The organism is Haemophilus haemolyticus, from assembly GCF_001679045.1.
GTDB lineage: Bacteria > Pseudomonadota > Gammaproteobacteria > Enterobacterales > Pasteurellaceae > Haemophilus > Haemophilus haemolyticus.
The window spans coordinates 403,700-461,370 of sequence record NZ_LYCK01000012.1; the positions used below are offsets into that span (position 1 = coordinate 403,700).

Genomic DNA, 57,671 nt, shown 5'->3' on the forward strand with positions numbered 1-57,671 from the left:
GTTGTTTGTAATCTTTTCTATATTTTGCTTTGGCTAACATAATTTGCCCTATTCTATAAAAATTGTGCTTAGGATAAAATTTTATCCTTAAAGTTGCAATGGTATTTTCCTATAAAACCCATTTAGCAAACGTTTGCCTGACATGTGTAAGATGTGCTATTCTACGCCACGTTTTTAATTAAAAAATTGAGAAAATAGCATGTCAAAAACTGCACAAATTGCCGTTGTGATGGGTTCCAAAAGCGATTGGGCTACCATGCAAGAGGCAACTCAGATTTTAGATGAATTAAAAGTACCTTATCATGTGGAAGTCGTCTCGGCTCATCGTACGCCTGATAAACTTTTTGAATTTGCCGAAAATGCACAAAAAAATGGTTACAAAATAATTATTGCTGGTGCGGGCGGTGCGGCACATTTACCCGGTATGATCGCAGCGAAAACACTTGTGCCAGTGCTGGGCGTACCAGTAAAAAGTTCTATGTTAAGTGGTGTGGATAGCCTTTATTCAATTGTGCAAATGCCAAAAGGAATCCCAGTCGGAACATTGGCTATTGGCCCTGCGGGCGCGGCAAACGCAGGATTGTTAGCCGCCCAAATTCTAGCAGGTTGGGATGCAGAATTGCTTTCACGCTTGCAATCTTTCCGTGAAAGCCAAACTCATGCTGTACTGGACAATCCCGATCCACGCACATAAAAATTTCTTCAGTTCTGACCGCACTTTTAAAGTGCGGTTGTTTTTTTCGTAAATTTAACGAGAAATATTATGCAAAACTTCACCTTATACCCAACCGTTTATGTACTTGGCAACGGACAACTCGGCAGAATGTTACGTTACGCAGGCGCACCTTTAGATATTTATGTTGAACCCTTAGCCTTCAATGCGCCAGTTTTTGACTTACCTGAAAATGCGATCATTACGGCGGAAATTGAACGCTGGGAAAAAACGCCTTTGACTGAATTACTCGGTAATCATAAAAACTTCGTCAATCAACATGTATTTGGATTATTGGCCGATCGTTTTACGCAAAAATCCTTGCTTGATGAGCTAAATCTTTCTACCTCACCTTGGTGTTTATTAAAAGATAAAACGCAGTGGAATGATGTTTTCCAAACCGTTGGCGAGAAAGTCGTCGTTAAACGCAGAACCGGCGGATATGATGGACGTGGTCAATGGATTATCAGCAATGAAAACAAAGCGGACATCACCGATGACTTATTTGGTGAAGTGATCGCAGAAAAATTTATTCCTTTCGATTATGAAGTTTCTATTGTAGGCGCAAGATTTAAAAATGGTGAAAAACGTTTTTATCCCGTTACACATAACCTGCAACAAAACGGTATTTTGCGTTACAGCGTGGTTGATATTGCGTTTCCTCAACAATCTGCACAACAAAAGCAAGCAGAAGCCATGCTCAGCAAAATTATGGATAAATTAGGCTATGTGGGTGTAATGGCAATGGAATGTTTTGTTGTAGGCGACAAATTACTGATTAACGAACTTGCGCCTCGCGTACATAACAGTGGGCATTGGACACAACTGGGATGTGCTATTAGTCAATTTGAATTACATTTACGTGCGCTACTTGATTTGCCAACACCTGAATTACAAACATTCGCCCCTAGTGTAATGGTGAATTTAATCGGCACAAACCATAATCCCAAATGGCTTAATACACCGTTTGCACAACTTCATTGGTACGGTAAAGAAGTAAGAGCTGGGCGTAAGGTTGGGCATATCAATCTTTCTCATCCTAATAAAGCGGTCATTATTCAGCAATTAGAAAAACTCCGCACTGAGTTACCAGAAGATTATCAATCTGGATTAAATTGGGCGATTGAAAAACTAAAATAATGTAAAAAATGACCGCACTTTTTGATGAATATTTAAAAATATCAAAGTGCGGTTAATTTTTATAAAAATCTTTCTTGATAAAATAAAACGGCTGAAGTATAAAATTATCCACCACACAACACATACATAAGGAAAAGCTATGTTTGAACATATCAAAGCGGCACCAGCCGATCCTATCTTAGGCTTAGGCGAAGCATTCAAATCTGAAACGCGTGAAAATAAAATCAATTTAGGTATTGGCGTTTATAAAGATGCGCAAGGCACAACCCCGATTATGCGTGCGGTCAAAGAAGCAGAAAAACGCTTATTTGATAACGAAAAAACGAAGAATTATCTGACTATCGATGGTATTGCGGATTATAACGAACGAACAAAAGCGCTACTTTTCGGTAAAGATTCTGAAATCATTAAATCTAATCGTGCGAGAACAGTACAAAGTTTAGGCGGAACAGGTGCATTACGCATTGCGGCTGAATTTATTAAACGTCAAACCAAAGCACAAAATGTTTGGATCAGCACACCAACATGGCCAAATCACAATGCCATTTTCAATGCTGTCGGCATGACGATTCGTGAATATCGTTATTATGATGCTGAACGTAAAGCCCTTTATTGGGAACATTTACTCGAAGATTTAAGCCAAGCAAGCGAAGGTGATGTGGTGCTTTTACACGGTTGCTGCCACAACCCAACTGGTATTGATCCAACCCCTGAACAATGGCAAGAATTAGCTACACTTTCGGCAAAAAATGGCTGGTTACCACTCTTTGACTTTGCTTATCAAGGTTTAGCCAATGGCTTAGATGAAGATGCTTACGGTTTACGTGCTTTTGCGGCAAACCACAAAGAATTATTAGTAGCAAGTTCATTCTCGAAAAACTTTGGTTTATACAATGAGCGTGTAGGTGCCTTTACCCTTGTGGCTGAAAATGCAGAAATTGCTTCCACCGCTTTAACACAGGTGAAATCAATTATTCGTACACTCTACTCTAACCCTGCATCTCACGGTGGAGCGACCGTAGCAACAGTGTTAAATGATCCGAAACTTCGTCAAGAATGGGAAAATGAATTAACTGAAATGCGTGAACGTATCAAAAAAATGCGTCATTTATTCGTTCAGTTATTAAAAGAATACGGTGCAGAGCAAGATTTCAGCTTTATCATGGAACAAAACGGTATGTTCTCTTTCAGCGGCTTATCACCTGAACAAGTTGATCGCTTAAAAGAAGAATTTGCGATTTACGCTGTTCGTTCTGGTCGTATCAATGTGGCGGGTATTACTGAAGATAATATTCGTTATTTATGTGAAAGCATTGTGAAAGTGCTTTAATTCATAAAAAGCAAAAGTGCGGTTAAGTTTAACCGCACTTTGCCATTACCACTTCTCTAACGCTTCTTTATCGCTTTCTCTCGCTTCAATCCAACGTTCACCTTGATCAGTTTGTTCTTTTTTCCAGAACGGCGCTTTGGATTTTAAGAAGTCCATAATAAATTCATTAGCATGGTAGGCATCACCTCGGTGAGCAGAACTGATGCCGACTAAAACAATTTCATCGCCGGTATGTAAAAGTCCCACACGATGAATTACAGATACTCGCTGGATATCCCAACGCGCTTTCGCCTGTTCTACAATTTCACGTAAGGCTTTTTCTGTCATTGCAGGATAATGTTCTAAGTATAAACTGGATACCTCATCGCCTAAATTAAGATCCCGTACTTTACCCACGAAAATAACCGTTGCGCCAACCGAATGTTGCTCAGATAGCCATTGGTAAACGGCATTTTGATCAAAAGGTTGTTCTTGTACTGAAATTTGAATATCAGCCATTTAGCCTCCTGTTACCGGTGGGAAAAACGCAATTTCATCCCCATTTTTGACCGCACTTTCTAACGGCGTCAAAGTTTGATTAATCGCTACTAAAAGCTTCCCTTCTTCAAGTGCCAATGCCCACTTATCGCCTTTTTGAGCAAGATGTTCACGCACTGCTTCCGCAGTGGCAAAATCATCTTCTAATTGAATGGAATCAACGCCAATTAATTCGCGAGTTTGAGCAAAAAATAAAACATTTAACATCTTATTTTTCCTCCGCAATAAAATGACCGGATTTTCCACCGCTCTTTTCTAACAGGCGAACGTGCTCAATCACCATGTCTTTTTGTACGGCTTTACACATATCGTAAATGGTTAAGGCTGCTACGCTTGCTGCCGTTAATGCTTCCATTTCTACGCCGGTTTTTCCGGTTAATTTACAAAGAGATTGAATACGAACTTGATTGGTTTCAAGTAACGGTTCTAAATTCACTTCCACTTTAGAAAGTAACAATGGATGGCAAAGCGGGATAAGTTCCCAAGTACGTTTTGCCGCTTGAATACCTGCAATACGTGCTGTAGCAAATACATCGCCTTTGTGATGTTTGCCTTCCACGATCATAGCAAGGGTTTCTTTTGACATGGTGACAATGGCTTCAGCACGAGCTTCACGAACAGTCTCTGCTTTTGCAGAAACATCCACCATATTGGCTTCGCCTTGAGAATTGATATGCGTAAATGTAGTCATAATAAAATAAAGTGCGGTTAAAATATTAAATGTTTTACATGTGTGGCAAAGAAAATAAGTGAATAGCAAAATTCACCTATTTTCTTTTAGCCACCAATAGAAGCCAAATGGTTTCTTACGCCACTATCGCCAACATGTAAGTAATGATGCTCACGTTTACCTTGAAGTGCGGCAAAAATACGAGCCTGTAAAATATCCTGCTGTTCATGGGATTGCAATAAATCACGTAATTCAATACCTTCTTCGCCAAATAAACAAAGATGAAGTTTGCCCTTCGCTGACACTCTGAGACGATTACAGCTTGCACAGAAATTCTTCTCATAAGGCATAATTAAGCCAATTTCGCCTGCATAATCAGGATGTGTAAAGACTTTTGCAGGGCCATCCGTGTGGGATTTATGCTGTAATGTCCAACCATTTTTCAGCAATTTATCCGCTAAGACTTGCCCAGAAAGATGGTGTTTATCAAAGAAACTATCCATTTCGCCCGTTTGCATGAGTTCAATAAAACGCATTTGAATCGGGCGATCTTTCACCCAAGTAAGGAATTGTTCAAACTCTTTATCATTCAAATTTTTCATCAAAACTGAATTAACTTTAACTTTGTTGTAGCCCACCTCAAATGCACGATCGATACCACGCATCACGTCATCAAATTTATTAATGCCTGTAATTTGATGGAACATTTTTGGATCTAAGCTATCAACACTGACGTTAATAGACGTAATCCCTGCTTTCTTCCAATCAGCCACATCTTTTGCCATTCGATAGCCGTTTGTCGTAACGGCTAATTGACGAATGCCATCAATGTTAGCGATGCTTTCTGCAATAGAAATAAAATCTTTGCGTAAAGTCGGTTCGCCACCCGTTAAACGGATCTTTTCGGTGCCCATTTCAGCAAATGCTTGAGCAAGATGGGTAATTTCTTTTAAGGTTAAGAAACTTGGTTTGTTAGCTTCGGGTTGATAACCATCAGGTAAACAATAGGTACAACGGAAATTGCACTGATCGGTAATCGACAGTCGTAGATAGTAATATTGGCGTTGAAAAGGATCGACTAAGCGAGACTCTCCTACGTTTTTAATAGGAATGGATTGCATTTTACACCTTTCTAAATACGGAGAGGATAAACCGTTTCCAGCGTATCCCTGAATAACACACGGCGTTATTGGCTTGTCGCCGTATTTCTATGAAACTTAGGCTAAACAAGCTCGGAGTTATGCGTTAAATTTAATTTGTCGTCATTCTAAAAGATTTCACTTCATAAACACAATCAATAATATTGATGAAAATCAGTATTTTCCTAAATTCTTAAAAATCAATTATATAAAAAAATACATAATGAATATGAGACTGGCTCATTAGTGATAATTAATCCTATTTATATAAATAACCATAAATTTTTAGCTGATTATTATGAGGTATTTTTATTGATTTAAATCATAATTTAATCAATAAATAAATCTCTCTACTTTTCATAATCAGAAAAATATCCTACTATTTTTATCGGATTTATTTTTACTTAATCAATATAGGAGTGATTTATGTCTTTTGCCCAACAAAAACTTAGCGAACTCGCTGTTTCAATTCCAGGTGCAACTAAAATTTTTCGTGAATATGATTTAGATTTTTGCTGTGGAGGTTCTGTATTATTAGAAGTCGCAGCGCAACAAAAGAATCTTAACCTTGCTGAAATTGAAAAACGTTTAACTGATTTACAACAAAGTAAAGCAGAAAATAATGATAAAGATTGGACTTCGGCATCTTATGCAGAGATGATCGATCACATTATTACTCGTTTTCATAATCGCCATCGTGAACAACTCCCAGAATTAATTACATTGGCGGAGAAAGTAGAAAATGTACATGGTGATCGTGATGACTGCCCTGTCGGCGTAGCGGCACAATTAGAAAAAATTTATGCTGAACTTAGCCAGCATTTAATGAAAGAAGAACAAATTTTGTTCCCAATGATCAAAATGGGGAATTATGCTATGGCCTCAATGCCAATTCGTGTAATGGAAATGGAACACGATGAAGCAGGACAAGATGTGGAAGTGATCAAATCACTTACTAATAACTGCACGCCACCTGCAGATGCTTGTTTCAGTTGGAAAGCCTTATATAGCGGTATTAATGAATTTATTGATGATTTAATGCACCATATTCATTTGGAAAATAATATTTTATTTCCACGTGTATTAAACGAAAAATAATTCATACTCATCAAAAAATAACCGCACTTTAATCTATTCCGAAAAATAAACTAAAGTGCGGTCATTTCCACAAAAATTTTGAGTTGGTCGATAAGCCGAGTTCTGTCGTGGACAATCATTCCTCTAGGCGACAAATTACTCTGCCGCTCAAGCAACCTACCCGAATCCTGAGCGGGCCACTCATTGGATTCCTATTTGGTCTTGCTACGAGTGGAGTTTACCCTGCTGCCAACCGTTACCGGAGGCACGGTGCGCTCTTACCGCACCCTTTCACCCTTACCGTTTACACGGCGGTCTGCTCTCTGTTGCACTGGTCGTCGGCTCACGCCGCCCGGACGTTATCCGGCACTCTGCCCTGTGTAGCTCGGACTTTCCTCTCGTTTACTTGTCCCACTAGGTCGTATAAATACGGTTAAGGGCTTCAATAAACCAGCGATTGTCTAACCAACTCGGCGCGTAGTATAGGGGCAATCATTAGTGCGGTCAATAAAATCCCCAATTTTTGAATATTGCTCATCAATCTTATAAACAATAATGCCTAATTTTTCATTCGTATTTTTTTATGATTCCGCTAAAATAACGCCAATTTCAACCGCTCTTTTAGGAAGAAGAATGAACTATCTAAAAATTGCACAGGATTCCCTTTCAGTGGAAAGTAACGCACTTTTGCAACTCAGCCAGAGTTTAGGCGAGGATTTTAATCAAGTCGTCGATTTAATCCTTGCTTGCGAAGGACGATTAGTCATCGGCGGGATAGGGAAATCTGGTTTAATCGGTAAAAAAATGGTGGCTACATTTGCCTCTACGGGCACACCAAGTTTCTTTTTACATCCGACGGAAGCCTTCCACGGTGATTTAGGTATGTTGAAACCAATTGATATCGTGATGTTAATTTCCTATAGCGGTGAAACCGATGATGTCAACAAACTGATTCCAAGTTTAAAAAATTTTGGTAATAAAATTATTGCCGTGACGAGTAACAAAAATTCCACGCTCGCACGCCATGCAGATTATGTTTTAGACATTACTGTTGAGCGAGAGGTGTGTCCGAATAATCTTGCACCAACAACATCCGCACTTGTAACGCTGGCACTTGGCGATGCACTCGCCGTATCACTTATTACGGCACGCAATTTCCAACCAGCTGACTTTGCTAAATTCCATCCAGGTGGCAGTCTTGGTCGTCGTTTATTATGTAAAGTGAAAGATCAAATGCAAACTCGCCTACCAACAATTTTACCGACCACCAATTTTACTGACTGCCTCACAGTCATGAATGAAGGGCGAATGGGCGTTGCCTTAGTGATGGAAAACGAGCAACTTAAAGGCATTATCACAGATGGCGATATTCGCCGCGCGCTTACAGCCAATGGTGCAGAAACGCTGAATAAAACAGCCAAAGATTTTATGACAAGTTCACCAAAAACTATTCATCAAGACGAATTTTTATCCAAAGCAGAAGACTTTATGAAAGCGAAAAAAATTCACTCGCTAGTCGTTGTTAATGATAAAAATCACGTAGTGGGTTTAGTGGAATTTTCAAGCTAAGGAATCCCAATGCAACAAAAATTAGAAAACATTAAATTTGTCATTACTGATGTAGACGGCGTACTCACCGATGGACAACTCCATTATGATGCCAATGGTGAAGCCATCAAAAGCTTTCATGTACGAGATGGTTTAGGCATAAAAATGCTGATGGATGCGGATATTCAAGTGGCAGTGCTTTCTGGTCGCGACTCCCCTATTTTACGTCGTCGCATTGCCGATCTTGGTATTAAATTATTCTTTCTTGGCAAACTTGAAAAAGAAACGGCTTGTTTTGAACTCATGAAACAAGCAGGCGTCACCGCCGAGCAAACCGCTTATATTGGCGATGATAGCGTAGATCTTCCCGCCTTTGCAGCGTGTGGAACTTCTTTTGCTGTGGCTGATGCCCCTATTTATGTGAAGAATGCCGTTGATCATATACTTTCTACCAATGGCGGCAAAGGTGCCTTCCGAGAAATGTCCGACATGATTTTACTGGCACAGGGAAAATCTTCTGTGTTTGATAGTGCTCAAGGTTTCCTAAAATCAGTGAAAAACATGGGACAGTAATAACTCATTCGTCAGTGTTATTGCTTAATAAAAAATAAAGTGCGGTTAATTTTCAAGGTGTTTTAAAATCTCTCAAAAATCAACCGCACTTTTATATTTATAACGATCCCATACTCTTTAACAAGATTCTTTCCTAAAATACTCATAGAACTGCGGTAAGAGTTGCGTAATCAAATTTAATTGCTGATACGGTAAACTAAAGACGGCTCGTTCTTCTGCGGTCATCTCTTGTTTTTCTAATTCTTTTAAATATGTTTCAATACGTTCTTGCTGTTGGTTAAAAATAGCTTCGGGTATTTCTTCAATGTGTTCTAAGGTATAGATAATTTTCTTTGCCACGGGATAAAAACCAGATAAAAACTGTGCGGTCTGTTGCAAATTTTTCATTCTGTCGCGATAAGCGCCAAGGGCCGAAATATAGCTTAATAGAGAATAATTAAGCTTGAGCAAATCAAAACCTTTCTGTAAATATGCCTTATATTTCACTGGCTCATTATTCATATTAGAAAGTGTTGTACTCAGTGCGGCAGCATATTGATGCGCATTACGACGTGCTATGCGATATTTAAGATCGTCACTTTTACCAAATTGCAATTGGCTAATAATATGCAATAAATATACCGCATCACTACGCAATGCTTGATGGCTCACTTTATCAAGTTGCAAATATTTCCAATCTGGCCATAAGTAAGATACTGCAAACCATGAAATCGCCGCACCAAGTAAAGTATCGAGTAAACGTGGCATTAACGCAGCTGCCGTATCAAATCCCATGACATCAAAACTCAGCAAAACTTGTAGTGTGATGAAAAAGGTTGAAAAACTATAATTATTACTACGGAAGAAAAAGAACAATGTACTTGTAAGCACCACAAGACCCAGTTTTAATTCTAAGGTTGGATTTAAATAAGGTAATAGAGACCCTACCACTACACCTAATATCGTGCCAATAATGCGCTGGCGTAAACGTACTTTAGTTGCAGAATAGTTTGGCTGACACACAAATACAGTGGTCAATAAAATCCAATAACCAAGATTAAATTGGAAAAATTCAACAATTGCACAGCACAGAAATACCACAATAGATAATCGTACCGCATGTCGGAACAACGGTGACTCAAAAGTAAAATGGCTAAAAATCACTGCACTTATATTTTTTAACCCAGTGATTTGTTCCGTATGAATTTGAGCTAATTGTTCTGTATCCATCATTTCTTGTGCCAATTGGCGAAGTTGCCAGTTGATACTTTGTAAATTATCTAACAAGGTTTGAATATCAATCAGTTCATCTTGATCATTGAGATGTTGCACTCGATATAGATCAAAGGAATGCAAGGTGCCTAAAAGTGCACGTTCGACACGTTCATTAAAATGATAAGGTTTATTTTCACGCAAACTCGCGGTAATTTCTTTACACGATTGTGCTTGTAGCTCTAACAAACGTTGAATACGGAAAATCAAATCTGTATTTTTTAGTTTTTCTGTTATTTGTTGATAATCAAAATGCGTAGAATTGGCGCGCTCATGAATGTCTTGCGCGGCAAAATAGTAACGTAACATTCTCTGGGTACGAGGATGGCGATGTTGCCCTCTAATACGGTAAAAAAGTGCAGTGCGCACGATATTAAATGCCACGACAACATTCGCATTTTTCATCGCGAAATTAAGATGTTTTTTTTCAATCTCAGCCACTTCGTCAGGATCAAAAAAACAGGATTTGGTATCTAAATATTCACCCAATGCACAAAACGCTTTAGCGACACTTTCTTGCACGGGACGATTTGGGAAAAACAGGTAAACAATCAGAGTCACCACGCTATACAGCAAGGTACCGCATAAAATCATTACGGGATTAATAAACCATACATTTCCTTCTGGCACATAAGTCAATGTGGTATAAAGAGCAACCACTAATGAACCAAAAGCAATCGTGCTATAACGCTGCCCCACGGCGCCAATCATGGTGAAAATAAATGTCAGCACCGTCATTAACACAATATATTGGATAGGCTTACCGATATGTAGCTGCACAATAAAGGATGAAATAGAAAAAGCAATGAGCGTGAAAAATACGTTTTTCAATCGTCCAGTTAAACGGTTATCCAAATCCACCAAACCACCTGCAATGATCCCTAGAATCAAAGGCATTGATTGCGAAGAAATATCAAAAGCCCATATTCCCACTGCCGCAATATTTACAGCAATAAAAACAGGAATCGTAGCGATTACTTTGGCATTTAACCGAATATTCATTTCAAATCCTTATCAAAATAGAAAAGTGAGCAACAAGGCTCACTTTTTATTGTATGAAGTGCAGTAATTATTTATGGGATTTTGCCCAATTTAAGAAACGTGTCTGAGTTTCTTTATCAGCTTGTTGGAACCAATATTGGAGCTGTTGCTCTGCAACGTTTTCACCTTGAACAACCACTTTACCTTTATTCGCTTTTGCATTACTTGCTGGAGTAGCGACCATTGGGCTAGCAGCTGTGGTTGCAGCAAATGCAGCAACAGATGCGATTGCACCAGACGCATTATATTCAGCAAGATCATTCACCACATTAGCACTTGGGAATAAACCTTCTTGTTTTAACACATCCACTTTTGCTGAAAGCGTATTGCCTGATTTTGTTTTCACGCTAATACTTGGCATCTCATTGAATTTATCACCTTCAGAACGACCACGAATAGCTGGCGCCGAAATAACAAGATCCTCTGCATTGCCTTGGAATGTCACGATTACTGGGTTAGATTCAAAAAGGGTTTGGCTAGATCCAGAACCAATAATTTCACTTAAACGAACAACAACCTGATGGTTTTGGGTGTCATTCACAGCAAAGGTTTTAGCATCCTTCGCAAGAGATTTAGATGCCTTTTGACCATCAATGGCTAAAAGCTCAAGGTTAGATGAAGTAGAAACCATGCCAGCAAAAGTCGCTGTGCTAGCACATAATGTTGCAAGACCTAATACAACAGCACGTAATTTCATAATTACTCCTTTTTATAAATGAAAATGAAATCGTTCCTTATGCTATGCTAAATCAGCAGAAATGAAAATAAAAAAAGTGAGAATTAGTTTAAAAAATCTTTGTTGTAATAGCACAAATAATCACAATATTTTATCATGTTAATGCCTAGACTAGTCACGACTAGTACCAAGCACAATGTAATCTATAAAATATCAATAGGAGTAACAATGTTAAACGATATTTTAACTGGCTATGGAATTTTCATTCTGGAAATTCTAACAATTTTATTACTCATTCTTGCTATTGTTGGTTTGGTGATTTCTTATCGTCAACATAACAAATCTAAAATAGGGGAATTAGAAATTAAAGATTTATCTGAAGAATTTGATCATCAAGTTCGTGTGTTGCGTGATTTTAATCTTTCAGAAGAAGAACTAAAACAGCAAGCTAAAGCAGAGAAAAAAGCTGAAAAACAAAAGGCTAAAAAACGTAAAGAAAAATTAAAAAAAGGTGAAACCTTAGATGACGAAAAGAAAAGCTGTGTGTATGTCTTAGATTTTCATGGTGATATTTCAGCGTCAGAAACGACCGCACTTCGAGAAGAAATTTCAGCAATCTTAAATGTAGCAACACCAGAAGACGAAGTATTATTACGTTTAGAAAGCCCCGGCGGTATTGTTCATGATTATGGGTTTGCAGCCTCTCAGTTGTCTCGTTTGAAACAAAAAGGCATAAAATTAACCATCGCTGTAGATAAGGTTGCAGCAAGTGGCGGTTATATGATGGCTTGTGTAGCAGATAAAATTGTATCTGCGCCTTTTGCTGTTATTGGTTCTATCGGCGTCGTAGCACAAATTCCAAACGTTCATCGTTTATTGAAAAAATATGATGTTGATGTAGATGTGATGACTGCGGGTGAGTTTAAACGCACAGTAACTGTATTAGGTGAGAATACCGAAAAAGGTAAACAAAAATTTCAACAAGAGTTGGAAGAAACACATCAATTATTTAAACAATTCGTCTCACAAAATCGCCCTTGTGTAGATATTGATAAAATTGCTACTGGGGAACATTGGTTTGGTCAACAAGCAATTGACTTGAAATTAGTCGATGAAATTTCAACCAGTGATGATTTGATTTTGGAGAAAATGAAGGAAAAAGATGTATTAAGTGTGAAGTATCGCTTGAAAAAATCCTTAATAAAAAAATTAGGTCGTCAAGCTGAAGAAAGTGCGGTAAATATTGTTCATCGTTATGCTACAAAGCGAGCAAATGATTTTATACATTAAAAATAGATATCTTTACATTCCTTTACAAAAAAGAGGGCTAATTTACTGATTTTATTATTTACAAGGCGATTTTTTGCCATTAGTATATGCACCCGAAACTTTAACAGTTTTGTTATATTTTATTCATAAAGTTTAGTTATGCCCTTTATAGGGTTTCTAACAAATAAAAGGTAAAGCCAATGAAATTATCTCGTATTTTATTATCAACTGTTGCTATCGCAACTGCTGCTGCTTGTGGCAACTTAAGCAAAGTTACTGACGCAGGTACTCCAGAGTATAAAGATGTAAATGGTCAACAAGTACCTCAATTAGTATGGCCTAAAATTGACTCAGCAAAATTCAACCATGATGGTAGCCAATTCGGTACTTGGCCAAATTGGGATAATGTTCGTATGATTGAAAATGGTATGAACAAAGATCAGATTCGTCAATTAATCGGTGATCCACACTTCACTGAAGGCCTATATGGTGTATCTGAATGGGATTACGTGTTCAACTATCGTGAAGATGGTGCACATAAAGTTTGCCAATACAAAGTATTATTTGATAAAAACCATAATGCACAAAGCTTCTTCTGGTATCCAAATGGCTGTAACGGTAATTCAGCATTCAATTTAAGTGGTGACTTCTTATTTGACTTCAACAAAGACACTTTAACTGCACAAGGTAAACAAGTTGTTGATAGCGTAGCATCTCAATTAAAATCTACTGGTGCTAAAGATGTTAAAGTTGCGGGTTACACAGACCGTTTAGGTTCTGATGCTTATAACTTAAATCTTTCACAACGTCGTGCTGATCGTGTTAAAGCACGTTTAATTGAAGATGGTGTGAATACTCAAATTACCGCTGTTGGCTACGGTAAAAACCCTCAAGTGAAAGCTTGTGATGGTATTCCACATGGTCAAGCATTAAAAGATTGTTTACGCCCTAATCGTCGCGTTGAGATCACTGCTTCTGGTTCTGTATTAAAATTACAAGAAGGTGGTCAAGTTAACGGTGGTACTCAAGGTCCAGCAAAACTATATCAAAAATAATTGATATTGAACTTCAAACAGTACTCTACTCACATAAGTTGAGTATTGTTAATCCAAATATTGTGCAGCTAATCATTTAAATGATTAGCTGCACTTTTTTATTCATATTTAACAAAATATGAAAATTTAAATTTTCTCTTTCTCCTACCCCAAATTTTCTATTGTTATCGCGCCTATAAATGAGGATAATAGCCGACTTATACACAAGGCAGAAAGTAATGACACACTATATTTTATTAATTATCGGCACTGCGCTGATTAACAACTTTGTATTGGTGAAATTCTTAGGACTTTGTCCTTTTATGGGCGTATCCAAAAAAATTGAAACCGCAGTGGGAATGGGGTTAGCAACAATGTTTGTATTAACAGTCGCTTCCCTTTGCGCATATTTAGTTGATCATTATATTCTTTTTCCCTTGAATGCTACTTTTTTACGCACATTAGTATTTATTTTGGTTATTGCCGTAGTTGTACAATTTACCGAAATGGTGATAAATAAAACTAGCCCAACGCTATATCGCTTACTTGGAATTTTCTTGCCTTTGATAACCACAAACTGTGCAGTTCTCGGTGTTGCATTATTAAATGTAAATCTTGCTCATAATTTAACGGAATCTGTCGTTTATGGTTTTGGTGCATCTCTTGGGTTTGCACTTGTATTAGTGCTTTTTGCTGCGCTTCGTGAACGTCTTGTCGCGGCTGATGTACCTTTAACTTTCAAAGGTTCATCTATCGCCCTTATCACAGCTGGTTTGATGTCTCTTGCTTTTATGGGATTCACAGGACTAGTGAAGTAATAAAATGATCTATCTTTTAATGGCTATTACCATTTTGATTTTATTTATTGGGTTCTCTCAGTATTTTTCAGGAAAAAGAAAGAAATAATGACCCTTCTATTCATCATAATCACTTTACTCGCTTTAATTTTCGGTGCGATTTTAGGCTTTGCTTCACTTAAACTCAAAGTTGAGGTCGATCCCATTGTGGAAAAAATTGACTCTATTTTGCCACAAAGCCAATGTGGACAATGTGGTTATCCAGGCTGCAAACCTTATGCTGAAGCTATTTGCAATGGAGAAGAAATCACAAAATGTATTCCAGGTGGTCAACCTACCATTGTAAAAATTGCAGAGATTTTAGGTGTTGATGTGCCAGCAATGGATGGTGTAGAAGAACCTATCGAGAAAGTCGCTTTTATTGATGAAAATATGTGTATTGGCTGCACAAAATGCATTCAAGCCTGTCCTGTTGATGCCATTATTGGTACAAATAAATTCATGCATACGATCATTCCAGATCTCTGTACGGGTTGTGAACTTTGCGTAGCACCCTGCCCAACAGATTGTATATCAATGATTCCCGTGAAAAAAAATATCGATAATTGGGATTGGAAGTTTGATGCAAAATTAGTCATTCCAGTAATGAATGTAAATGGTACTGAGAAAAAATTGGTTGTGGGGGAATAAATGGCGGACGTATTATCTCGTTTCAATTCCGGTAAATTATGGGATTTCAAAGGTGGCATTCATCCGCCTGAAATGAAATCACAATCTAATTCACAGCCATTACGTCATCACCCTTTAGTCACGGATTTTTATATTCCTCTTAAACAGCACGCAGGAACAATAGGTAACCTTTTAGTAAAGGAAGGCGATTACGTATTAAAAGGTCAGCCCTTAACACAAGGTGATGGCTTACGTATGCTACCCGTTCATGCGCCAACTTCAGGCTCAATTAAATCGATTAAACCTTATGTTGCCGCACATCCGTCTGGTCTTGATGAACCTGCAATTCATTTGCAAGCAGATGGCTTGGATCAATGGCTAGAGCGTAATCCTATTGATGACTTTTTAACACTCTCGCCAGAACAACTCATTAACAAAATCTATCAAGCTGGTATAGCTGGCTTGGGCGGTGCAGTATTTCCGACTGCCGCTAAAATTCAATCAGCAGAGAAAAAAGTTAAACTCTTAATTATCAATGGTGCAGAATGTGAGCCTTATATCACTTGTGATGATCGTCTTATGCGTGAACGCGCCGATGAAATCATAGAAGGCATTCGTATTTTGCGTTATATCCTACGACCTGAAAACGTAGTCATCGCCATTGAAGATAACAAACCTGAAGCAATAGAGGTAATTCGTAAAGCGCTACAAGGAGCAAATGACATTAGCGTTCGAGTGATTCCAACAAAATATCCTTCGGGTGCCGCAAAACAGCTTATTTATTTGCTTACAGGAATGGAAGTGCCAAGTGGTGCGCGTTCTTCTAGTATTGGCGTACTGATGCATAATGTTGGTACAGCCTTTGCAATTAAAAGAGCGGTTATAAATGACGAACCTTTAATTGAACGTGTCGTCACCCTTACAGGTGATAAAATTCCTGAAAAAGGTAATTATTGGGTCCGACTTGGTACACCAATTTCTCAAGTATTGACGCTCGCTGGCTATCAGTTTGATGAACGTTATCCTGTATTTGCGGGGGGGCCAATGATGGGATTGGAACTTTCCAATCTCAATGCACCAGTGACAAAAATTGTCAACTGCTTGCTTGCACCAGACTATTTTGAATATGCAGAACCAGAGCCTGAACAAGCTTGTATTCGCTGTTCTAGCTGTTCTGATGCCTGCCCAGTCAACTTGATGCCACAGCAACTCTACTGGTTTGCGCGTAGTGAAGATCACAAAAAATCGGAAGAATACTCCCTCAAAGATTGTATCGAGTGCGGGATTTGTGCCTACGTATGCCCAAGCCATATTCCGCTGATTCAGTATTTCCGCCAAGAAAAAGCAAAAATTTGTCAAATAAAAGAAAAACAGAAAAAATCAGATGAAGCCAAAATTCGCTTTGAAGCGAAACAAGCGCGAATGGAACGTGAAGAACAAGAGCGTAAAGCACGTTCACAACGTGCAGCAGAAGCACGTCGAGAAGAATTAGCGCAAACCAAAGGTGAAGATCCTGTTAAAGCGGCGCTAGAACGCTTGAAAGCGAAAAAATCCAATGAAACAGAATCAGTACAAGTTAAAACGATTACCTCAGAAAAAGGGGAAGTTTTACCTGATAACGCTGATTTAATGGCACAACGTAAAGCCCGTCGTCTGGCTCGTCAGCAAGTAGAATCTCAAGTTGAAAACCAAGAACAACAAACTCAACCAACCGATGAGAAAAAAGCAGCGGTTGCAGCCGCACTTGCTCGAGCAAAAGCGAAAAAACTTGCACAAGCAAATGAAACCGCTGAATCAGTCTCAAATACTCAAACCGTAGAAAGTGCGGTAGAAAAAACAGACGAAAATTCAGCCGCACTTGATCCTAAAAAAGCAGCGGTAGCTGCAGCGATTGCCCGTGCAAAAGCGAAAAAACTTGCGCAAGCGGGAACAATAGAATCAGTTCCAAGCACTCAAGCCATAGAAAATGCAGTAGAAAAAACGGAAGAAAATTCAACCGCACTTGATCCGAAAAAAGCGGCGGTAGCTGCAGCGATTGCTCGTGCAAAAGCAAAAAAACTTGCACAAGAGAATGGAACCACAGAATCAGTTCCAAGTACTCAAGCCGTAGAAAATGCGGTAGAAAAAATACAAGAAAATTCAACCGCACTTGATCCGAAAAAAGCGGCGGTAGCTGCAGCGATTGCCCGTGCAAAAGCAAAAAAACTTGCACAAGCAAATGGAACCTCTGAACCAGTCTCAAATACTCAAACCGTAGAAAGTGCGGTAGAAAAAACAGACGAAAATTCAACTGCACTTGATCCGAAAAAAGCGGCTGTAGCCGCTGCGATTGCTCGAGCAAAAGCAAAGAAATTGGCAAAAACACAAGCAACATTAGAAAATAATCAGGAATAAAATAATGTTTAAAATGGTTAGCTCTCCTCATACTCATTCGGGGAAACTCACAGCTCGTATTATGCTTTGGGTAATCTTGGCAATGATGCCAGCTTTTTTCACGCAAATTTATTATTTTGGATTTGGCGTGGTGATTCAATCTGTATTAGCCATTGGTACAGCAATTATTGCGGAATTTATTGCAATAAAATTACGCGGCAAAAAGCCGTTAAATTATCTTTCAGATTTCAGCGTATCCCTGACTGCTTTAATTTTGGCGATGGCTATTCCACCTTATGCGCCTTATTGGATCATCATCATTGGAACACTTTGTGCAGTTTTATTAGGTAAACAGGTTTATGGTGGCTTAGGACAAAACCCATTCAATCCTGCGATGATTGGCTATGTAATTCTTTTAATTTCATTCCCGTTACAAATGACAACTTGGATGCCACCAATTAATTTATTACAGGAACCACCGACTTTTTCAGATGCGTTCTCATTAATATTTTCAGGTTTAACCACTGATGGATTCACGCTTTCACAACTTACGCATAACATTGATGGCATCACTCAAGCCACACCTTTGGATAGCGCAAAAATTTTCTATAAAAGTCACACTCAATTAAATGATTTTTATGAATTAATTAAACTGCCGATTTTTATGGGTAATGGAACCGACTTTGCTCAAGGCTGGTGGCAAGTGAACGTGGCTTTCTTAGCGGGCGGAATTTTCCTTATTTTAAAACGTGTCATTCACTGGCAAATTCCAGTGGCGATGCTTGTCACCTTTTTCTGTTTAGCCACAGCGACCGCTTTTACTGGCTTCACGCATTTAAGTGCGATTAGCCAACTGGTTAGTGGCGCAATGATGTTTGGCGCATTTTTTATTGCGACAGATCCTGTCACAGCCTCCATTACACCACGAGGAAAAATTATTTTTGGCGCATTAGTGGGGTTATTTGTCTATCTCATTCGCTATCACGGAAACTTTCCAGATGGTGTAGCATTCGCAATTTTATTAAGTAATATTTGCGTTCCACTTATCGATCATTACACGCGTCCTCGAGTATCTGGTTATCCAACAAAAGGGAAAAAATAATGGGCACAGTAAAAATCACATCGCGTTACGGAATATTGTTAGGCTTTGTCGCCCTACTCTGCACAGCAATTTCTGCGGGTATTTTTTTCCTAACAAAAGATAAAATTGACGCGGTGATGGCGGCACAACAACGAGAATTACTTTTACAGGTCATTCCACAAGATTATTTCAATAATAATTTGCTAGAAAGTGCGGTTATTCCTCAAGATAAAAATTTGGAGGGCATTCAGAAAATTTATTTTGCGAAAAAAGATGGAAATGTTTCTGCCTATGCCTATGAAACCACTGCACCTGATGGCTATTCTGGCGATATTCGTTTGCTTGTGGGATTAGATCCGAAAGGTGAAATATTAGGTGTACGAGTAATCGAACACCATGAGACTCCTGGCTTAGGCGATAAAATTGAACTCCGTATTTCCAACTGGATTCTAAATTTCACTCATCAATCGATTAATGAGCATAATTTAAGCGAATGGGCGGTAAAAAAAGATGGCGGGAAATTTGATCAATTTTCTGGTGCAACCATTACACCTCGCGCAGTGGTGAATCAAACTAAACGCTCAGCATTAATCATGCTAAATAACCAAGCCTTGTTACAACAACTTTCAACACAAGTGAAATAATATGACAGATTTAACTGAAAAAAATACCGCACTTGAAGAAGAAAAAATAGAAAGTGCGGTTGAAAATCAACAAAAGTCCATGTGGAAAGAAATCTTTACTCAAGGAATTTGGAAAAATAATCCAGCGGTTGTTCAACTTCTCGGGCTTTGTCCGCTTTTAGCGGTGTCTAGCACCGCCACCAATGCACTGGGTTTAGGTTTAGCGACAATGCTTGTGCTCACTTGCACAAATACGGTTATTTCGCTTTTCCGTAAATATATTCCGAATGAAATCCGCATTCCAATCTACGTGATGATTATTGCGACAACAGTAACTGTCGTTCAACTTTTAATGAATGCTTATACCTATACGCTTTATCAATCACTTGGGATTTTTATTCCACTCATCGTTACCAACTGTATTGTGATTGGTCGAGCAGAAGCGTTCGCCTCAAAAAACAGCTTACTCCATTCAGTTTGGGACGGTTTCTCAATGGGATTAGGGATGGCACTTAGCTTGACAGTACTTGGTGCATTGCGTGAAATCATTGGACAAGGTACGGTTTTTGATGGCATCGAAAATCTATTTGGCGAACAAGCTAAATTTTTAACGCTCCATATTTACCATACAGACAGTAGCTTTTTACTTTTCATTCTGCCACCAGGCGCATTTATAGGATTAGGCTTGCTCCTTGCAATAAAAAATCGAATTGATAAATAAGATGAATAAATTAAAAAGAATCGAAATATTAACCCGATTAAGAGATCAAAATCCCCACCCGACCACAGAATTACAGTATAATTCGCCTTTCGAATTATTAATTGCGGTAATTCTATCGGCACAAGCAACCGATAAAGGCGTGAATAAAGTGACAGAAAAACTATTCCCTGTTGCAAACACGCCACAAGCGATTTTAGATTTAGGATTAGATGGTTTAAAAGGCTATATTAAAACTATCGGGCTTTTTAATAGTAAAGCAGAAAATATTATCAAAACCTGCCGTGATTTAATTGAAAAGCACAACGGTGAAGTGCCCGAAAATCGCGAAGCCTTAGAGGCATTAGCAGGAGTGGGTAGAAAAACAGCCAATGTTGTACTAAATACGGCATTTGGTCATCCAACCATTGCGGTGGATACCCATATTTTCCGTGTATGCAATCGAACTAATTTTGCACCTGGTAAAGACGTGGTAAAAGTGGAAGAAAAACTGCTTAAAGTCGTACCTGATGAATTTAAAGTGGATGTTCACCATTGGTTAATTTTACACGGGCGCTACACTTGTATCGCACGTAAACCTCGTTGTGGCTCATGCATTATTGAAGATCTGTGTGAATATAAAGAAAAAATTGAGTTTTAATTTTTGCGATAAAACACTCTAATTATTTACCGCACTTTTTATTAAAAATAGGAAAACAAATGACAACAAATAATAAACAGCGACAAACTTGGTCGAGCCGACTCACTTATGTAATGACTGTCGCAGGCGCAACTGTCGGTTTCGGCGCTACTTGGCGCTTCCCTTACCTTGTGGGCGAAAATGGTGGCGGAGCCTACGTTCTACTTTTCTGTATCGCAATGATCGTAATAGGTATTCCGATGATTCTGGTTGAAAACGTGATCGGCCGCCGCTTACGTGTAAACTCCATTGATGCCTTTGGTGATAAAATTCTGGATAAAGGAAAAGATATTTCCAAATATTGGAAAATCCTTGGCTACATGGGATTACTCGGTTCATTCGGTATCATGGCGTATTATATGGTACTTGGTGGCTGGGTTATTTCTTATATCATTAGCCTAATCAGCGGTACCTTAGATATCTCAGCCCCCATTACTAAAGATGTTGCCAAAGATTTCTACGAGCTGCATATTGGCAATAGCCCTTATGAAATTATGCTATACACCTTCTTATTTGTTGTGGTGAATTACATTATTCTAGCTAAAGGGATCATTGGCGGGATTGAGCATTCTGTAAAATATTTGATGCCATTGCTATTCATCTTCCTCATTGGAATGGTTATTCGCAACGTCACATTACCTGGTGCAATGGAAGGAATTACATTTTATTTAAAACCAGATTTCAGCAAAATTACACCACAATTATTTATCTTCGTTTTAGGTCAAGTATTCTTCGCATTAAGTCTTGGTTTTGGCGTATTAATTACGCTTTCCAGTTACTTAAATAAAGAAGAAGACTTAATACAAACTGCAGTTATTACAGGTTTCACCAACACAATTATTGCTGTACTTGCTGGCTTTATGATCTTCCCATCACTTTTCACCTTTGGGATTGAACCAAATGCAGGCCCAACTTTAGTATTCCAAAGTTTACCTATCGTATTCTCTCACTTATGGGCGGGTAAATTCTTTGCAATTATTTTCTTCGGCTTATTATTAATTGCTGCGCTAACTACTTCTATCACAATTTATGAAGTGATCATTACCGCATTACAGGAAAAGCTCAGAATGCGCCGTGGCAAAGCGATTGTCTTAACCCTTGGTGGGATTTTTATATTAGGTAATATTCCAGCAATTTTAGGGGATAATGTATGGAAAGATGTCACCATTTTCGGCAAAAGCATTTTTGATTTCTATGATTATGTCAGTGGAAATATTCTCTTTATGCTGACCGCACTTGGTTGTGCTATTTTCGTTGGTTTCGTGTTAAAAGATGAAGCGAAAAAAGAACTTTCTCCAACACCTGACTCAACATTCACTAAAATCTGGTTTAACTATGTGAAATTCGTTGTGCCAGTGATTATTTTAGTCATCTTTATCAGCAACCTATTCTAAAAAAGAAAAACCGAGTCTTTACTCGGTTTTCTTTTTTTTAAAGAAAATGTCTATAAAAATATTTGTGCCTTTAAGCCAATTCGCTGCCCTTCTTTTATAACATTTTCTAACCGCACTTTGAATCCGTGTAATTCCGCAATTCGCATGACAATAGAAAGCCCTAAACCGCTGCCTTTTTCATTTTGCCCAGCTGGACGATAAAAACGCTGACCAAGTTTTTTCAAATCTTCAGGTTCAACACCACCACCATTATCTTCAATAATAATCTGAGAAGATGCGATTTTCACTGAAACAATTGTGTCTTCTGGGCAATATTTAATGGCATTATCGAGTAAATTTCTAAGCATCAATGAAACTAAAATTGGTTGCCCTTGCTTCTGCTTGGGTTCAGATTCTTTCTCAAAAGCCAAGGTAATTTTACGCTTTTCAGCCACAAAATAACGCTCAGCAATCAGCGACTGAATGATGCCATCCCAATCAATAGGCTGTAACTCTTCCAATTCTTGTAAATTATCCAGTTTTGAAAGGGTCAAAAGTTGCTCAATTAACTGCGATGCACGATCAATCCCTTGTGTTAAATGCAAAAGTGCTTGTTCTCGTAATTCCCTATCATCACCCGCCAGTTGAGCTACTTCAGTTTGAATACGCAGTGCCGCCAATGGACTACGCAATTCATGGGCGGCATCAGAGGTAAAACGACGTTCGCGTTGTAGCATAGCCGAAGTGCGGTCAAAAAATTGATTTAAATTTTTTACTAAGGGTAAAATCTCAGCAGGTAAGCCCTCTGTATTCAGCAATGACACATCACCAGATTTTCTCGTTTGAACCTCTTGGCTTAAACGTTTAATCGGTAGAAGTTCTTTATGAATCAACCATCCTAAAACGATGATCAAAATAGGCAAACTCGCAAACCAAATCCACATTTGCCCAAAGATCATTTTCTCAATTAAATCTTCGCGGTAATCAAGCTCTTGCCCAACGGCAATAATCAAATTTCCATTCGCTACAGGCTGCCAGAAAATACGCCATTCATCGTCATCATTCAGCATATAGCCTTTTGCAAATCCAATTTCATTATCAAATACAAAATTATCGCCATTACGTCCATCTGTTAATAAACGTTTTCCATCTTTAGAAAAAATAGCAAAAGCCAATGCGTCATCATCATAGTTTTTCTTGAAAGAATGTGACTGGATTTTATTAATATCTTCCACATGCTCTAACAGAATATGGCTAAGATCTGAATTGGCAAGACGTTCAGCAAAAAGAATTTGCTGGGCATCGAAAACATCATTCACTTCACTACGCACCTGCCACCAAGCGACAGCCGTAGAAACTACCCACACAAAAAGTGCGGTGAAAGAAAGAACAGAAATAAGACGAAAACTTAAACGTTTGTTTTTCATTTATTGGGTTACTCCCAACGCATATCCTACGCCGTGCACTGTTCGAATAAATTGCTTACCTAATTTCTGACGGAGATTATAAATATGCACATCTAATGCCCCACTGCTGATTTCCTCATCCCAGCTTGATAATTTTTCTTCAATCGATGAGCGAGACAATACACGATCTTTATTCAGCATAAATAATTCAAGTAATTTATATTCACGGCTTGTTAAAGAAATAGGTTGATTATTTAGCAAAACAGAACGCTGATTTGGATCGAGTTTAACGCCGCCGTGCTCAATCACCGAATGATGATGACCATAACGACGACGAATAAGTGCCTGCAAGCGAGCCACAACTTCAGCTAAAGCAAAAGGCTTACAAAGATAATCATCTGCACCACTTTGTAAACCTTTGACTCGTTCATCTAAGGTATCACGGGCAGTCAAAATCAATACGGGTACATCTTGATTCTTAGAACGCCATTGTTGCAATACATCTAATCCATCAAGTTTCGGCAAAGTTAAATCTAACACTACGGCATCGTAAGGCGCTAAAACTAAAGCATCCATTCCAGTTTTACCATCCGTAAACCAATCTACGGCAAAACCAAGTTTAGTTAAACCAATCTGTAAACCATTGCCGATTAGATTATCGTCTTCTATCAATAAAATTCTCATAAAAAAATTGACCGCTCTTTATAAACAAAAACAGCGAGCTAATGCTCGCCATTTTCAAAGAATGATTATTTTACTTTTTCGATACGTAATACTTCAAGATCTGCTTTCTCGAATGCTTCATTATCCAGTTTACCGTAAATCTTCACTTTATCGCTTGGATCTACATTTAAACCATTCCAAACGTGACGTTCAATTTCCACTTTGATTTGACCCGTACCATCGCTAAACCAGAATTCATCGTCATCAATTTGTTGTGTGATATTACCCACTAAAGTGATCATTGAATTATCTGCTGCAGATAAAGCTTGTTTTACGCTAATTGCTGAAGGGGTTGCTTGCTGAAAACCGCCTTGAGTATTTCCGCCATTAAAACCTGCAAATGCAGAAGTTGTTGCTAATGCGAAGATTGTTGCTAATGCAAATTTTTTCATAATGTTTCCTTTATTAAGTAAGTTAATTTCAAGCACCATTGCTTGGATGTGTGTATTAAAACAAACAAATCTTAAGAAAAGATTAAGAAACATAAAAAAACCTAAATTTTTTTAATTTAGGTTTCTCATAAATTAAAGTTTATTCAACTGCTCAATAGACGGTGCGTAATAATAAGCGCCCGTTACAGCCTTAGTGAAACCTAAAATGCGGTCAGTTTTTCCGTCTTTTTCACCAAACATATTAAGTAACTGTTGTTCAATGTTATAAAGCGTTGCACAGTAAGCAATAAAGAATAATCCGTGTGTACCGCTGGCTGTACCATAAGGTAAGCTTTGACGTAAGATTTTTAAACCTTTGCCATTCTCTTTCAAATCTGTACGACCGACATGAGAAGTATCCGCCTTATCTTCCATTTCTACGCTATCCGTTTTGGTGCGTCCGAACACATTTTCTTGTTTTGCTGTATTTAATTTTTCCCATTTAGCGAGATTATGTTCATAACGTTGAGTAAACACATAACTCCCGTCTTTATCATTGCCATTTGATATTAATGCCACTTCTGCTCGTTGTGCATCCTTTGGATTTTCAGTTCCGTCAATAAAACCAGTGAGATCTCGTTCCTCCACCCAACGGAAACCATGAATTTCTTGCTGAACATCAATAGCTTGACCAAAAGCATTCACTGCAGCTTGTGCCACAGAAAAATTAACGTCAGGGCGTAACGATTGAATATGCACTAAAAGATCAGTTTGTGTACTTGGCGCAGTTAAATCACCTTTTCCTAAAGTAACAAAAGGTTTTAGCTCTGGTGCATCCTGCCCACCAAGGGTTTTCCAAGCTTTATCACCAAAAGCAACCACCGCCCCCAAACGTGCCTCGGGATAAGTCTGTTGAAGCTGTTCTAAGCGAGTAAGGAATTGGCGAGCCGCCACTGAGATCTGAGAATAATCTGAGATATTTGCTTCTAAAAATACGCCTGCTTTGCAACTATCAAGCAAAATACCAGTTTGTGCTGTCATAAAAATCTCCTAAAAGGGCAATTGGAAAACGCTTGTATTATACAACAGCCATTAAAAAATCTTAAATATTCAAATAAAACTTGATCTAAGTAGCAAAAATTCAAATTTATTGTTGAGATTTTTTCTCATTAGATATATCTTTCAAATACGAATAGATTTCATTTATAAGGTTATTAGTTCTATGCCGTACCTTTTACGTTATATCAGCATATCTTTACTATTTTTATTTTCTCAAGCAGTCTTTGCCGATAACTATCAAAAATGGGTTGATGACATCACTCAACGCTTGAATCATACCGAACAACTTCTTAAAGAAAACAAAATTGATGATGCCAAAACCGAAGTACAAATGGCATATTTTGAAGTATTTGAAAATTTAGAAGGTCCCATTCGCATTAATTTTTCTGCGCAAAAAAGCTATCAAATGGAAGCCACTTTTGGTGAAATTCGCAAAATGATTGGCGAAGGTAAACCAATGAATGAGGTTCAAGCCAAAATCAACGGTTTAAAAAATGAATTACAGCAAGTTTTACCTTCTCTTGTTGAAGGGCATCAACTCAATGCTGACAGTCAGCACGGCGTTTATGATAATCAAGCGATCAAACCTTATTGGCAACAAAGTTTCAAAACCATTGATGATTTCATCGCACAAGCCATTAGCGCTTATGAAAGCGGCGATTTTGCCAATGCTAAAAAAGCATTCCAACAAGCTCAATATGACGGCTACAAAAATTCTGAAATGGAAATGTCGGTTAGAACTAACCGCTCTTCTGAAATTTCAGCTGCGATCAATCAACAATTCTATAATTTGATTCGTTTGAGCGAACAACCTGATCAAATGACAGAAATTGCTTACCAAAGCACACAACTCTTACAAGATATTGAAGAACAGCTTCCTAATTTGCCTACTACTCGCGATGAACAAAATGCTCAAGCGACACAATCACAAGCGCAAACTTCAGATAAGGTTACAGATCAAGATTGGGCAAAAATTACGACTGAAATCAACCAACGGATTCAACAAGCTATCGCCCTTTACGAACAAGGCGATGCGAAAAAAGCCATGCTTGCAGTACAAGACACTTACTTTGATGTATTTGAAAGTTCTGGCATGGAAAACAAAGTAGGCTCGCGCGATAGCAATTTTAAAGCAGAATTAGAAGGTTATTTCACTCGTTTAGTCAGCCTGATGAAAGCGGGAAATGGCGACAAATTACAAGAACAAGCTGCAGGTTTAAGCCAAAACTTAGCGAAAGCCGTTCAAATATTGCAAGGTGGCGAACAAAGTGATTGGTCTATGTTCTTATATAGCTTGCTTATTATTTTACGTGAAGGCTTAGAAGCGTTGTTAATCGTTGCCGCTATTGTGGCTTATATGGTGAAAAACAATCATCACGATAAATTGCCAGTTATTCGCCAATCCGTTTATATTGCGTTAGGGGCAAGCGTAGTTACCGCATTCATCTTCCAACTTATTTTTGAAAACTCAGGGCAAAACCGTGAATTGCTTGAAGGTTTCACAATGATTATTGCGGTCTTTATGCTGTTTAGTATGAGTTACTGGTTGCTTTCTAAAGTCGAAGCACAAAACTGGAAACGCTATCTTGAAGGCAAACTTTCAACGGCATTAACGGCAGGCTCTCTATTCGGCTTATGGCTTACCAGTTTCCTCGCAGTATATCGTGAAGGCGCAGAAACCGTATTGTTCTATTATGCTCTAGTTGGCGATGCGAAAAGTGCGGTAAGTTTAGCCTATCTTTTTGCTGGCTTTATTTGCGGGGTGATTTTACTGGCGATTTGCTACTTTGTAATGCGTTACACCGTGGTTAAATTGCCATTAAAACCATTCTTTATGTTTACCGGTTCATTTATGTATTTAATGGCATTTGTGTTCGCTGGCAAATCTGTACTTGAACTTATTGAAGGTAAACTGTTTGAACCGACATTAATTAACGGTGTACCAGAAATCTCGTGGTTAGGTGTTTATCCTTATGTGGAAACCCTTGTGCCACAAGCAATCTTAATTCTTGCTGCTATTTTTGCTTTGTTTGTTATGAAATATCAAAGCAAAAAAGCGGTATCAAATTAACTCAAAACTCATCTCAGGAGAGAAACTATGAAAAAAGCACTTCTTAGCGCAAGTTTATTAGCAGGAATGTTTGCAGCAACTTCTGCTTACGCATTCCAAGAATATCCAATCGGTGAAGCGGTTACCATGAATGACATGGAAATTGCAGCGGTTTACTTAAAACCAGTGGATATGGAACCTCGCGGCATGGGCTTACCAGCAGCAAAATCTGATATTCACTTAGAAGCAGACATTCACGCGGTGAAAGGTAACAAAAACGGTTTTGGTGAAGGTGAATGGATGCCTTATTTAACCATCAACTATACTTTAGTCAACACTGATACTGGTGCTAAACAAGAAGGTACATTCATGCCAATGGTTGCTGGCGATGGCCCACACTATGGCGCAAACATCAAAATGATGGGCGTGGGTAACTACAAATTAACTTATCATATTGATCCGCCACCAAAAGCAGGTATGCACCGCCACACTGATGAAGAAACTGGCGTGGGTCGTTGGTGGAAACCATTTGATGTAAATTATGAATTTAAATTTACTGGTTTAAAATAATAGTGCTGTAGGGTGGGCTTCTGCCCACCAATTAACAATCAGACGTGAAAAAACGGTGGGCTAAAGCCCACCCTACCATTTAAAAATCCTCTTTCTATGACTTATTTTTTCATTTTTGTTCTGCAATCTCTTTTGCCAATTTCGCTTTTACTCGGTGCATCTTGGGCAATCAAAAAAGGCAACATTTCGCCTAAAACGCTTATTTGGCTAAGCCTTATTGGCTTGGCTTTAGGTGTTGTCCTACGACTCAATATTCCTAATGGACAAACCACCAACCTTATTCTAACCATCGGCTTTTTAATTATCTTCTTACTTTTTGCAATCAGCCAATGGAGCAAATCATCAAACCTTGCCGCATTCTGGCAATTTGCATTAATGCTTATTGCAGGGGCAACTTGGGCAAAAGATCCAAACATCACTGCACTCACCAATACAGATGTTATTAACACTGACTTTATTTTAAATATAAGTGCGGTCATTTTTGGTGTGATTTTTAGTTTAGCCTCAAGTGCATGGCTCTATTTCTTACTTAAACAGCAACAAAAAACACAAGGAAAATCCACCGCACTTTTTGCACTCAGCTTTTTACTTTTTATCGCTTTAATTCTTCCGCTTGTAGCAGAACTGTTGCTTACCTTAATGAAATTACAACTCATTGAACTCACCAAAGTGCGGTTAAGTTTTGTGGCAAAATCAGGGGAAATCACCGCTTGGCTCAATATCATTTGTGTTGCGTTAATGCTCGTTGTTTTGTGTATTTTTACCATTCAAACACATTCAAGACGTTTAAGAGAAGCAAAAGCTGAAAAAGATCTTATTGAACAACGCAAAAAATTAGCCTTCGTACAAACATCAAAACGCACCATTTACTGGGGCATATTGGGTATTTTATTTGTAGCTGCAAGCCAACTTTATTGGGAAAAAGTTGCCTCTCAACCACCACAACTTTCCGAAGCGGTTCCAGTACAACTTAATGACAAAAATGAAGTACATTTAGCACTTGAGCCACTTAAAGACGGTAAACTTCACCGTTTCGTTTGGATTGCTGATGATGGCAAAGCCGTACGCTTTTTTATTATCAATCGCCAACCGAATAAAGTCAGTATGGCGGCAGTATTCGATGCTTGCCTACTCTGCGGCGATCAAGGCTATGTTATGCAAGGCAATCAAGTGGTCTGCGTTGGTTGTGGCGTGCATCTCTTTATTCCATCTATCGGTAAACCAGGCGGTTGTAACCCTGTACCTATTGAAAATTGGCAACAAACTGAAAATGAAATCGTGATTTCTCGTAAAAGCCTTGAAGATGGCTTAAATCTATTCAGTACGATTGTGGAAATTGAAGTACAAGATCCGATTAGTGGCGCTAAACTCAAAAACACTAAAACTGAATATAAATATAGCCACGAAGGGCATACTTATTTCTTTGAGAACGAAAAAAATCTCGATTTATTCCGCGATAATCCCGATAACTATCTCGGCATTAATAAAAACGAAAATCCAAAAGGGGAATAACAATGCTTGCTAGAATGTTATTTCAATCTTGGCGATTTGGTATCAAACGTAAATTGCTCGCCATTATCACTATTTTCTTAGCAGCAGGCTTAGTCTCTGCGCTGCTCGCAGTTTCCATTGATATTGGTGACAAAATGGCGAAAGAGCTGAAATCTTACGGTGCCAATATTTTGGTAGAGCCAGCTAGCAATGCGGCATTGCCTGATGAACTCAGCCATAGTGCTTCATTATCTAGCCAAGATTTTTTAGATGAGAAAGAACTTCCCAATATCAAAGATATTTTCTGGCGAAATAATATCGTGGGGTTTGCCCCGTTGCTTTCAGCAAATGTGCAAGTGACAAAATCTTCACAAAATTCCACCGCACTTTCAGCCTCAAAAACGATTAATGTGCTTGGTACCTTTTTTGATCATAATATTGCCGTGCCCGATGAAGAGGATTACCACACGGGGCAACGAATCATTAGCCCTTATTGGAAAGTGGAAGGGGAATGGGTTGATGATTTAAACAATGACTTTGGCGAAGTCGTCCCTGCACTTGCAGGCGAACAACTTGCCAAAAGTAATGGTTGGAAAATTGGCGATAAACTTAGCTTAAGCTACACAAACGATAACGGCGAAAGCCAACAAAGTGCGGTAGAAATTAAAGGCATTTTAAGTACCGGTGGAACAGAAGATAATCAGCTTGTTATGCCCCTAAGTGCGGTACAAAATTTGCTTGGTTTAGAAGGCAAAGTGCAATCCGTCCGCGTATCTGCCCTCACTGTGCCAGAAAACGATCTTTCCCGTAAAGCGCGCGCCAATACTGATGCCTTAGATGCGGAAGCCTACGACCGTTGGTATTGCACCGCTTATGTTTCTTCAATTTCCCATCAATTAGAAGAAGCGATTTCTGGTGCAATGGTTCGCCCAATTTGGCAAGTTGCTGCGTCTGAAGGTGTAGTCATTGGTAAAATCCAACTCTTACTTGCGGTCGTTACCTTCGCGGCATTAATCGCTGCGGCAATGGGTATTGCTTCCTTAATGAGCGCAGGAATTATCGAACGCTCAAAAGAAATTGGCTTAATGAAAGCACTGGGCGCTTATCAATGGCAAATTACCTTACTGTTCTACTGCGAAGCGGTGTTAAGTGCATTAGTAGGCGGAATATTTGGCTGTTTAGCCGGATGGGGATTAGCCAAATTTATCGGTGCCGCCTTATTCGGTGCGCCTCTTGATTTTGCTTGGATCGTCGTGCCTTGTGTTCTCGTGCTCTCCATTCTTATTGCTGTGATTGGCACTTGGTTCCCTGCGCATAAAATCGCTAAACTTTACCCTGTCGAGGTGCTTTATGGCAGAGCATAAAAACGCAAATACTCAAAGCATGTTCTGGCGATTAATTTTCCGCGCATTACGATTACGCCTCCAACGAGTATTCATTATTTTCACCGCACTTACAGTGGGAGCAAGCATCGTCACTGCAATGGCAGCGGTTTACTTCGACATCAACACCAAAATGAGCCAAGAACTGCGTACTTTCGGAGCAAATTTCTACATTGGTTCAGCCGATGGCGGAATGATGAATCAAGCAGAGTTAAACGCAATTTTACAAAAAGCACCCGATGGTTTTATCACTGCAGCTAGTCCTTATCTTTATGGCGTCGCACGTAGTGATTTAGAAAAAATTGTACTGATGGGCGTAAATTTTGATGCTATGCGAATCCTCGCCCCTTACTGGCAAATTACAGGATCAGCGATCAACGTAAACTTTGACGATCGCAATGCGATGATCGGAAAAACCCTCGCTGAACGATTACATGTAAAAGTGGGAGACAGCCTACAACTTTCTAAAAATGCCGTAGAAAAACATAGTTTCAACATTAAAGGAATTGTAGAAGCCGGTGATGCAACTGATAATATGCTCATTGTAAATGTTGAATTTGCCCAAAATTGGCTAGATAAAGAAGGTGTAGTAAACAACGCCTTACTCAATGTGCAAAATGAGCAAGGTGTGAATACGGTAGATCAATTTGCCGAAAAAATCATGCAACAATATCCTGATTTAACCGCTCGCCCGATCCGTAAAGTTTCCGCCTCAGAAGGACAAATTTTAGAAAAAATTAAAGGCTTAATGGGCTTAATTTCCCTTGTGATTTTAGTACTTGCAACCTTATGTGTGAATACGACCTTAATTGCAATTGTTGGCGAACGCTCCAAAGAATTTGCCTTACAGAAAGCCCTGGGCGCGAGAAAATTAGACATCATTCGCCAAATCAGCACAGAAATTTTAATTATCGCATTTTGTGCCATTATTATCGGACTTGGCTTGGGTTATTTATTAGCTCAAGTATTGGGAATAACCGTATTCAAATCTTATATTGATATGCGACTGCCTGTATTGCCAATTACGATTGTACTTTCGTTATTAGTGGCATTTGTGGCTGTTATTATTCCAACACGTCGAGCATTGAGTATTAATGTGGCGAATGTGTTGAAGGGTGAGTAAAAATGAAATGCTTATAAATTAGATAATAAAAGAGAAAAACCATGACCAACTTTGTAATAGAAACCCAACATTTATATAAACGCTTCGGGCAAGTTACCGCGCTGGAAGATATTGATATTCAAATCAAACAAGGGGAATTTGTTGCCATTATGGGGGCATCAGGCTCAGGTAAAACCACGCTGATGAATATTTTAACGGGCTTAGATACCGCTAGCGAAGGAAAAGTGATTTTGGATGGTGTTGATGCGGCACAATTAGATGAAGTCGGTCGTCAACGTTTCCGCGCAGAAAAAATTGGCTTAGTGTTTCAACAATTCCATTTAATCCCTTATTTGACCGCTCTTGAAAACGTGATGCTGGCACAACATTATCACAGCGTGATTGATGAAACATCCGCCAAAGCGGTATTGGAACAAGTAGGCTTAGGTCATCGAATTAATCACCGCCCTAGCCAACTTTCAGGCGGTGAGCAACAACGTGTTTGCATTGCGCGTGCGTTAGTGAATCAACCGCCCGTTATCTTTGCTGATGAACCAACGGGAAATTTAGATGAGCAAAATGAATCATTAGTTTTAGACTTACTCACAAAACTTAATCAACAAGGGCGCACTATTGTAATGGTGACGCATAATCCAGAGTTAGGTGAACTCACCGATCGTGTTATTTATTTACATCACGGAAAATTTGTAAAGGAAGAAAATCATGCGAACAAATAAACTATTAAAATTAGTTGCCATAAGTGCGGTTATTTTTGGCGTCGTTTCTTGTAAAGATGAAGTTGCCTCAATAGGGCAAAAAGCGCCTGATATTGCTGCCTATGATCTTCAAGGCAATCCTGCAAACCTTGAGAATTGGAAAGGCACTCGCTTACTTATTTTTTGGTCAGAAACTTGCGGACGTTGTATCGCAGAGTTAAAAGAATTTGAAAAACTCGCAGAAGAGAATCCAGGAAAAGTTTCACTCATTGCGATTAATGTGGATAGCGATAAAATGGACACCAAAGCCGTCGTGGCTAAACGAGAACTCCATTTGCCTGTAATCAAAGATCAAATGAAAATTACAGCGGAACGTTATCAACTTATCGGCACGCCAACTTCATTTGTCATTAGCCCTGAAGGAAACATTCAAGCTAAATATGAAGGCAAAATTCCCGAAGACGATTTAACTAAATTATTTAAAGGATAACCCATGAAAAGAATTTACTCTACTCTACTCTCTTTAAGCTTACTCACTGCCAGCCAATTTGTATTGGCTGATGTAAATATGGAACAAGCTGAAAATTTTTATAAACGAACCTGTGCGACTTGCCATGGAAAATCCGCTGAAAAGTCAGCATTGGGACAATCCCAAATTATCAATACGCTAAATTCAGAGGAAATTTACACCGCACTTTCTGATCGTAAAAGTGGAAAAATACAAGGTGCAGGCAATATGGTAAAAAGCAGATTAAGTGAAGAAGAGATAAAAATGCTATCTGAGTTTGTGCCGACATTGAAAAATAAGTAAACAAAAATGCGGTCAATATTGACCGCATTTTTATCACAACCCTACATTATCTTTAATCCGTTCAGCAAACATACCGATGCTCAACGCAAAATAATTAGATTTATTCCAATCTAAAATAGTACGGAAATTATTTGAAACTAAAAATGCTCTGCCCGCTTCGCGATCAGGGCGAACTAACCAAAGTTGAGCATTTTCAAGTGTGCTTAACTTGGCTTGCTCCTGTGGATTGGCGCTTTTTAAAATTAACCCCATCGCTTGCCAATCTTTTAAAGAGCGAGCTTTATTGCTTTCTGTACCAGAATAACTCAAATCAATAGGTTGGGTGAGCATCACTTCTACGCCCCAAGGCAAATTATTATCCCAGCCTACTGTATGCAAATAATTTGCAATAGAAGCGAAAGTATCAAACTGATTTTTCCAAATATCTTTTACGCCATCATTATTTCCATCAGCCGCATAACGTAAGAAAGTGCTTGGCATAAACTGAGTTTGTCCCATCGCGCCCGCCCACGAACCTAACATACGTTCACGTTGGATATGATCTTTTTCAAGCATTTTCATGGCTGAGATAAATTCTTTCGTAAATAATTTTTCTCTACGACCTTCAAAAGCCAACGTTGCCACTGCAGAAAGTACATCATATTTGCCTTGATAATGCCCGAAACTACTTTCCATTCCCCATAACGCAAGCAAATACTCCTGCTGAACACCATATTTTTGGCTTGCTTTTTGCAATGGCACTTGCACTTCCCAATAACGCTCACCCGCAACATTCACTTTATTTTGAGTTAGCACTCTATTGAGATAATTGCTCGTGCCATTCGGATTAGCTACTGGAGGTGAATTAGGATCTCTTTTACGAATTTTACCGGCTTGTTCACGATCTAAATCTACTGCCTTTTGCATATAGAGAATATTATTTTGAGCATTTAATACCGATAATGACACACCTTCAGCGGCGGCTTTACCTTTTAAAAATTGAACATAATCATTAAAATTTTCTGGTGTTCTTTGCTTAGTATAACTGGTGCTATTGACCACAGGCTTAATATCAGACGAACTAGAACAGCCAACTAAAAAAAGTACGGTGGATAATGCAGAAATTTTAAATAAAATATTTAATTTCATCGTATTTCCTATTTACGTAAAAAAGTTTGATAAAGGTTTTTCAATAGCGAGGTTGGCAATAAACGAGAACCAAAACGCAATGCAAAAGTAAATAATCCAGATAACAATCCTTGAATTCCCAAACGGTATTTCAATTTGAACAAACGCCATTCTGCTTTGGCTTGATTGACGCCACGGCGGCGACTCACCATGCCATTTCCTACTCGTGCATAAACTAAAATATCTGGCAAATTCGCCACATATAAACCTTGTGCGACAAGTTTGATCCACAAATAATAATCTTCTTGAAGATCTTCATATCCACCACAATTAATGACCGCACTTTTTTGATATGCCACCGTCATGTGATTAAACGGACAACGTTTTTGCGTGAATTTGATAATTTCTTGAGCTGACGTTGGCACATTACGATATGCCACAATATCATTTACATTTTCACCAAATTCGGCAATTTGTCCGCCAAAAATGATAGTTTCAGGATGCTGTTCAATAAACGCCACTTGCTTTTCAAAACGCTCAGGCACGCAAATATCATCCGTATCCATACGAAAAACCCAGTCATAAACACAATGCAATAACCCCTCGTTCAAGGCTTTGCCTAAGCCTCGATTTTGTGGCAATTTAACTAATTTTAATGGCAGTTTTGTTTCAAACTCCGTCACAACGGATTCTAATTCTGGCGTTACTGCGCCATCAAAAACCAATACAATTTCATCTGCTTGACGAGTTTGTGCAACAAGACTTTCAAAACACTCCCGCAAGAATTGAGGATTTTCCTTAATATATAAGGACATAAGGACTGAAAATTTCATTTTATTTTCCTACATAAACCGTTTTAAATTAATGGCTAATTTTGGCGAAATTAAAATAACCAACGTAATAATGAATTGTTTAATGCTTTTTGTTTTCTTAAAAATATCAAAATAATATTTTGCTGCTTTACGCGATAAATTCATGATATGGGGATAAGCCAAAATATAGCTCGCGTTAATATCAAAATTACAAGCTTGCTCTACCGTTTTCACATAATTCTCACGAATATAATCAATCGCTTTTTGCGTGTTGGTAGTATCCGTAGACACGCTTGAACGTTTAGTATGGAAAGTACAATAAGTCAGTGGATCATTAATTTTATAAGGTTTAAAACTTGGCTCTTGCAGCAGTTTTAATAAGAAATCATAGTCTTCCAAAGAACGAAGTGCGGTCGATAATCCGCCTATTTTTAAAAACATCTCTTTTTTAATTGCAACCATTGGCATGCCACCAATCTTATTGGCTAACAAAATACGTTCTGTCGAGATTTCTTGAGGTTCAATCGGTTGAGTCACATAAGTAAACCCTTCATTGACCATTTCACACTTAGCTGGATGATAAATAAAATTAATATTCGGATTTTGTTCAATAATTTGTAATACTTTTTCACATTTTTCTGGCATAAAACGATCATCATCATCGAGAAAAAGCAACCAATCTCCCTTTGATGCACGCGCGCCAATATTACGACTTTCTGCTGCACCTTGATTCGTTTCATTACGAATCACTGTAACTGGAAAAGAATAGCGTTGCTCAACGACGACTTTTTCTTTTGAGCAATCATCCACAATAATCACTTCAAAATGGGTCGATGTTTGTTGAGTTAAACTTTCTAATAAAGCTGGCACTTCTGCTTTTCGATTATAAGAAGGCACAATAATGCTTAACATAATTCCTTCCTTTAATTAGCCAAATTTTTCTTAATCGCAAAGATTTTTTTCAATGGATATTTCATTAATTTTTTAAACAAATTATTGGATAAAGATCCACGAACACTTTCTAAATTACTTATCAATACAGGATTTTCAATGACCATGAGAGGGCGAACCACTTTATTTCTTATATTAAAATCCTGTTCAAAGAGTAAAAAATCATCCGCTAACCAAAATGGTTTGTTTTGAGAAACTTGCTGGATAAATGTTCTTGCAGCAGATTTTTTAATAAGATAGCCCACAGTTCCAGCAAAATAACTTTTATAAGGGAAAGCGTAATTTACATTGCCTGTTTTTTTGCATAAAAAAGAAAAAGTTGTCGGGTAATTAATTTCTAAATCGGCATCATTGAAATCATTAATTTTTGACTGCCCAACCAATACAATTTCAGACTCAAGTTTTTCTGATAAAAGTGCGGTTAAATTTTGCTGAAAATCTGAGTGGAATAAAGCATCGTCTTCACAGACTAACACATAACTATCTTCAGCGATGTCATTATCTTCAACAATTTTTTGGTACACAGAAAGATGGCTTAATGTACAGCCGATTTCGCCCTTAGTCACATTACGGCCATAATGTGCTTTAAATTGTTCAATATTAAAAATAGAGGCTAATTCATCCCAATCTTTTTGCATGGTATTAATGGCAGAAAAAATTTGGAAATCCTCAGTATTTTTTTGAGAAAAGAATAATTCCCGACGCTGAATATCTTTATCTAAAGAGATCAAATATTTTTTTAACATAAAATTATTCCTTATAAAATCGCTTTCCATTCTTCAATAATTTTCTCAATGCCATAATCTTCACTCATTAAACGAGATTTGTCTGACATCTGTTGATAAAGTTCAGGATTATTCATTAATAAATCTAAACCATTAACCATTTCTTCAATATTATTTTGTTCACACAGAAAACCATTTTCTTTATGTTCGACTAATTGCTTTACACCTGGAGAACAATTAAAGGCAACAATAGGTAAGCCAAATGCCATTGCTTCAATAACCACTAAAGGCAAGCCTTCTGTTTGTGAAGGTAAACAATAAATTGAACTGCTTTCATAATAAAAAGCGACATCATTGGTACGAGGAATAAAATTAACTGAATCTTCAATATCCAATGCTTTAGCAAGATTTTTTAAATTCTCTTCTTCCTCACCCGATCCCACTATTTTTAAATTCCAATCTGGGTGATTTTTTGCTAAAACTTGCCAGGCTTTTAATAAATAATCAAAACCTTTATAAGAAAATAAATGCCCTACAGATAAAATAGTTTTATTTTCCCATTTTGCTAATTTATTCTTTGGCAAAAGCGTATTTGGATTAGCAATACTGATTATATTGTTCGTTTTAAATTTTTCTTGCCACAGCGTTTTCTCTGACTCGGTTAATGTAATGACTTTATCACATCTTGTAGAAGCTAAATATTTACCGAGTGTGCGAACTAGACGATTGCCTGTAAAGTTAAAAGAATAATGCTCCCATAAAATATGCTTTACATGTAAATTGACCAACGCCAAAGCAGAAAAAAGCATAATCGCACCATCAACCACAATTAAAGTATCTAGCTGCAATTCTCTAACCAATTCTCTTAATTTTTTTGTAATAGAAAAATAATCTTTTTTCAATGAATAGGGCAATTTATTCATTGCATAAATATTAATTTTTTCATCGACTTGGAAAAAAGGCTTATTACCGCCAATGCTAATAAAGGAAACATCATATCCCTGTTTAGCAAGAGCATTAGCAACATTAATGGAAACGCGCTCCGTTCCCCCCGCACTTTCGATATTCATAATAAAGAAACCAATTTTTTTCATCTTAAATTTCCTTATAAATCGTTAATCCAAGGTCTGAAAATGAATCGTAACAGAATTGCCATCTTGGAATACTCGTTCTAATAAAACGAATTTCTACATTAGGATGACTTAATAAATTAAACGCAACAGAACTGAAGAACGTGTAAATAATCACCTTTTTATCTGCTAAATTCTTAAATACGTAATCTTCAAAAATGAGTTCTGATTCAACATAATTTACCCCATCCACTCGATAATCTTCTGCTGGATGAGGGAAATAATAGTCAAAAGGAATCTGATCTTTTAATTTTTTTATTAATGAGATGTTTTCCTCTTTTGTATTTAACAATGGTTGCCCAATAAAAAATGAGACCTCGCCATCTATCTCACCATCTACTTTATTATCCCATAAGGAAATAGGTTCAATATTGGAAACAATATTTTTATAATTAGGATAAACCGTATAATGTTCTTTTATTTTTTTAAATAATTTATTCACACTATATTTATCGCCAATAAAGGCTTTAATCAGTTTATATTTAAATGTATCAGGCTCTCTCAATAAATTAGGATGTGGAAAAATATTATCTGAGCCATCATCAAAGGTATAAAGCTCTTTAAATGAAACATGACTAAGATAAGTTTGTAGCCATAATGAATTAAGATTGGCGAGAAAAACCTTATCAAAACCTTTATGCGTAATTTTATTCTTAAGCTGGCGCATTAATTTTAGGGAATCGAAACCTTTTAGATCTTTTCCCGTATCAATGTTGATCGAATCATTACAAACTTCCGCTAATTTACTCGCGTACAAGGTTCTTTTTTTATCCCATACACCACCAAACATGACGCCAAAGAACTGCTCGTTAGGATGTAATTCAATTATTTTTCTCGCAATTAATACTTGCAATGGTGTGCAACAAAGAATGAGATTCATAGGGTTTTACTCACTTTAGATGTCATAACATAAAGAATAGGAATAATGGAAAGCGAACCAATAATTCCAGCATAAGGGATATATTTAATTTCTGTAAAAGTTAAAGTTACAAGGCTTGCCACATAAATAACTGTAGATAAAACCGAACATTGGGAAATGAGTTTATTTTTTCCATAATAGAAAAGATAATTAACTAAAATCAAATAAGGAATACTTAATGTGGTCGAAATTAAAAATAAAATAAAATAATATTTCGTTCCCACAAATTGGCTACCTAAAATCCAAACTAGCACATCCTCAGGAATAATCCACATGATTAAAACAGGGATAGGTATCAGCAAAAAGGAAAATAACGCCCATTTATGTAACTGTTGAATCACTATTTTTTTTTGTTTTAAGGCTTCATAAAAATAGGGAATGATCGCTTTATTAAGTGCTTGAATAGCAATTGAAACGACCAAAGCAAGTTGTGCGCCCATGGCATAAAGCCCTAAATCTGTTTCACTGAATTTGTGATAAATAAAAATACGGTCTAACTGCCCTTTTAAGAAAAAGCTCGCATGATGCAAAATAAGCGGCAATCCAAATCCTAAAATATAAAATAATGCGGATTGATAATGTTTAAATTGATATTTTTTAGATGTCGCACTCTTTCTGTAAAGAAAATAAGAAAAAAACCAAACGACTAAATTACTCAATAAAATGGCCAAAATTCTTTTTTCAACAAGATCATTTTGATAATACTCGAGCAGTGCGACGGTAAATACCGCACCAGTAACAGTGAGTGAAAATTGAATAAAAGCATAGGACCAAGCCTTTTTCTGGCATTGTCTTACACTTAACTGAACATTTAAGAAAGATTGGAAAATTGAGGAAAGTGCGGCATAAAACAATATTTCTGACTGGGCAATCCAACAACCAATTAAAATAATGCAGCCAATTATCGTGGTATAAGCATAGCCGGTATTCACCACTAAATTTAATGAACGTTTTCCGTAAAAATAAAAATAACGGGAAATTGCGCCTTCTTGGGTTAAAGAAACTACAATCAAAAATAAACTTAAAAAAGTTTGATAATAAGAAAGTGAGCCATACCCTTCTACGCCCAATTTACGCGATAAATAAGGCAAAAGTAAAAAAGGAACTAACTTTGACGATAATTCCCCAACAAGGTAAATGACACTGTCTTTAAAAACTTTCATAAATATAACCGCACTTTTGATGAATTCGAGCGTTTGTTTATCAAAAAATAAGGGGCTTATTTTAACAAAATCAACATGGACAAGCTATGACTAATCATTATAATGAAACCGCTCTATATCAAGGATCTTATCTATGTTAGAACTAGGAAAACTTCTTACCGCACTTATCGCACCACCTCTCAATACTTTTGTATTACTGATTATTGCAGCGATTCTTTATCTTGTTCATTTCAAAAAATTAGCCAAATTTATTGCGCTTATCAGTTTCACTTGGCTTTATGTCATGAGTGCGCCTTTTACAGGTTTATTGCTAACAGATAATGATAACACTCCAGCCCTTACGCTAGATGACTATAAACAAGCTCAAGCCATCGTCATATTAGGCGGTGGATCTTACCCAACCCAAGAACTGTATGCAGAAACTGCTTCTGGCGCACCGCAACTAGAACGGTTACGTTATGCGGCATTTTTACAAAAAGAAACTGGCTTACCTGTTTTAACCACAGGCTATTCTTTGGTAGGCATTTCTGAAGGTGACTTAATGGCGAAAGAACTTAACCAATTCTTTAATGTGCCAACGCAATGGATCGAAAATAAAGCCCGTAATACAGAAGAAAATGCCAGTTTCACTAAAAATATTTTAGTTAAAGATCATATTAAAAAAATTATTTTAGTAACAAATCAATGGCATATGAAACGAGCCAAATATCTTTTTGAAAAACAAGGATTTGATGTTCTTCCGGCTTCAGCTGCAAGCTATAGCAGCAAAGGAAATTTATCTGCAAAATCTTTTGTTCCTGACTTAAGTGCATTGAATAGCAATATGGTTTTATTAAAAGAGTGGATTGGTTATTGGAAAGCCCATTACGCACAATAATTTGCTTATAAAAACGAATCTTCTTTGATGAAAATCACAGCTTGCACATATATTTTCGGTTACCATAAAAATCACTCAATTTGATGTAGAGAATAAGTTATGAACGGAATCGAATTACGCATTAAAGGTAAAGTGCAAGGTGTGGGATTTCGCCCTTTTGTGTGGTTGTTAGCAAATGAATATGGCCTAAAGGGCGATGTAAATAATGATGGGCAAGGAGTGTTAATTCGATTTGTAAATCCAGAAAAAGATGCGCTTACACATTTTTTAAAAGATTTACAGGAAAAACTACCGCCTTTAGCACTGATCACAGATATTCAACAATGTGAAAAACACTGGGAAAATCTACCGCACTTTACTGAATTTGTCATTCGAGAAAGCGAAAACAATGCAATGGACACGCAAATTGTGCCTGATGCTGCCACTTGCCCCGCTTGCGTAGAGGATTTATTCAATCCTGAAAATCGTCGTTATCACTACCCTTTCACTAATTGCACCCATTGCGGACCTCGTTTTACGATCATCAAAAAAATTCCTTATGATCGTAAAAATACATCGATGTCGGATTTTCCTTTCTGCCCAGATTGTGAACATGAATATAAAAATCCAGCAGATCGCCGATTTCATGCCCAACCTAATGCCTGCCCAGTTTGTGGCCCGCATATTTGGTTACAAGATGCCGAACATCAACTTGCAACACGTCAAACAGCCTTAAAACAAACCGCACTTTTGCTAAAAGAAGGAAAAATTTTGGCAATTAAAGGGATCGGCGGTTTTCATTTAGCTTGTGATGCACAGAATTTCGATGCGGTTCAATTACTGCGAGATCGTAAACATCGTCCAAGCAAACCTCTTGCCATAATGGTGCCAAGTTTAGATTTTTTACAAAATTTAACAGAAACAGAAATCAAATTACTCACTAGCACAGCTGCACCAATCGTTTTGTTACAAAAAAATAAAGTGTCTAATCTCGCAGAAAATATCGCCCCAAATCTAAATGAAATTGGGGTGATGTTACCGAGTAATCCATTACAGCATTTGCTTTTACGTGAAATCAATCAACCGCTCGTCATGACATCTGCCAATCCTAGTGGTGAGCCACCTGTTTTAGACAACGAAAGTGGGGTGAAAAAATTAAGTAATTTGGCAGATTTCTATCTTTGCCATAATCGTGATATTTTGCAACGCGCTGATGATAGCTTAGTGAGAGCCTCTTTTGATGGTGTGGAAACGCTACGCCGAGCACGTGGCTACGTTCCTGATGAAATGCTATTGAAAACGGAAAATACAAAAAATATCTTAGCGTTGGGCTCTGATCTTAAAAATACATTTTGCCTACTAAAACAAAATAAAGCCGTTGTTAGCCAACATATTGGTGATACCGCCAATGAACTTGTGCAACAACAATTAGAAAATAATATCGACTTATTTTGTCAAATTTATCAATTCAAACCGGATTTAATCGCGGTGGATACTCACTCAGGTTATTTTTCATCAAAAACAGGGAAAAACCTCGCACAAAAATTATCGGTACCTTATGTGGAAGTTTTACATCATCACTCACATATTGCTGCTGTGTTAGCAGAACATCATTGTCATGAAAAAGTGATTGGTCTTGCTTTAGATGGAATTGGAATGGGGGCGAACGGGCAACTTTGGGGCGGTGAATGTTTATTAGTAGATGGCGAACAATCTCAACATTTAGGTGGATTGCCTGCCGTTGCTTTGCCTGGTGGCGATCTTGCCGCAACTCAACCTTGGCGCAATTGGCTTGCTCATCTTCAAAAATTTGTACCCAATTGGCGTGACATCGCGGCTAAAACTTGTTCCGAATTGCCTTGGGAGCCTCTTTCCAATGCCATTGAACGTAATCTTAATTCCCCCCTTATTTCATCGGCTGGGCGACTATTTGATGCCGTAGCTTATGGATTAGGTATTGTGGGTGACAAACTCTCTTGGGAAGGAGAGGCTGCGTGCTATTTAGAAGCGCTAGCCACAAAATCTGATTTTATCAAAGATGAAAAAAGTGCGGTCAATGTTCTGATTAAAATACCAATCAAAAATAATCAATTGGATTTAGCCACATTTTGGCAAAATTGGCTGGATTACGATGATTCTAAAGAAAACAAAGCATTTATTTTCCATTATGCGCTGGCAAAAGGTTTTGCTGAATTAGCTTGTCAGCAAGCCAAACGCCACAATTGCAAAACCATTGTGCTTTCAGGCGGTGTAATGCATAACCAATTATTACGTCGTTTATTAAAACAAGCGCTTGCAGAATTTAATGTGTTAAGTGCGCATCAATATCCAATGGGAGATGGCGGATTAAGTCTAGGGCAAGCGATGATCGCAGCGAGATTGTCTAACGAATACTAAATCCATTTAAGCAAATGCTCTTATTCGCATATAAAAAAACGATCGCAAGTTAAGTGATCGTTTTTTATGAATGAAGGCAATTACAATCGAGTAATTTCTCCTAAATCACCCCCATCCTTCAAAAATCCATAGAAAAATTCTACCGCACTTTTTACAGCGTCACTCATTGGAAAACCAAAGGAAACAAGATCGGGCTGGATACCAATAAAAACAACCTCAGGAATATCTTCTTCTAATTGCTCGATTAAAAAATTAAGTGGCAAATTATGCGTGCTGACGAAGAACATTTCTGCAATAAGTTCTTTGTCGATAATACGAATTTTACCAACGGGCAATTCCATTTCTGTTGCATCAAAGATAATTAAACGCTTTGGTTTCATGGCACGGATCTGATGCACAAGATTTTCTGGTGCAGAACCACCATCAAGTGCGATCCAATTTGGCAACGGATTTTCACTACAAAGCTGAGCAAGATAAGGGCCTGCGCCGTCATCGCCCATCATTGTGTTACCAACCGTTAGGATTACATTTTCATTCATCACGACGTTTCACCATAATATACATCACAGGTTCACGCTGGATGGAAGCAAGCGTGTCCATTAAAATATCGACCCATTTTTGATGTTCAGGCGAAAAATTGGATCTATTTTCATCAAGTGCCTTAGCCAATAAATTCACATGACTCGAATCAATCACAATTTCGCCAAATTTCATTAAGCCCGCAAACTTACGTTTTGCATCTCCTTCAGGGAAGGTATCTACAAAACGTTGGTAATCGGCATAATCACAAATCAGCAATTTTTTAAAGCAATCAATCACGCCAACATGGTGACCAATCGCAAGGGAATAATACATTACTTGCTTGGCTTGCTCTGGCACTTGCTCATCGTTTTCAACAAAACGCTCATTGAGTAAATAGAAAAAAACTTGGGTTGTCATGGTACGTCCTATAAAACTTGTAAAGTAATTTCTTCGCTAATCAATACTGCCAAATCTCCCCTTACCCCTCTTTGCTAAAGAGGGGGATTTTTCTTTAGCAAAACAGTATCTTCTCTCTCATTTTAATTTTCTGTTGTTAATGTAAAAAGCTAGATTGAAATCGACCGCTCCTATTCCCCTCTTTAGCAAAGAGGGGTAAGGGGAGATTTGGCAGAAATCAAAACGGAGCTATTAGTTTATTTAGCAATCATTAGACTATCCCGAAAACGGCATACTAATTGCATGTAATCGGTTTACGATTTCACTCAAACGAGGATCCGCTTCACGTTCCAAAAATTCGCCAAGACGAACACCAAATGGAACCTGATCTTTTTCAGACATCATACTCATAAATTGATTAGCAATGTCTCCACCTTGTCGATAACCTGCCAAACGACGCGCTTCACGTTCTAATTCCACGCGTAAATCTAATGGAATATTTGGGAAACGTAATTTAGCCTCAGCATTAGGATCGGCAACTTCTTGTTTACCTTTTAGTTTTTGATCAAGTAAACCAAGTGCCATTGCAAAACCATAAATAGTCGCCGCTGGAGTTGGAGGACAACCGGGAATATACACATCAATTGGTACAATTTGATCGCTACCGCCCCACACGCAATATAAGTCATGGAAAATACCGCCACCACAACCGCACGCCCCATAAGAAATACAGATTTTTGGATCGGGTGCAGCTTGATAAGCACGCATTGCCGGTGTACGCATTGCACGAGTTACCGCACCAGTAAATAATAAAATATCCGCATGGCGAGGTGATGCAACAACCTTAATCCCAAAACGTTCTGCGTCAAAGGTTGGTGTAATGGTACTAAAAATTTCAATTTCACAACCATTACAACCGCCACAGTCAACACGGTAAACATAAGCGGAACGTTGAATATTTTTCAACAAAGTTTGTTTCATTTTCGCAATGTTTTCATCCACACTAAATGGCGTTGAAATACCATTCACGGGCATTGGGATTTGTGTGTTCATCTTGCAATCTCCCTAACGTGATCAAATAACGCCAATTTCACGCGCATATTGGATTCCATATCGGCGGTTTTTTCCAAACTGTTTTGGCGTTTACAGGTTGGGCAAGTATTGAGCACCGCTAATTTATGTTTTACCAGTTCATCGTTATCCAACGTTTGTTTGAATAAATCCACGGCATAATTGAGTTCTTTATGAGAAACAAAAGGCTGACCACATTGATGACAAATCGTTGTAGTGAAGGTTGTTTCTTGATAAAGATCCTGTTTATTGCTGACTGATAATTCAAAATCTTGGCTTAAACGAATCGCTTTTGTTGGGCAAACTTCTTCACAACGGCCACAGAAAATGCAGCGGCCTAAAAATAATGACCAAGTACGTTCGCCTGTTTCTGGATCAGTACGCATGGTAAGCGCATTAGCTGGACATGCCATTGTACAGGCTGCACAAACAATACATTGATCAGAATTCAGTTCTGGTTTACCACGGAAATCAGGATCAACTTCATAGGGTTTAAACGGATATTTAGTGGTAACATCCCCCGCATTTAATACGGTTTTAAGTAATTTAAACATTGTGCGCCCCCTATTTTAATGGTGAATTTTTACGTTCAATGCCGTAGCGTTCGATTTCTTTGTAAGAAACCGTTTGTGCTTTGCGTTTACGTACATCCACCACTGTCACACGGTCAGTACAAGAATAGCAAGGGTCAAGGCTACCAATGATAAGTGGCGCATCTGATACCGTATTGCCACGCAACATATAACGTAAAGTTGGCCAGTTTGCATAAGTCGCTGCACGACAACGCCAGCGATATAATTTTTGGTTATCGCCAAGCATTGACCAGTGAATATCTTCACCACGCGGCGCTTCCGTGATACCTAAAGCAAAACGTCCAGGGGTGTAATTGAAACCTTCAGTGATAATCGCACCAGTTGGCAAGTTATCCACCATATAATCAATGATATTCATGGATTCAAACACTTCATTTACCCGCACTTTCACACGAGAAATGACATCACAACCGTCTTCAGTGAAAACATTGAATGGCACATCGCCATAGCCTGAGAATGGGTGAACTTTACGCACATCACGGGCAAAACCAGAGGCACGAATTAATGGTCCAACAGGACTGAAATCACGTGCTACTTGGCGTTCTAATTTACCTACGCCCACAGTACGTTGTTCCATATTTGGCGTATTGAGTAAAATATCCACCAATGTTTTAATTTCTTCACGCATTTCTGCAATAAGCTTAATACATTGTTCACGTTGGTGTTTCAACATATCACGACGCACGCCACCGATTAAGTTGATACCATAGGTTTTACGTGCACCAGTAAGCACTTCTGCAAGAGTCATCGATTTTTCACGAACACGGAAGAACTGCATAAAGCCTGTATCAAAACCGGTAAAGTGGCTAGATAAACCTAAGTTCAATAAATGACTGTGCAAGCGTTCAACTTCCAACAAAATTGCACGAATCCATTGTGCACGTTCAGGAATTTGAATACCTAACGCATTTTCGACTGAGTTAGCATAAGCAACGCTATGGGTAAAACCACAGATACCGCACACACGGTCAGCCAAGAAATTGACTTGATCGTAATCCATTCGGGTTTCTGCCAATTTTTCCATACCACGGTGTACATAGAATAAACGGTAGTCTGCATCAATAATATCTTCCCCATCGACAAACAAACGGAAGTGTCCCGGTTCATCTGATGTAATGTGGAGAGGACCAATAGGAACGATACGCGCCTCACCTTTTTCGTTAATGAACTCATAGGTTTCCGTTGCCGTAGTTGGATCTGGACGCAAACGGTAATCCATCGAATCTTTACGTAATGGGTAAAGATCATCTGGCCAGTCATCTGGTAACACTAAACGACGTTGATCGGGAAGACCGACGGCTTTTAAACCGTACATATCAAATAATTCACGTTCGCCCCACACCGCTGCTTTGACTTTCGGTGTTACGGAAGGAAATTCGAGTGTGACTGGATCTACGAGTGCTTTAATCGTCACAAAAGTCTTGACGACACCTTCCATAGAAAGCACGTAATAAACAGCATAATGACCATGAATTGAGCGTTCATCGTTACCAAAAACTAATGGCAACCAGCCTTCATGTTGATAGTAAAGATATTCCACCACATCAGGTAACATATTAGTTTTCACCGTTAAAGTTACTTGATTCGATGTAGACCACTCCTCATCTAAAATGGTATTCGGAAATTTTGCATTAACGGCTTCAATATAATTTTTGCCGAGCATTTTTACCGGATCGACCGATGTATTTTTAGTTAATTCCATTTTTTCCCCCAGTTGTCGATCATTTCGCTAAACTTTGCCAAGGTAAAACTAGCATATCGCCAAAGGACACATGTTCAGATCCAAGCACAATTCCTACCGCACTTTTTAGTAACTGCAAGATTGGCTCTGCAATATGGATACCCATTACAAACATTAACAACAATAGTATGGCCATTGCCGCCAAAGAGACTTTACTGACTTCGCCTGCTTCCACATTATCAGGTTGTTTGCCAAGCACTGTTTTTAATAGCATTAAGGCAAGTCCTGCAAGCACGATGGTAAGTAAAATTAAGCATAAAATAACTAACCAAGTTTTACCTGCTGTAATCCCTGCGACCACAACACTAAATTCACTCACAAATACGTTAAATGGAGGGATACCACCTAATGCCAACGCACCACCAGCGAAAAGCACCGCACTCACTGGTGCAACACGCCATAATCCACGCACTTGATTCATATCGCGAGTTTTATATTTCAATAGAATATTACCCGATGCACAGAATAATAAAGTTTTCGCAAGGCTGTGGTTGATGGTGTGAAGTAAACCTGCAAATACCCCAATTGGGCCACCAAGACCGAAAGCAAAGCTGATCAAGCCCATATTTTCGATACTTGAGTAAGCAAGCATACGTTTAATATCAAATTGCACGATGATAAATAACGCCGCCACAAGCACTGAAAGTAAACCAAAGATCAACATTAAAGTTTGTGGAAATTCTGCGCCAACTGCTTTTGAAACTAATGTGTAGTAACGCAATACCACAAGCATTGCACAGTTTAATAACACCGCTGATAAAATTGCACTCACTGGGCTTGGTGCTTCACTGTGTGCGTCTGATAACCAAGTATGCATTGGAAATAGACCGCACTTCGTGCCGAAACCAATCAATACGAAAGCGAATGCGATATACATCAACATTGGGTTTAAACCTGTAGCTTGTTGATTCACGGCTGACCAGAAAATCGCTTGGCTTGGATCAGCAAGCACGCCATTTGCATTCGCAAAGGTTAAAAGTGTGCCGTATAAACCAAAAGCGACGCCCACAGAACAGATGATGATGTATTTCCACGCAGCTTCAAGAGATGTTTTTTGTTTGTAAGTACCGACCAAAAACGCAGAGCTTAATGTTGTTGCTTCAATTGCAACCCACATTAAAATTAAGTTATTGGTGATAACTGACACAATCATCGTAAAGAAGAATAAGTGTAAGAAACCGTGATAATGTGAATAGGTTTTAAAATCAATATGCCCTTCTTCCAATTCTGTGTTCATATAACCGATGGAATACACACCAGCAAGTGAACCCACGACAGCAATTAAGCCTAAGAAAATGGCAGAAAGACTATCAACATACACCCAGTTGTTAAATGCACTGATACTGCCTTTTTCCAACACGCCAGAAATGACTTGTACGGAAAAGAACAACATCAAAATTAACCCGGTAATATGGAATGCAGTACAAACTGTCCGATTTTTTGTTCCGCGTAGTGCAAAGCTTTCAAAAGCGATGACTAAAGGTGCGACTAATAACGCAATTATCCATTGTTCATACATAGCGTTACCCCTTTAAACTCATAAGTTGTTTGGCATCAACAGTGTTGAAAGTGCGGTAAATTTTATTCACCAACACCACCATAATGATGACCGCAAAAATCGCATCGGTGGCAATGCCGATTTCAACTAATTCTGGCGCATTGTTGGCAAGTAAAGCCAACGTTAAATGCGCACCGTTTTCCATTAAACAATAACCGAAAACTTGTTTCACAATATTGCGTTGGCTCACAATACACACTAAACCTAAAAGGAAGTGACTAAGTGATACTGACAACGCTGGTTTTAAATGTTCAACTAACGGTAAGTTCACTGGAATGACAACAAAGTAACATAAGCAAACGATGATAGATGTGATCGGGATCAACCAAGCGACATTCATTCCTGCAGGAGTTTGACTTTCATCAATTTTTCGTAAAGAAAAGATTAAAATTCCTGGCACTAATAATACTTTCGTGATGAATGCACTAATGGACCACATATAAAGTTCGTGAGCTTGCATTTCAAATGCCAAATAAACGAATAACACCACCAATACAAGAGACTGTAAGCCATAGCACAACGCGGATTTTTTTGCGGTTTTTGCCATAATGACACAAAGCGATGTAATGATGAGCAAACTCGCTAATACATTGATCATTAACATAATTCTCTCCTTAACCCGCAAGGCCTAACCAATAGGCAGCGATAAAGCTAGAACACACAGACATCACCATTAAAATCACTAAAACAAATGTCATAGAGAATGGCAATGGTTGCGCATTTTGCACGTCTTCAGATGGTTTACCGATAACACATTGACCAAATTTATAAAGCAACCAAACAAATGTTGCAGTAGATTCAATCAACGCAATCACCATTAACCAAGTTACCCATGAATATTCTTGTCCAAGGTCGAAACCTGCGGCAAATAATGGGAATTTGCTGAAGAAACCATTAAACGGCGGCACACCAGCAATAGCCAATGCGGCAATACCAAATCCAGTACCAACAACAGGCATGGTGCGCATAATCCCTTGTAAACGAGGCATTGAACGTGTGCCAGTGGCATAACTCAATGAACCCGCTACCAAGAAGAATAAGCTTTTCGCAAAGGCGTGGTTAAAGATATAAGCAATCGCCGCAACAAAGGCTAATTTAGAACCTAATGCTGCAAGAGAAAGCCCGATGAAAATGTAAGAAAGTTGAGTAATAGTTGAATACGCAAGTAAGCGTTTTAAATCCGCTTGTGGCAAGTACATTAAGAAACCATAAATCAATGTAATCATTGCCATCACAATTCCCACTTCACCCACAATGTGCGGAATTTCACCAGCTGACATCACGGAACGAGCGAAAATATAGACGCCCACTTTTACCATTGATGCTGCGTGCAAATACGCACTGACTGGTGTTGGCGCTTCCATCGCATTTGGTAACCAAATTTGCATTGGAAGTTGTGCTGATTTACCCCACGCGGCAAACATCACGCCAAATAACACAATGGTTTTCGCTTCTGGTGCAAGATGTTCTAACGCGGTGATAGAGAATGTGCCAGATTGGCTAAATAAATAAGCCGCAGCAAGATATAAACCTAATGAACCTACGTGAGTGATAATCAACGCTTTCATCGCAGCCGCCATTGCTTTTTGGCTTTGATAATAGCTGATTAATGCCCAAGAACATCCCCCAGTGATTTCAAAGAAAAGCAACTGACCGGCTAAAGTTGATGAATACACCAAGCCTGCCATTGCACCAATGAAAATCAATAAGAAAGCATAAAAACGAGGTAATCCGTTATGCGGATGTTCACGGTTTTTATCGGTTAAATAACCACAAGAATATAAGCAAATTAAGAAACCTAAACCCACAACGGCAAAGGCAATTAATGTACTCACTGCATCTAAGGTCACGCCGAAGATTGCGGTATCACCAAATTTAACTAAATCATAGGTGACAGATTGTGCGCCATTTGCATACCACTGCCCCGCCACAGCAAGTGTGCCAAGGGTAGCAAGTGCGGCAAAAATTGTGGCAATTTTTGGAAAAGATTGTTTGTTCAACCCCACAATAAACGCACCGACAAATGGCAAAATGATTGTAATTAGTGCTAAACGTTCCATATTTCCTCCTTACAATCCTGTGAAGTAAAACACAAACGCCAACACTGAAATGCCGAAACCGACCACAGTTAAACGTCCTGTTAGCATAAAGCGGGTACGTGCCAATGTGTTTTCAAATACACATGCGGCGATAAATACCACGAGCAATTTCACAAAGAAAGAAACGATGCCTAAAATGACCGCACTTACCGTGAACTCTTGTGCTGCACCGAATGGGAAAAGCACGCTCACAAAGATAGAGGCAACCACCATTGATTTTAAACTCAAACCGACTTTCAATAAGGCGAAAGAAGGGCCTGAATATTCAGTAAGTGGGCCTTCTTGAAGTTCTTGTTCTGCTTCAGCCAAGTCAAATGGGATTTTGCCCATTTCGATAAAGATCGCAAAAGCAGCGGCAACTAAGGCAATCACCGTTGCAACGGGATATTGCCAAGGTTGGCTAGAAAGTGCGGTGCTAATTACTGCAAAATTCGTAGAACCTGCAATTAAAGCAATCACGATGAATGCCAACATTAAGATTGGTTCAACAAGTACGCCTAATGTCACTTCACGGCTTGCACCTAAACTTGAGAACGTACTGTTAGAATCCAAACCCGCAATTGAGAAGAAAAAGCGGAACAACGCAAACAAATAAATAACGGTGATTAAATCACTGCCTGCCCCAAACGGTGAGTGATGAGTAAACATGGGTAAACTCATCGCAACCACCATGACGGTGCTAATTAACACATAAGGCATAACACGAGATACCCAACCCGCATTATCTGGCCAAATATTTTGACGCGTCATTAATTTAGCAATGTCGCGATAATCTTGTAACAAGCCCGGGCCACGACGAGATTGAATACGAGCCCGAATCATCCGTGAAATGCCTGAAAAGAGCGGTGCCAAAGCGAGAAGAATTAACGCTTGCACAATGGCTAAAAGGAACATTCCAGCGGAAGTGGAAATTTCTGAAGGTAATGAAATCATAATTTCCTCCTACATCAACGCAATGGAAAGTAATAACACAACCAAGGCAATCACGAAGTACACGCAATAAACGCGGAAGTCGCCTTGTTGTAGCCATTGGATTTTACGACCTAACCATGGGATAAAATGCGCAATCGGCATTGTTACTTTTTCTTCCCAGAATGGTTCTGTTTTGGTCGCACCTGAAATTAATGCATTGATACCTTTTGCACCAGCAGGCGCAGGATCAAGCACTTGACGCAAGGTATAAAGCGGTTTGAAGATAATACGAAGCGGACGAGTAAAACTACCCGCAGATGCTGCCATATCCATTTCGTAAGCATAACCACAAGCCCAAGGATTGCCTTTTGCACGATCTGCCATACGATTGCCTTTGGTGTAAGCGTAATACATAAATGGCAACACAAAGAATGCAATCAACATAATGCTCACCATTGGTGTAGAAAGCACCGTATTCGGTGTATTGCTTGCGACCACTACGCCATTTTCCGATAAATTAAGCATGTCATTATGAGAAAGTGCGGTTGCAATATTGGCAATAATTGGCGTTACCACAGAAGCGCCCACACCTAAAAGTACGCAGAATAATGCCAAGATTGCCATTGCAATCACCATTGGTTTTGGCACTTCGCGTGCATGTGCTGCTTTTTCGCTGCGTGGTGCACCACCAAAGCTAATACCATACACTTTCACGAAACAAAGTGCGGCAAGCGCACCAGTTAAGGCAAGCATAATGATTGCAACAGGGCCTGCAATGCGTAATACCACATCATTGTGTTGGCTTAGGCTGAATAAAGATTGATAAGTAAACCATTCACTCACAAAACCGTTAAACGGTGGTAATGCAGAAATTGCCATGGTACCAATCAAGAAACAGAAAGCAGTAAATGGCATTAATTTGCCAAGTCCGCCCATTAAATCCATATCTTTTGAATGTAAACGGTACATTACAGAACCAGCACCCAAGAACAATAAGCCTTTGAATACCGCATGGTTAAGTAAGTGATATAAACCGCCAAGTAAACCGACAATAGCAAGTACAGGATTATGGATTGCCATACCAATCATACCGACACCCACACCCATCATAATAATGCCGATGTTTTCTACGGTGTGATACGCCAAAAGTTTTTTGATGTCATGTTCTGCTAAGGCATAAAGTACGCCAAGCACAGAAGAAACTGCGCCAAAAGCAAGCACAATCACACCAAACCACATATTGTGTGCGCCAAGTAGATCAATACCAACTTTGATAATCCCGAAGATACCGATTTTAACCATCACACCAGACATCATTGCAGAAGCATGGGAAGGTGCAGCAGGGTGAGCTTTTGGTAACCAGCTATGCAATGGAATCATCCCAGCTTTTGCACCGAAACCAAGAAATGCCAAAATAAATACCGTAAAGGCTAAAGGCATTGAAAGCTCGGTGTGGCGGAAGGCTTCAAATTCAAAGCTACCTGCGTAGCAATAGAAAATAAAGAAAGCGATCATAATCAACACAGAACCAGCGTGAGCAATGAAGAAATACAACAAGCCCGCATTGGTTGCGTTGTCATCTTGTTCGGTTAGTACTAAGAAGTAAGATGCCAAAGACATCATTTCAAAGAACACTAAAAAATAGAAAGCGTTATCGCTGGTGACTAAGGCAACCATTGAGGCGATAAACAAATTCATAAAGAAGCCCATCGTGCCAGCGCCTTTGCCAATGTATTCTTTCACATAGGAAAAGGAATAAAGTGCGGTGATAATAACCATTAAAGAAATGACACACACCATAAACGCAGCTAATCCGTCAATGCGGATTGAAAATTGGGCGAAGTCGAAAGGGGTTGAAAACACATCAACGACCGTATCGTTGCTGATAAGCACGGGAATGCAGGCAACAATGCCTAACAAGCCACCAAGTATACCGGTCACGCCGGATATATTGATTGAAAGTTGTTCATTTTTTCGCACAGCGAGAGAAATAAACGCACCAACGACATAAATCAACAAGGACGTGATGAGCAAACTGATTGAAGAACTCATAATTTCACTCCATTGATTAACGAGTAAACAAACAATAAACTTTTATCTTGGCACGACAGGAGAACCCACCATTGCCATTTCGCGTTTTTTGCGATTTGCTTGTTCGATACTCTCATCACTAATTAAGAATAAAGTTTTTGTTGGGCAAGTTTGAATACAAGCAGGGCCATCTTCACGGAAATAGCAAAGGTCGCATTTTACTGCGATAGCTTTTACACCAGGTTCCCATGCAAGCATATTATGAACATCAGTATTATTCGGTGCGGTGCGAATATCACGTTTTACCGCATCTGTGAAAGAGAAACTGTCGTAGTGGTTTGGTGCGTCTAATGGCGCGCTACCATGTTGAGTAATCGCCCCGAATGGACAAGCAATGGCGCAAAGTTTACAGCCAATACACAAACCTTCATTTAATTGAATAGTGTCATTTTCGTGCTTAATTGCATGCACAGGACATACCGTAGCACAAGGTGAATCATCACAATGACGACATAAGATCGGCACAGTAATATCGTCGTTACGCATTACTTGTAACCGCGGAAAGGATTGTAATCCAAAAGCTTTGTGTACTTCGCTGCAAGCAGCCATACAGGTATTGCATCCAATGCAATCTTTCGGATCACCTATAACAAAACGGTTCATATTTTCCCCCAAAGTATGTATAGATAGAAACAGAAAGTAGGTGGAAGGCATGACGCCAATACATCACAATAACCACTCTGGAAATAAGGATACTCCTTCAGAGTTACCCAGACTAGAGTAAAACGATTGTTTTATTGACTGAGATCATAAATTTTTTTATTTTTATCGAAGGGAAAATTTCGTATTGAGATTGACTCTCAATTCAATTTGTTAAGATTGTAAGTAATTGAAACTATTAAACTAATTATTGAAAAACAATTGCTAATGCAATGTTAAAATCCTGTTGGCATTTTCTCATTTAGCAAAAAAGTGCGGTAGATTTTCCGCAAGTTTTGGAGCCTGCTTTGAAGTGGATTTTCATCATAAAAATCCTCTTTTCTAAATGAGAATAAATAAAAAAGACATAAAAAAACACCGCACTTTGCGGTGTTTTTTCATTATGTTTTCGCTATCAGCTGATTACCATTGGTAACCTACGCCAGCTGCAACGCCAGTTTTACCTTGGCTATTTGCCGTACCAGATAAACGGATAATAATCTTACCGTTATCAGAGATACGAGACATACCTACTGCAAGACCATTTTGCCCTTGATAGTTACCAGCTGCAATACCAACTAAGCTCTTACCTGGTGTATAAGCTTGCGGAATATTCGCAGCCGCTAATGCACTTGCAGTACCTGCATCGGCATGTTTACCAACTTTATTGATCTTGTTGTTCAAGTTTGAAGCAACTGCATGTAACTGGCTACCATTTATAGCATCTTTAGAAGTTGCTGAAATTTCACCTGGAGCCACACCTGTAATTTTAGTAGGTGTTTTACCATCTGGACCACTTACGTTGATATTTCCAGCCTTATTAGTGATCTTAGGCCCTTTATCACCAAACTGAACACTGTCAAATTGAGGGGTCATTGAAGTTGCGATCGCAATATCACGACCATTACGTGTAATCTCGATATTGTTACCAGCATCAACATTAACCGTCTCATCCATTTTAACTTTAGTTGGAGAAGTATTACCTGAAATGACTTTACCTGTTGAACCTTCTACCGTTCTAGAATGAACATTGATGCCACTATTTTGTAATTGATCAACATTCACCGCATCACTTGGTTTCGTACCCCATGCAACATTAGAGATGACTGTACCACCAGTACCTTTATCTAAGCCATTATCTTTTAGATATTGTACTTTAGCTTCTTCTTTTGCCGCATCCACTGCAGCTTTAGAAGCGGCCTCAATAACATCCTTAGATTGACCTTTCAATAAATCCTTAATCTTCTCTTCTGCGGCTTTTGCGGCAGCTTCTTGTTTACCCGTCAATTCACCAAGCTGAGTTGGAGTTAAACCCTCTTCACGACTTGTTGTTGAGGTATATTTATCTCCTAAACTATCAGGATCCATGGAAGCTGATGTACGAACGTTACTTGGTTCTAAGGCTTCTTTGGTTGTATCAGGTTTACCCTCTTTAACTGGGTACCATTTACCATCAGCAGCTTTAGCAACCTTATTACCATCCTTATCTTCAGAAGTAATTTGACTAATTGGTAAATCAACATTAAATCTCACATAGGTATTGGTGATTTTTTTACCATCTTTATTCACCTCATCCATAGTTGCAGCTTGGACTTTAGTATTTTTACCATCGGCAAAACGAACATTGTCATCTGGATTTACTTTTTCAAGTTTATCTGCTGATAACGCTTTACTACTATCATTAAATGCTTCATTAGCTTTAGATGAATCAGCCAAACCAACATTCCAACCGGACTCTTGGATTGCTGTTGCCACGGTATTACCAGTAACAAAGCCTGAACCGCTGTTAGTTATCACATCATTATCTTTATCGATATTTAATGGGGTACCTGCAGGTTTACCATTCACATCTGTTTGGAAACCTTCTGGTTTTCCATCTTTACCGAGCTTGTAATAATTATCTCCGATCTTAACAGCTTCGGTTTTGGTTCCATCTTTATGAGTAACGGTTACTTTATCAGTAACTTCTCCCTCTTTGATGCCTACAGTCAATTGGCG

56 protein-coding genes, 1 other RNA gene and 1 riboswitch (2 of these 58 running past the window's edge) are annotated in these 57,671 nt (G+C 38.6%); of the genes, 26 read left to right on the plus strand and 31 right to left on the minus strand.

Annotated elements, in window-relative coordinates:
- A protein-coding gene (gene pepN / locus A8M50_RS05310; RefSeq protein ID WP_005645401.1) for an aminopeptidase N crosses the window boundary here: on the minus strand, positions 1 to 40 show its 5' portion. The gene continues 2,570 nt to the left of window position 1, outside the view; only the first 40 of its 2,610 coding nucleotides appear in the window; its start codon is at positions 38 to 40; its stop codon lies off the left edge, out of view.
- Between the two features lie 159 nt (positions 41 to 199).
- On the opposite strand from pepN, the gene purE reads away from it, so the two are divergent.
- From purE to A8M50_RS05325, 3 genes are all read left to right on the plus strand, one after another.
- On the plus strand, positions 200 to 694 hold the full coding sequence (purE, locus tag A8M50_RS05315; protein ID WP_005645493.1) for a 5-(carboxyamino)imidazole ribonucleotide mutase: 495 nt from the start codon (positions 200 to 202) through the stop codon (positions 692 to 694).
- 69 nt (positions 695 to 763) lie between these two features.
- Entirely contained in the window at positions 764 to 1,852 is a 1,089-nt protein-coding gene (gene purK, locus A8M50_RS05320) for a 5-(carboxyamino)imidazole ribonucleotide synthase (protein WP_005645502.1), read from the plus strand.
- A gap of 139 nt (positions 1,853 to 1,991) precedes the next feature.
- The gene (locus A8M50_RS05325) at positions 1,992 to 3,182 is read left to right on the plus strand and encodes an amino acid aminotransferase (RefSeq protein ID WP_005645322.1); all 1,191 of its coding nucleotides are present in this window, start codon (positions 1,992 to 1,994) and stop codon (positions 3,180 to 3,182) included.
- Between the two features lie 45 nt (positions 3,183 to 3,227).
- Here the strand turns inward: A8M50_RS05325 and moaE are convergent, their stop codons facing one another.
- From moaE to moaA, 4 genes are all read right to left on the minus strand, one after another.
- A complete protein-coding gene (gene moaE, locus A8M50_RS05330) occupies positions 3,228 to 3,680 on the minus strand; it encodes a molybdopterin synthase catalytic subunit MoaE (protein ID WP_005645376.1) in 453 nt (150 codons plus the stop codon).
- On the minus strand, positions 3,681 to 3,926 hold the full coding sequence (gene moaD, locus A8M50_RS05335; RefSeq protein ID WP_005645517.1) for a molybdopterin synthase sulfur carrier subunit: 246 nt from the start codon (positions 3,924 to 3,926) through the stop codon (positions 3,681 to 3,683). It abuts the gene before it with no gap.
- Between the two features lies 1 nt (position 3,927).
- A complete protein-coding gene (gene moaC / locus A8M50_RS05340) occupies positions 3,928 to 4,410 on the minus strand; it encodes a cyclic pyranopterin monophosphate synthase MoaC (protein ID WP_005625811.1) in 483 nt (160 codons plus the stop codon).
- 86 nt (positions 4,411 to 4,496) lie between these two features.
- Positions 4,497 to 5,510, minus strand: coding sequence for a GTP 3',8-cyclase MoaA (gene moaA, locus A8M50_RS05345; protein WP_005645509.1), 1,014 nt, complete (start codon positions 5,508 to 5,510; stop codon positions 4,497 to 4,499).
- Positions 5,499 to 5,639: riboswitch (molybdenum cofactor riboswitch) on the minus strand. Its footprint overlaps the gene before it by 12 nt.
- A 315-nt stretch (positions 5,640 to 5,954) precedes the next feature.
- On the opposite strand from moaA, the gene ytfE reads away from it, so the two are divergent.
- On the plus strand, positions 5,955 to 6,626 hold the full coding sequence (gene ytfE / locus A8M50_RS05350) for an iron-sulfur cluster repair protein YtfE (protein ID WP_005645487.1): 672 nt from the start codon (positions 5,955 to 5,957) through the stop codon (positions 6,624 to 6,626).
- A 75-nt stretch (positions 6,627 to 6,701) separates the two neighbouring features.
- On the opposite strand, the gene rnpB is transcribed toward ytfE, so the two are convergent.
- An RNA gene (gene rnpB, locus A8M50_RS05355) (RNase P RNA component class A) lies at positions 6,702 to 7,078 on the minus strand.
- A gap of 160 nt (positions 7,079 to 7,238) precedes the next feature.
- Here rnpB and A8M50_RS05360 point away from each other — a divergent pair.
- Positions 7,239 to 8,174, plus strand: coding sequence for a KpsF/GutQ family sugar isomerase (locus A8M50_RS05360; RefSeq protein WP_005645419.1), 936 nt, complete (start codon positions 7,239 to 7,241; stop codon positions 8,172 to 8,174).
- A gap of 9 nt (positions 8,175 to 8,183) precedes the next feature.
- Complete coding sequence (locus A8M50_RS05365) at positions 8,184 to 8,726, plus strand: KdsC family phosphatase (RefSeq protein ID WP_005645398.1); 543 nt, start codon at positions 8,184 to 8,186, stop codon at positions 8,724 to 8,726.
- Positions 8,727 to 8,843: 117 nt separating this feature from the next.
- Here A8M50_RS05365 and yccS read toward each other — a convergent pair whose 3' ends face one another.
- Both yccS and A8M50_RS05375 read right to left on the minus strand, forming a co-directional pair.
- Positions 8,844 to 10,979 (minus strand): YccS family putative transporter, encoded by a 2,136-nt coding sequence (gene yccS / locus A8M50_RS05370; protein ID WP_005645320.1) that lies wholly within the window; start codon positions 10,977 to 10,979, stop codon positions 8,844 to 8,846.
- Between the two features lie 67 nt (positions 10,980 to 11,046).
- The gene (locus tag A8M50_RS05375) at positions 11,047 to 11,715 is read right to left on the minus strand and encodes a curli polymerization inhibitor CsgI-related protein (RefSeq protein WP_005645348.1); all 669 of its coding nucleotides are present in this window, start codon (positions 11,713 to 11,715) and stop codon (positions 11,047 to 11,049) included.
- A gap of 207 nt (positions 11,716 to 11,922) precedes the next feature.
- On the opposite strand from A8M50_RS05375, the gene sohB reads away from it, so the two are divergent.
- The 10 genes from sohB to A8M50_RS05425 all read left to right on the plus strand — a co-directional run bounded on the left by sohB (position 11,923) and on the right by A8M50_RS05425 (position 22,331).
- The gene (gene sohB / locus A8M50_RS05380) at positions 11,923 to 12,984 is read left to right on the plus strand and encodes a protease SohB (RefSeq protein WP_005645354.1); all 1,062 of its coding nucleotides are present in this window, start codon (positions 11,923 to 11,925) and stop codon (positions 12,982 to 12,984) included.
- 179 nt (positions 12,985 to 13,163) lie between these two features.
- Positions 13,164 to 14,018 (plus strand): OmpA family protein, encoded by an 855-nt coding sequence (locus A8M50_RS05385; RefSeq protein ID WP_005645437.1) that lies wholly within the window; start codon positions 13,164 to 13,166, stop codon positions 14,016 to 14,018.
- Between the two features lie 218 nt (positions 14,019 to 14,236).
- Positions 14,237 to 14,815 (plus strand): electron transport complex subunit RsxA, encoded by a 579-nt coding sequence (rsxA, locus tag A8M50_RS05390; protein ID WP_005645422.1) that lies wholly within the window; start codon positions 14,237 to 14,239, stop codon positions 14,813 to 14,815.
- A gap of 87 nt (positions 14,816 to 14,902) precedes the next feature.
- Positions 14,903 to 15,484, plus strand: coding sequence for an electron transport complex subunit RsxB (gene rsxB / locus A8M50_RS05395; RefSeq protein WP_005645334.1), 582 nt, complete (start codon positions 14,903 to 14,905; stop codon positions 15,482 to 15,484).
- Positions 15,485 to 17,857 (plus strand): electron transport complex subunit RsxC, encoded by a 2,373-nt coding sequence (gene rsxC / locus A8M50_RS05400; RefSeq protein WP_005645315.1) that lies wholly within the window; start codon positions 15,485 to 15,487, stop codon positions 17,855 to 17,857. It abuts the gene before it with no gap.
- A 4-nt stretch (positions 17,858 to 17,861) separates the two neighbouring features.
- The gene (rsxD, locus tag A8M50_RS05405; RefSeq protein WP_005645341.1) at positions 17,862 to 18,938 is read left to right on the plus strand and encodes an electron transport complex subunit RsxD; all 1,077 of its coding nucleotides are present in this window, start codon (positions 17,862 to 17,864) and stop codon (positions 18,936 to 18,938) included.
- Entirely contained in the window at positions 18,938 to 19,561 is a 624-nt protein-coding gene (rsxG, locus tag A8M50_RS05410; protein WP_005645362.1) for an electron transport complex subunit RsxG, read from the plus strand. The genes rsxD and rsxG overlap by 1 nt, the downstream gene beginning before the upstream one ends.
- Position 19,562: 1 nt before the next feature.
- Complete coding sequence (locus A8M50_RS05415; protein WP_005635976.1) at positions 19,563 to 20,261, plus strand: electron transport complex subunit E; 699 nt, start codon at positions 19,563 to 19,565, stop codon at positions 20,259 to 20,261.
- 1 nt (position 20,262) lies between these two features.
- Entirely contained in the window at positions 20,263 to 20,898 is a 636-nt protein-coding gene (gene nth, locus A8M50_RS05420; RefSeq protein WP_005645462.1) for an endonuclease III, read from the plus strand.
- Positions 20,899 to 20,957: 59 nt separating this feature from the next.
- Positions 20,958 to 22,331, plus strand: coding sequence for a sodium-dependent transporter (locus A8M50_RS05425; RefSeq protein WP_005645346.1), 1,374 nt, complete (start codon positions 20,958 to 20,960; stop codon positions 22,329 to 22,331).
- A gap of 50 nt (positions 22,332 to 22,381) precedes the next feature.
- Here A8M50_RS05425 and qseC read toward each other — a convergent pair whose 3' ends face one another.
- From qseC to A8M50_RS05445, 4 genes are all read right to left on the minus strand, one after another.
- Positions 22,382 to 23,737 (minus strand): quorum sensing histidine kinase QseC, encoded by a 1,356-nt coding sequence (gene qseC, locus A8M50_RS05430; RefSeq protein ID WP_005645444.1) that lies wholly within the window; start codon positions 23,735 to 23,737, stop codon positions 22,382 to 22,384.
- Positions 23,738 to 24,400 carry a response regulator gene (locus A8M50_RS05435; RefSeq protein ID WP_005645425.1) on the minus strand — a complete coding sequence of 221 codons (663 nt, stop codon included), beginning with the start codon at positions 24,398 to 24,400 and terminating at the stop codon, positions 23,738 to 23,740.
- 65 nt (positions 24,401 to 24,465) lie between these two features.
- Positions 24,466 to 24,831 carry a YgiW/YdeI family stress tolerance OB fold protein gene (locus A8M50_RS05440; RefSeq protein WP_005645310.1) on the minus strand — a complete coding sequence of 122 codons (366 nt, stop codon included), beginning with the start codon at positions 24,829 to 24,831 and terminating at the stop codon, positions 24,466 to 24,468.
- Positions 24,832 to 24,963: 132 nt separating this feature from the next.
- On the minus strand, positions 24,964 to 25,851 hold the full coding sequence (locus A8M50_RS05445) for a Dyp-type peroxidase (protein ID WP_005645373.1): 888 nt from the start codon (positions 25,849 to 25,851) through the stop codon (positions 24,964 to 24,966).
- Between the two features lie 181 nt (positions 25,852 to 26,032).
- Between A8M50_RS05445 and A8M50_RS05450 the strand changes: the two genes are divergently transcribed.
- The 8 genes from A8M50_RS05450 to A8M50_RS05485 all read left to right on the plus strand — a co-directional run bounded on the left by A8M50_RS05450 (position 26,033) and on the right by A8M50_RS05485 (position 33,991).
- Entirely contained in the window at positions 26,033 to 27,940 is a 1,908-nt protein-coding gene (locus A8M50_RS05450; protein ID WP_005645427.1) for an FTR1 family iron permease, read from the plus strand.
- A 27-nt stretch (positions 27,941 to 27,967) separates the two neighbouring features.
- Positions 27,968 to 28,489: an iron transporter gene (locus A8M50_RS05455; protein WP_005626197.1), complete on the plus strand. Its 522-nt coding sequence runs from the start codon at positions 27,968 to 27,970 to the stop codon at positions 28,487 to 28,489.
- Positions 28,490 to 28,585: 96 nt separating this feature from the next.
- Positions 28,586 to 30,001 (plus strand): Fe-S-containing protein, encoded by a 1,416-nt coding sequence (locus A8M50_RS05460; protein WP_005645332.1) that lies wholly within the window; start codon positions 28,586 to 28,588, stop codon positions 29,999 to 30,001.
- A 2-nt stretch (positions 30,002 to 30,003) separates the two neighbouring features.
- Positions 30,004 to 31,344 (plus strand): ABC transporter permease, encoded by a 1,341-nt coding sequence (locus A8M50_RS05465; protein WP_005645337.1) that lies wholly within the window; start codon positions 30,004 to 30,006, stop codon positions 31,342 to 31,344.
- Positions 31,331 to 32,485: an ABC transporter permease gene (locus tag A8M50_RS05470; protein ID WP_005645407.1), complete on the plus strand. Its 1,155-nt coding sequence runs from the start codon at positions 31,331 to 31,333 to the stop codon at positions 32,483 to 32,485. The genes A8M50_RS05465 and A8M50_RS05470 overlap by 14 nt, the downstream gene beginning before the upstream one ends.
- 41 nt (positions 32,486 to 32,526) lie before the next feature.
- Entirely contained in the window at positions 32,527 to 33,201 is a 675-nt protein-coding gene (locus A8M50_RS05475; protein WP_005645335.1) for an ABC transporter ATP-binding protein, read from the plus strand.
- Positions 33,188 to 33,670 (plus strand): TlpA family protein disulfide reductase, encoded by a 483-nt coding sequence (locus A8M50_RS05480; RefSeq protein WP_005645417.1) that lies wholly within the window; start codon positions 33,188 to 33,190, stop codon positions 33,668 to 33,670. The genes A8M50_RS05475 and A8M50_RS05480 overlap by 14 nt, the downstream gene beginning before the upstream one ends.
- A 3-nt stretch (positions 33,671 to 33,673) precedes the next feature.
- Positions 33,674 to 33,991, plus strand: coding sequence for a c-type cytochrome (locus A8M50_RS05485; protein ID WP_005645360.1), 318 nt, complete (start codon positions 33,674 to 33,676; stop codon positions 33,989 to 33,991).
- 33 nt (positions 33,992 to 34,024) lie between these two features.
- On the opposite strand, the gene A8M50_RS05490 is transcribed toward A8M50_RS05485, so the two are convergent.
- The 7 genes from A8M50_RS05490 to lsgA are packed head-to-tail and all read right to left on the minus strand — an operon-like array spanning position 34,025 to position 40,798.
- Positions 34,025 to 35,119 (minus strand): lytic murein transglycosylase, encoded by a 1,095-nt coding sequence (locus tag A8M50_RS05490; protein WP_005645463.1) that lies wholly within the window; start codon positions 35,117 to 35,119, stop codon positions 34,025 to 34,027.
- An 8-nt stretch (positions 35,120 to 35,127) separates the two neighbouring features.
- Positions 35,128 to 35,931 (minus strand): lipooligosaccharide biosynthesis galactosyltransferase LsgF, encoded by an 804-nt coding sequence (lsgF, locus tag A8M50_RS05495; RefSeq protein WP_005645300.1) that lies wholly within the window; start codon positions 35,929 to 35,931, stop codon positions 35,128 to 35,130.
- Positions 35,932 to 35,940: 9 nt separating this feature from the next.
- Complete coding sequence (lsgE, locus tag A8M50_RS05500; protein ID WP_005645507.1) at positions 35,941 to 36,822, minus strand: lipooligosaccharide biosynthesis N-acetyl-glucosamine transferase LsgE; 882 nt, start codon at positions 36,820 to 36,822, stop codon at positions 35,941 to 35,943.
- An 11-nt stretch (positions 36,823 to 36,833) separates the two neighbouring features.
- Positions 36,834 to 37,607: a lipooligosaccharide biosynthesis galactosyltransferase LsgD gene (lsgD, locus tag A8M50_RS05505; protein WP_005645485.1), complete on the minus strand. Its 774-nt coding sequence runs from the start codon at positions 37,605 to 37,607 to the stop codon at positions 36,834 to 36,836.
- An 11-nt stretch (positions 37,608 to 37,618) separates the two neighbouring features.
- A complete protein-coding gene (gene lsgC / locus A8M50_RS05510; RefSeq protein WP_005645499.1) occupies positions 37,619 to 38,680 on the minus strand; it encodes a lipooligosaccharide biosynthesis family 4 glycosyltransferase LsgC in 1,062 nt (353 codons plus the stop codon).
- A gap of 1 nt (position 38,681) precedes the next feature.
- Complete coding sequence (gene lsgB / locus A8M50_RS05515) at positions 38,682 to 39,596, minus strand: lipooligosaccharide biosynthesis sialyltransferase LsgB (RefSeq protein ID WP_005645498.1); 915 nt, start codon at positions 39,594 to 39,596, stop codon at positions 38,682 to 38,684.
- Positions 39,593 to 40,798 (minus strand): lipooligosaccharide flippase LsgA, encoded by a 1,206-nt coding sequence (gene lsgA / locus A8M50_RS05520; protein WP_005645393.1) that lies wholly within the window; start codon positions 40,796 to 40,798, stop codon positions 39,593 to 39,595. Before lsgA ends, lsgB begins: the two co-directional genes overlap by 4 nt.
- 133 nt (positions 40,799 to 40,931) lie before the next feature.
- Between lsgA and A8M50_RS05525 the strand changes: the two genes are divergently transcribed.
- Together A8M50_RS05525 and hypF are read left to right on the plus strand one after the other, a co-directional pair.
- The gene (locus A8M50_RS05525) at positions 40,932 to 41,675 is read left to right on the plus strand and encodes a YdcF family protein (RefSeq protein ID WP_005645440.1); all 744 of its coding nucleotides are present in this window, start codon (positions 40,932 to 40,934) and stop codon (positions 41,673 to 41,675) included.
- Between the two features lie 99 nt (positions 41,676 to 41,774).
- A complete protein-coding gene (gene hypF / locus A8M50_RS05530) occupies positions 41,775 to 44,051 on the plus strand; it encodes a carbamoyltransferase HypF (protein WP_005645326.1) in 2,277 nt (758 codons plus the stop codon).
- Between the two features lie 80 nt (positions 44,052 to 44,131).
- Here the strand turns inward: hypF and hycI are convergent, their stop codons facing one another.
- The 12 genes from hycI to A8M50_RS05590 all read right to left on the minus strand — a co-directional run.
- Entirely contained in the window at positions 44,132 to 44,590 is a 459-nt protein-coding gene (hycI, locus tag A8M50_RS05535; RefSeq protein ID WP_032826529.1) for a hydrogenase maturation peptidase HycI, read from the minus strand.
- The gene (locus A8M50_RS05540) at positions 44,583 to 44,990 is read right to left on the minus strand and encodes a formate hydrogenlyase maturation HycH family protein (protein ID WP_005645452.1); all 408 of its coding nucleotides are present in this window, start codon (positions 44,988 to 44,990) and stop codon (positions 44,583 to 44,585) included. Before A8M50_RS05540 ends, hycI begins: the two co-directional genes overlap by 8 nt.
- Positions 44,991 to 45,245: 255 nt before the next feature.
- Positions 45,246 to 46,022, minus strand: coding sequence for an NADH-quinone oxidoreductase subunit B family protein (locus tag A8M50_RS05545; RefSeq protein ID WP_005645429.1), 777 nt, complete (start codon positions 46,020 to 46,022; stop codon positions 45,246 to 45,248).
- Positions 46,019 to 46,594 (minus strand): formate hydrogenlyase complex iron-sulfur subunit, encoded by a 576-nt coding sequence (locus A8M50_RS05550; RefSeq protein WP_005626087.1) that lies wholly within the window; start codon positions 46,592 to 46,594, stop codon positions 46,019 to 46,021. The genes A8M50_RS05545 and A8M50_RS05550 overlap by 4 nt, the downstream gene beginning before the upstream one ends.
- Positions 46,595 to 46,604: 10 nt before the next feature.
- A complete protein-coding gene (locus tag A8M50_RS05555; protein ID WP_005645455.1) occupies positions 46,605 to 48,335 on the minus strand; it encodes a hydrogenase large subunit in 1,731 nt (576 codons plus the stop codon).
- 19 nt (positions 48,336 to 48,354) lie between these two features.
- A complete protein-coding gene (locus tag A8M50_RS05560) occupies positions 48,355 to 49,893 on the minus strand; it encodes a hydrogenase 4 subunit F (RefSeq protein ID WP_005645366.1) in 1,539 nt (512 codons plus the stop codon).
- Positions 49,894 to 49,897: 4 nt separating this feature from the next.
- The gene (gene hyfE, locus A8M50_RS05565; RefSeq protein ID WP_005626080.1) at positions 49,898 to 50,536 is read right to left on the minus strand and encodes a hydrogenase 4 membrane subunit; all 639 of its coding nucleotides are present in this window, start codon (positions 50,534 to 50,536) and stop codon (positions 49,898 to 49,900) included.
- Between the two features lie 10 nt (positions 50,537 to 50,546).
- Positions 50,547 to 51,992 (minus strand): hydrogenase 4 subunit D, encoded by a 1,446-nt coding sequence (locus tag A8M50_RS05570; RefSeq protein ID WP_005631962.1) that lies wholly within the window; start codon positions 51,990 to 51,992, stop codon positions 50,547 to 50,549.
- A 9-nt stretch (positions 51,993 to 52,001) separates the two neighbouring features.
- Complete coding sequence (locus tag A8M50_RS05575; RefSeq protein ID WP_005631964.1) at positions 52,002 to 52,964, minus strand: respiratory chain complex I subunit 1 family protein; 963 nt, start codon at positions 52,962 to 52,964, stop codon at positions 52,002 to 52,004.
- A 9-nt stretch (positions 52,965 to 52,973) separates the two neighbouring features.
- Positions 52,974 to 54,995: a hydrogenase 4 subunit B gene (gene hyfB / locus A8M50_RS05580; protein WP_005645435.1), complete on the minus strand. Its 2,022-nt coding sequence runs from the start codon at positions 54,993 to 54,995 to the stop codon at positions 52,974 to 52,976.
- Between the two features lie 42 nt (positions 54,996 to 55,037).
- On the minus strand, positions 55,038 to 55,637 hold the full coding sequence (locus A8M50_RS05585) for a 4Fe-4S dicluster domain-containing protein (RefSeq protein ID WP_005626073.1): 600 nt from the start codon (positions 55,635 to 55,637) through the stop codon (positions 55,038 to 55,040).
- Positions 55,638 to 56,096: 459 nt separating this feature from the next.
- Positions 56,097 to 57,671 carry part of the coding region annotated (locus tag A8M50_RS05590; protein ID WP_173645655.1) for a YadA-like family protein on the minus strand (this coding region is incomplete at its 5' end). Its footprint extends 1,178 nt past the window's final position, so 1,575 of the 2,753 annotated nt are shown.

Bases quoted from the DNA above. Each gene is read 5' to 3' on its own strand.
- moaE (WP_005645376.1), bottom strand. From the start codon at position 3,680: ATGGCTGATATTCAAATTTCAGTACAAGAACAACCTTTTGATCAAAAT.
- yccS (WP_005645320.1), bottom strand. From the start codon at position 10,979: ATGAATATTCGGTTAAATGCCAAAGTAATCGCTACGATTCCTGTTTTT.
- A8M50_RS05485 (WP_005645360.1), top strand. From the start codon at position 33,674: ATGAAAAGAATTTACTCTACTCTACTCTCTTTAAGCTTACTCACTGCC.
- A8M50_RS05435 (WP_005645425.1), bottom strand. From the start codon at position 24,400: ATGAGAATTTTATTGATAGAAGACGATAATCTAATCGGCAATGGTTTA.
- nth (WP_005645462.1), top strand. From the start codon at position 20,263: ATGAATAAATTAAAAAGAATCGAAATATTAACCCGATTAAGAGATCAA.
- lsgA (WP_005645393.1), bottom strand. From the start codon at position 40,798: ATGAAAGTTTTTAAAGACAGTGTCATTTACCTTGTTGGGGAATTATCG.
- moaA (WP_005645509.1), bottom strand. From the start codon at position 5,510: ATGCAATCCATTCCTATTAAAAACGTAGGAGAGTCTCGCTTAGTCGAT.
- moaC (WP_005625811.1), bottom strand. From the start codon at position 4,410: ATGACTACATTTACGCATATCAATTCTCAAGGCGAAGCCAATATGGTG.
- A8M50_RS05490 (WP_005645463.1), bottom strand. From the start codon at position 35,119: ATGAAATTAAATATTTTATTTAAAATTTCTGCATTATCCACCGTACTT.
- A8M50_RS05465 (WP_005645337.1), top strand. From the start codon at position 30,004: ATGCTTGCTAGAATGTTATTTCAATCTTGGCGATTTGGTATCAAACGT.
- A8M50_RS05450 (WP_005645427.1), top strand. From the start codon at position 26,033: ATGCCGTACCTTTTACGTTATATCAGCATATCTTTACTATTTTTATTT.
- hycI (WP_032826529.1), bottom strand. From the start codon at position 44,590: ATGAATGAAAATGTAATCCTAACGGTTGGTAACACAATGATGGGCGAT.
- A8M50_RS05525 (WP_005645440.1), top strand. From the start codon at position 40,932: ATGTTAGAACTAGGAAAACTTCTTACCGCACTTATCGCACCACCTCTC.
- lsgF (WP_005645300.1), bottom strand. From the start codon at position 35,931: ATGAAATTTTCAGTCCTTATGTCCTTATATATTAAGGAAAATCCTCAA.
- A8M50_RS05555 (WP_005645455.1), bottom strand. From the start codon at position 48,335: ATGGAATTAACTAAAAATACATCGGTCGATCCGGTAAAAATGCTCGGC.
- lsgB (WP_005645498.1), bottom strand. From the start codon at position 39,596: ATGAATCTCATTCTTTGTTGCACACCATTGCAAGTATTAATTGCGAGA.
- purK (WP_005645502.1), top strand. From the start codon at position 764: ATGCAAAACTTCACCTTATACCCAACCGTTTATGTACTTGGCAACGGA.
- A8M50_RS05415 (WP_005635976.1), top strand. From the start codon at position 19,563: ATGACAGATTTAACTGAAAAAAATACCGCACTTGAAGAAGAAAAAATA.
- A8M50_RS05425 (WP_005645346.1), top strand. From the start codon at position 20,958: ATGACAACAAATAATAAACAGCGACAAACTTGGTCGAGCCGACTCACT.
- A8M50_RS05480 (WP_005645417.1), top strand. From the start codon at position 33,188: ATGCGAACAAATAAACTATTAAAATTAGTTGCCATAAGTGCGGTTATT.
- ytfE (WP_005645487.1), top strand. From the start codon at position 5,955: ATGTCTTTTGCCCAACAAAAACTTAGCGAACTCGCTGTTTCAATTCCA.
- rsxD (WP_005645341.1), top strand. From the start codon at position 17,862: ATGTTTAAAATGGTTAGCTCTCCTCATACTCATTCGGGGAAACTCACA.
- qseC (WP_005645444.1), bottom strand. From the start codon at position 23,737: ATGAAAAACAAACGTTTAAGTTTTCGTCTTATTTCTGTTCTTTCTTTC.
- moaD (WP_005645517.1), bottom strand. From the start codon at position 3,926: ATGTTAAATGTTTTATTTTTTGCTCAAACTCGCGAATTAATTGGCGTT.
- A8M50_RS05570 (WP_005631962.1), bottom strand. From the start codon at position 51,992: ATGGAACGTTTAGCACTAATTACAATCATTTTGCCATTTGTCGGTGCG.
- A8M50_RS05475 (WP_005645335.1), top strand. From the start codon at position 32,527: ATGACCAACTTTGTAATAGAAACCCAACATTTATATAAACGCTTCGGG.
- A8M50_RS05445 (WP_005645373.1), bottom strand. From the start codon at position 25,851: ATGACAGCACAAACTGGTATTTTGCTTGATAGTTGCAAAGCAGGCGTA.
- hypF (WP_005645326.1), top strand. From the start codon at position 41,775: ATGAACGGAATCGAATTACGCATTAAAGGTAAAGTGCAAGGTGTGGGA.
- lsgC (WP_005645499.1), bottom strand. From the start codon at position 38,680: ATGAAAAAAATTGGTTTCTTTATTATGAATATCGAAAGTGCGGGGGGA.
- A8M50_RS05360 (WP_005645419.1), top strand. From the start codon at position 7,239: ATGAACTATCTAAAAATTGCACAGGATTCCCTTTCAGTGGAAAGTAAC.
- A8M50_RS05585 (WP_005626073.1), bottom strand. From the start codon at position 55,637: ATGAACCGTTTTGTTATAGGTGATCCGAAAGATTGCATTGGATGCAAT.
- A8M50_RS05375 (WP_005645348.1), bottom strand. From the start codon at position 11,715: ATGAAATTACGTGCTGTTGTATTAGGTCTTGCAACATTATGTGCTAGC.
- A8M50_RS05365 (WP_005645398.1), top strand. From the start codon at position 8,184: ATGCAACAAAAATTAGAAAACATTAAATTTGTCATTACTGATGTAGAC.
- sohB (WP_005645354.1), top strand. From the start codon at position 11,923: ATGTTAAACGATATTTTAACTGGCTATGGAATTTTCATTCTGGAAATT.
- A8M50_RS05550 (WP_005626087.1), bottom strand. From the start codon at position 46,594: ATGTTTAAATTACTTAAAACCGTATTAAATGCGGGGGATGTTACCACT.
- A8M50_RS05440 (WP_005645310.1), bottom strand. From the start codon at position 24,831: ATGAAAAAATTTGCATTAGCAACAATCTTCGCATTAGCAACAACTTCT.
- rsxC (WP_005645315.1), top strand. From the start codon at position 15,485: ATGGCGGACGTATTATCTCGTTTCAATTCCGGTAAATTATGGGATTTC.
- rsxB (WP_005645334.1), top strand. From the start codon at position 14,903: ATGACCCTTCTATTCATCATAATCACTTTACTCGCTTTAATTTTCGGT.
- A8M50_RS05455 (WP_005626197.1), top strand. From the start codon at position 27,968: ATGAAAAAAGCACTTCTTAGCGCAAGTTTATTAGCAGGAATGTTTGCA.
- A8M50_RS05545 (WP_005645429.1), bottom strand. From the start codon at position 46,022: ATGAACACACAAATCCCAATGCCCGTGAATGGTATTTCAACGCCATTT.
- A8M50_RS05385 (WP_005645437.1), top strand. From the start codon at position 13,164: ATGAAATTATCTCGTATTTTATTATCAACTGTTGCTATCGCAACTGCT.
- purE (WP_005645493.1), top strand. From the start codon at position 200: ATGTCAAAAACTGCACAAATTGCCGTTGTGATGGGTTCCAAAAGCGAT.
- hyfB (WP_005645435.1), bottom strand. From the start codon at position 54,995: ATGAGTTCTTCAATCAGTTTGCTCATCACGTCCTTGTTGATTTATGTC.
- rsxA (WP_005645422.1), top strand. From the start codon at position 14,237: ATGACACACTATATTTTATTAATTATCGGCACTGCGCTGATTAACAAC.
- A8M50_RS05470 (WP_005645407.1), top strand. From the start codon at position 31,331: ATGGCAGAGCATAAAAACGCAAATACTCAAAGCATGTTCTGGCGATTA.
- A8M50_RS05560 (WP_005645366.1), bottom strand. From the start codon at position 49,893: ATGTATGAACAATGGATAATTGCGTTATTAGTCGCACCTTTAGTCATC.
- rsxG (WP_005645362.1), top strand. From the start codon at position 18,938: ATGGGCACAGTAAAAATCACATCGCGTTACGGAATATTGTTAGGCTTT.
- lsgD (WP_005645485.1), bottom strand. From the start codon at position 37,607: ATGTTAAAAAAATATTTGATCTCTTTAGATAAAGATATTCAGCGTCGG.
- lsgE (WP_005645507.1), bottom strand. From the start codon at position 36,822: ATGTTAAGCATTATTGTGCCTTCTTATAATCGAAAAGCAGAAGTGCCA.
- hyfE (WP_005626080.1), bottom strand. From the start codon at position 50,536: ATGTTAATGATCAATGTATTAGCGAGTTTGCTCATCATTACATCGCTT.
- A8M50_RS05460 (WP_005645332.1), top strand. From the start codon at position 28,586: ATGACTTATTTTTTCATTTTTGTTCTGCAATCTCTTTTGCCAATTTCG.
- A8M50_RS05325 (WP_005645322.1), top strand. From the start codon at position 1,992: ATGTTTGAACATATCAAAGCGGCACCAGCCGATCCTATCTTAGGCTTA.
- A8M50_RS05575 (WP_005631964.1), bottom strand. From the start codon at position 52,964: ATGATTTCATTACCTTCAGAAATTTCCACTTCCGCTGGAATGTTCCTT.
- A8M50_RS05540 (WP_005645452.1), bottom strand. From the start codon at position 44,990: ATGACAACCCAAGTTTTTTTCTATTTACTCAATGAGCGTTTTGTTGAA.